The organism is Tardiphaga sp. 841_E9_N1_2, assembly GCF_051811065.1.
GTDB classification, from domain to species: Bacteria; Pseudomonadota; Alphaproteobacteria; order Rhizobiales; family Xanthobacteraceae; genus Tardiphaga; species Tardiphaga robiniae.
This window is the reverse complement of sequence record NZ_JBPWQC010000001.1, coordinates 2,204,185-2,258,849: the sequence shown is the minus strand read 5'-3', so window position 1 is coordinate 2,258,849 and position 54,665 is coordinate 2,204,185. Positions and strand designations below refer to the sequence as shown.

The following is a 54,665-nucleotide window of genomic DNA, read 5'->3' as shown; positions in this document are numbered from 1 at the left end:
GCGCATGACGAAGAAAATAATAACAAAACGAGGAAACACCCATGATCGAATTCTTCTTCGACTGTTCCAGCCCCTGGACCTATCTCGCCTTCCACAACATCCAGCCACTGGCGAAGGAATTCGGCGAGGAAATCTCGTGGCGGCCCATTCTGGTCGGCGGCATTTTCAATTCGATCAATCCTAGCGTCTATGCCTCGCGAGAAACCCCGGTGCCGGCGAAGGCGCGCTACATGAAGAAGGACCTTGGCGACTGGGCGCGCTCGGCGGGCCTGGCGATCAAGATGCCGCCGACGGTGTTTCCGGTGAACAGCGTCAAGGCGATGCGCGGCTGCATCTGGCTTGGAAGCGATGCGATGGTGCCGTTCGCGCGCGCGGTGTTCGAAGCCTATTGGGGCGACGACAAGGATATCTCGAAAGATGATGTTCTCACCGAGATCTGTACGCGCACCGGCATCGATCCCGCGAAATTCTTCGCGGGCATCGGCGATCAGGCGATCAAGGACCAGCTCAAGGTCAATACGGATGACGTGATCGCACGGGGCGGCTTCGGCTCGCCGACCATCTATCTCGACAAGACCGACATGTATTTCGGCAATGACCGCCTGCCGCTGATGCGTGAGGCGCTACAGCGCCGCCGCGTTGGCGCTGGAAGCGCCGAGAGCGCCGCCTGATGCCGAAAGCAATCGTTTGCCGTGAGCTCGGAGCGCCGGAAGGCCTGCGCCTCGAACAATTCGAGTCAAAGGCGCTAAAGCCGGGGCAGCTCCGCGTTGCCGTGCGCGCCGCCGGAATCAATTTTCCGGATATCCTGATGGCGGCCGGTGAGTATCAACTCAAGCCCGAACTGCCGTTCACGCCGGGCATGGAAGCGGCCGGCGACGTCAGCGAAGTCGCCAGCGATGTGCCCGGCATCGCGGTCGGGGATCGCGTCATCGTCAAGCTGCGTCATGGCGGCTATGCGGACGAAGTTGTGGTGACGCCGGCACAACTCACTCCATTGCCGTCGACATTCGACTATGCGGAGGGGGCGACGTTTCTTGCCGCCCACGGCACCGCGCATCACGCGCTGGTCGATCGCGGCCAGATCGGGGCGGGCGAAGTGCTGCTGGTGCATGGCGCCGGCGGCGGCGTCGGTTTGGCAGCGGTGGAGGTCGGCAAGCTGCTTGGGGCTAGGGTGATTGCGGCGGCGTCATCTGAAGAGAAGCTCGCGGTTGCGCGCGCGCGCGGCGCGGATCATGGCGTGCTGTATGGCTCGGAGCCGTTCCGCGATGCCGTGAAACGCATCACCGATGGCAAGGGCGCCGATGTGGTGTTCGACCCGGTCGGCGGCGATATCTTCGAACAGAGCCTGCGCTGCATCAATTGGGGCGCCCGCCTGCTGGTGATCGGCTTCACCGGCGGCATCGGCGTGGCGAAAACCAATCTCGTGCTCATCAAAGGCGCCAGCGTGCTCGGCGTCCGCGCCGGCGAGGCGGCGCGGCGCGATCCGAAGATCGGCGAAGCCCGCATCGCGCAGCTCCTCGCATGGGCAGAAGCAGGAAAGATCAGGCCAAATATTTCGCATCGCCTGCCGCTGGCGGATGTCGCGGCTGCCATGCGGCTGCTGACGGAGCGCAGGGCGATCGGCCGTGTGGCGCTGACCATGGGCTGAGCGCTCAGCGCCGAAACTGGCCGTCCTGCAGGAAGGCGATGGTCTGCATGATTGCTTCCCTGTTCCGGATCATCATCGCATGTGACGCGTGGATGACGAGGTGGTCGGTCATGCCTTCAAGTTTCGTGCGCGCGACGGTGACACGACCATCATTCGGGCCACGCAACATCAAGCGCGAAGCGATCGGATCGAGCGTACGATCGCCGGCGATGATGCCGACCGGATAGTCAACTGGGGGAAGCATCGCCTCAGTTAGGTCATCCCGCATCGTAACGAGTTGTTGCCCCGCCGGGCCGAAATACTGGCGATAGGGCAGCCAGTTCTTGAACAGATCGGCGATTTCGCTGCCGCCATTCGGCGTACCCAGCATCACCACGCGGCCCAGACGTGATGGACGGTGGAGCGCCAGATAGACACGCGCCAGCAGGCCCCCCATCGAATGGCAGACGAAATGCGTGCAGCCTTCGTTGGCTTCGGCAAACGGCGCGATGGCGGAATGGATGTCATCGGCCAGTGCAGACAGCGTCTTGCGTCGGCTGGGATAGCCAATGTTCCGCGTGGCGAAGCCTGCAGCTTCGACCGCCTGCTGCATCTTGATAAAAGATCGGAACGACCGGCTGATGCCGTGCAGGAAAATGACGCCCTCGAGTGGACGACCAGAGGGCGTCGGATTCATTCGTCGTCCTATTTGTAGTCGCGCTCGTCCCACCAGGGGAAATAGCTCGGCATGTCCGTGCTGACATTGTTCTTGAATGCTGCCGGGCGCTTTTCGAGAAAGGCCACGACGCCTTCCTTGACGTCTTCGGATCGGCCACGCGCATAGATGCCGCGGCTGTCGATCTTGTGCGCTTCCATCGGATCGTCGGCGCCCATCATGCGCCACATCATCTGGCGGATCAGCGCGACAGACACCGGCGCCGTCTTGTCGATGAAGGTCTTGGCCAGCGCGCGTGCGGTCGGCAGTAGCTCCTCGGGCGGCACGACCTTGCTGACAAGTCGGCCGGCCAGGGCCTCCTGCGCCGGGAACACGCGGCCGGAGTAGCACCATTCCAGCGCCTGCGAGATGCCGACGAGGCGCGGCAGGAACCAGCTCGACGCGGCTTCCGGCACGATGCCGCGCTGGGAGAACACGAAGCCGAAGCGTGCAGCTTCCGAGGCGATGCGGATGTCCATCGCGAGCTGCATGGTGGCGCCGATGCCAACGGCCGGGCCGTTCACCGCGGCGATGACCGGTTTGAGGCATTTGAAGATCCGCAGGGTCACCTGACCGCCGCCGTCGCGCACCATCGGATCGCTGTAATCGACGTCGCCGCTGGCGAGACGCTTCACCGGGCCGCGCCGCGCATCGCGATCAAAGGTGTCCGCGCCCGAAGAGAGATCCGCACCCGCGCAGAAACCACGTCCGGCACCGGTCACGATGATCGCGCGCACATTGTCGTCGGCATCGGCCTTGTCGAAGGCGTCGATCAGCTCGGCCTGCATGGTGGCGTTATAGGCATTGAGCTTTTCAGGGCGGTTCAGCGTGATGGTGAGGATCTGGTCTTCGACGCTGTAGAGGATGGTCTCATAGGCCATGATGGTTTCTTCCCTGTTTTTTGTTTGTTGGACGGTTGCTCGCCGCCGATTTTAGGATGGGTTGCGCGATAGCGAAACCCATCTTGTTATGTTGTTATGGCGCAGTCGTGATGGGTTGTCGGGCAGCAGCTTACACGGCTGCTCTCAACCCATCCTGCGGAATTATGCCGACAGCGTTGGCTGCCGTTTCTTACGCCGGCAGTCGCGTCTCGACGATACGAGCGAACATGCTGGCGCCGATGGGCAGGATCTTGTCGTCGAGATAGTAACCGGGATTGTGCACCGGCACCGAGCCTTCCTGGCCGACCCAGAAATAGGCGCCAGGCACGGCATGCAGCATGTCGGCGAAATCTTCCGAGCCCATTTTCGGCTTCGCGCGGGTGATCACATTGGCGTCGCCAACGATCGTGCGTGCGACGTCTTCGACGGCCTTGGAATGTTCTTCCTGATTGACCAGCACGCTGAAGCCGTCGCGGATATCGACCTTGATTTCGCAATCGAACGCCGTCGCCATGCCGGCAGCGAGCGCATGCATCCGCTCGCGGATCTGCATCCGGACCTTCTCGGAGAAACAGCGCACGGTGCCGCAGAGCTTCGCATCATCCGGGATGACGTTATAGGCCGAGCCGGAATGGATCTGGGTGATCGACAGCACCGCGGATTCGAACGGATTGACGTTGCGGCTCACGATCGACTGCATCGCCTGACCGAGCGACATCGCGATCACGACAGGATCCTTGGAGCGCTCCGGCATCGCGCCATGGGCGCCATAGCCCTTGATGGTGATGTCGAAGAAATCAGCGGCGGCCATTGCAGGACCGGGGAAGATGCCGACTTCGCCGTGATTCATGTCCGGTGCATTGTGCAGGCCGTAGATCTCGTCGCAAGGAAACTGCTTGAACAGACCGTCCTTGATCATCGCGCGCGCACCGCCGAGGCCTTCCTCGGCGGGCTGGAAGATGAAATGCACGGTGCCGTCGAAATTGCGGGTCTCGGCGAGATAGCGTGCGGTGCCGAGCAGCATGGTGGTGTGGCCGTCATGGCCGCAGCCGTGGAAGCGGCCCGGAATGGTCGAGCGCCAGGCGAGATTGGTGTTCTCTTCCATCGGCAGCGCGTCCATGTCGGCGCGCAGGCCGATGCGCTTGGTGCCCGAGCCTTTGCCCTTCAACACGCCGACGACGCCGGTACCCCCTAAGCCGCGATGCACTTCGACGCCCCATGAAGTCAGCTTGTCGGCAACGATGCCGGAGGTGCGGACTTCCTCGAAGCCGATTTCCGGATGCGCGTGCAGGTCGCGGCGGATGGCGGTGAGTTCGTCGGCGAAAGCGTCGATACGTTCGAGTGTGGGCATGGGTCTATCCGTTCACGGCACGAGGGCAGGTGATGAGGTCTGGGGCGTAAATGGTTCGCCGTTCGGCTTCAGCCGGATGCCCGGACGCAGATGTTTCCAGGGCAGCACCGACGTATCCGCCGGCATCGCGCCGGGCGCGGCGCAGATCAGCAGCTTGCCGGCGATGGGCTCGAAGTCGGCGCGGAAATGCACCGAGCTCTTGTTAACGAGAATGTTCTGCTCAGTCGGCTCGATACCGACATAGCGATACATCGACTGGTCGGCGAGCTGGGCCTTGTGCGACGAGATCACGACGCGGACGTCGTCGATGCGCAGACAGGCAGAGAGGCCCATATCCATGTCGCGACCGCCATAATAGGGGCCGTTAGCGACGAACTTGCCGTCCGACAGTTTCTCGACCACGAACGTGTTCTCGTAAGGCGCATCGCCGGGGATGCCGGACTTGCCGCCGATGGAGAGTTTGACCGTGGCGCCTTCGCCGGCCTGATGGGCAGCCTTCGCCGCAGCGGGATCGTAGATCACGCCATGGGCGGCCTTGATCGCCTTGTTCTTCACCAGCGCGCGCAGCATGCCGGTGGTGTCGCTGTCGCCGCCGGCGCCGGGATTGTCCTGGGTGTCGGCGATGACGACCGGTTTGGTGAGGGTCTTCGCCAATTCCATGGCATGCAACACGCCTTCATCCGGCCTGTAGATCTTGCCGTCGAAATCGTCTTCTTGGCCCATCACCAGCTTGACGATGGTGTCCGCTGCGGCGTCGGCATCAGCCTGTGTCACGCCATAGGCGAACACGCTCGGGCAGCAATGCGGGAAATCGGCGGCAGGAAAGCCCGGGCAGAACGACAGCGTCGGCACCTGGTCATGTTCCAGCGCGGCCAGCTTCAGATAGATGCTCTTGGTCGGCTCGTCATTGGTGCATTGCCAGCTGATCGGAATCAGGAACGGCAATTGCCGGAATGCCTTGGCGAAGCGGTTGCCGGCGAGCAGCAAGTCCATGTGGCGTGCACAGGCGCGGCCGGTGTCGGCCATGTCCACATGGGGATAGGTGCGATAGGCGATCAGCGCGTCGGTGTATTCGACCGTCTCCGGCGAGATGTTGCCATGCAGGTCGAGGCTGACCACGAACGGAATGTCCGGCCCGATCACCTCGCGTACGCGCCGCGCAATCTCGCCTTCGCCGTCGTCGAGATGTTCGGTGACCATGGCGCCGTGCAGATCGAGATAGACCGCATCGAGGGGCAGCGCTGCCCTGATGCCGTCAATCATCTCGCCGACAATGCGCTCGAACGCGTCCCTGGTGACATGCGCCGAAGGGCTCGCGCCGCAGGCGATGGTCGGAATCAGCTCCCAGCCGCGTGCCTCGGCTTCCTCGGTAAAGCCGGCGAGGCCGACATTGATGCCACGCATGACCTTGAGGACGTCGGCGCCATGCGTCATCGACGGCCAGCCGCCGCCATGTACAAAGGCCTCATAGGTCGCCTTGGTCGGCGCAAACGTGTTCGTCTCGTGCAGAAAGCCGCCGACAGCGATACGGGTCATTCAGAATCCAGGGTCAGTTTCGGTATGGGCTCAGGCCGCCGGCACGGTGGTGCTGCCATCGACCGCGCGGAAGTTGGCGAAATCCCATCCTCGTCCGGGCGCCGCGTCAAGCAGCTGGCGCGTATAGGGCTGTTGCGGATTTGCGAGGACTTCCGCCGCCGGGCCCTGTTCCACCACCCGACCATGCTGCATCACGGCAACGTCGTCGCAAATCTGGGCGGCGACGCGCAGATCGTGGGTGATGAACAGGATGGCGATGCCGAGCCGGGTCTGGATGTCGTCGAGCAGCCGCAGCACCTGCGCCTGCACCGAGACGTCGAGGGCCGAGACGGCTTCGTCGGCCACCAGAACTTCCGGATCGAGGGCAAGCGCGCGCGCAATGGCGATGCGCTGGCGCTGGCCGCCGGAGAACTGGTGCGGATAGCGCGACACTGCGTCAGGTGGAAGACCGACCAGTTCGAGCAATTCACGCGCCCTGGCCATTGCCACCGAATGTTTGGTGCCGAAATTGATCGGACCTTCGCAAATAGACTCGCCGATGGTGATGCGCGGATTGAGCGAACGATAGGGGTCCTGGAAGACGATCTGTATCTTCTTGCGGTGCGGCTGCAACGCGTGACGTGACAGGTCGGAGATTTCGCGTCCGGCGAGACGGATGCCGCCAGAGGTTGGATCGATCAGTCGGACGATACAGCGCGCCACGGTCGATTTGCCGGAGCCGCTTTCGCCGACGATGCCGAGCGTGCGGCCCTTGCGCAGTGTCAGCGTGACGTCCTGGGCTGCGTGGACTTCGCGTGGTTTCCCGAACATGGAACGCTCGCGATAGACCTTGCCGAGCTCATTGGCTTCGAGCACGACTGGATTGAAGCCCACTTCCTCGCGGGCCGCGCGGGGAATGAGGCTCGGCACCGACGACAGCAGGTTACGAGTATAGTCCTGCGTGGGCGCGCTCAGAATATCCTTCAATGCTCCGGTTTCCACCAACCGTCCATGACGCATCACGGCGACGCGATCGGCGATGTCGGCCACCACGCCCATGTCGTGAGTGATGAACAGTACGGCGGTGCCGTGATCCTTCTGCAGGTCGCGCATCAGCTTGAGAATCTGCGCCTGCGTGGTGACGTCGAGCGCGGTGGTCGGCTCGTCGGCGATCAGCAGTTTCGGCTCCAGCACGAGCGCCATGGCGATCATGATGCGCTGGCGCTGGCCGCCCGACAGGCGGTGCGGATAGGACGCGAAGATGCGCTTCACATCGGGAAGCCGCACTTGCTCCATCATGTCGAGAATGCGCGCACGGCGGGCGCTAGCGCCGAGACTGGTGTGGGTGCGTAATACTTCGTCGATCTGCTTGCCAACGGGGACGACTGGATTGAGCGCCGTCATCGGCTCCTGGAAGATCATCGCCATGGTGGTGGCGCGGAGCTCGCGCAGCCGCCGGTCGCTGGCCTGCAGCACATCTTCGCCGACCAACTTAATGCTGCCGCCGATGGCTTTGAGTGAATCTCTCGGCAGCAGGCCCATGGTGGAGAGCGAGGTCACCGACTTGCCGGAACCACTTTCGCCGACCACGCAGAGCGTTTCGCCCTGGCGCACCTGGAGAGAAATGCCGTCGATGATCTTCTTGCCGGTGCCGCTCTTGCCGACGCCGACGACGAGGTTTTCAATTTCCAGTGCGATGGGGCGGGTATTCACGGTGGGGTTCACTAGTTCACTCACTTGCCGGCCTCACGCTGTTTCATGCGGGGATCGAGCGCATCGCGGGCAGCGTCGCCGATCAGATTGACGGAGAGGATGGCAATCGAGAGCAGTAGTCCCGGCCAGAAGATCAGCGATGGCTTGACCTGGAAGAAGGCGCGACCCTCGGCCATGATATTCCCCCAGGTCGGGGTTTCCGGGCTGATGCCGGCGCCGAGGAACGACAGGATCGCCTCGGTGAGAATGGCGGATGCAGCGATGAAGGTGCCCTGGACGATCAGCGGCGCCACGGTGTTGGGCATCAGATGCTTCAACATGATCTTCGGCATGCTGGAGCCGAGCGAGATCGCCGCCTCCACATAGGGCTCCTCACGCGCCGACAGCACCACGGAACGCACCAGTCGCGCGACACGGGGGATTTCTGGAATAGTGATCGCAATCAGCACCGTCGTCAGGGTGGCGCCTGACAGCGACACGACGGCGATGGCCAGCAGCACGCCGGGCATCGCCATCAGGCCGTCCATGACACGCATCATCACAGCGTCGGCCAATTTGAAAAAGCCCGAGAACAGGCCGATGAACAGGCCGATGACAATACTGGTGACGGCGGCGCCGAGGCCGATCAGCAGCGAGATGCGACCGCCATAGAGGATGCGCGCCAGCACGTCGCGGCCGTAAGCGTCGGTGCCGAGCAGATATTCCGAACTGGCCGGCTTCAGCCGCAAGGCGGGTGCCAGCAATTGCGGATCGTGCGACGTCAGCCACGGTGCGAAGATCGCCGACAGGATCACCAGCGTCAGGCAAATCGTCGCCAAGGCGATAATCGGCGTCGCGGTGAGAAAGCCGAGCGACGGACCGCTGCGGGAGGGGAGGGCCGGGTTGGGAAGGGATTCGATCGCCATCAGATACAGATTCCTAGTAACGAATTCTGGGATCGAGCAGTGCGTAGGCAAGGTCGATAAGCAAATTGACCCCGACATAAACGCCCGAGGTCAAAAGGATCATGGCCTGGATCACGGGAAAATCCCGCGCCAGCACGGCGTCGACCGTCAAGCGACCGATGCCGGGCAGGTTGAACACGCTTTCGGTGACGACGACGCCGGAGATCAGCAGTGCGAAGCCGGTACCGATCACCGTGATGACCGGCACGGCGGCGTTACGCAGCGCGTGGCGGAACAGCACACCGCTCTCGTTGATGCCCTTGGCGCGCGCGGTGCGGACATAGTCTTCGCCGAGCACTCCGAGCATCGCCGCGCGGGTCATGCGCGCGATTAGCGCGACATAGACAAAGGACAGCGCGACGGTCGGCAGCGTGATGCGCTCAAAGAACGGCCCGAATCCACGCGAGATGCTGCGGAAACCCTGCACCGGAAACCAGCGCAGTTCGATTGCGAACACCTGGACCAGCACGTAACCGATCACGAACACCGGCACGGAGAAGCCGATCACTGACAGCGCCATCACGAAACGGTCGATCCATGTGCCGTGTTTCCATGCGGCGATGACGCCGAGCGGGATCGCAACAAGGATCGAAACCAGCATCACGCTTAATGCGATGCTCAAAGAGGGCTCGATGCGCTGGTTGACCATCTGCAGCACAGGCACGTTGGAGATCAGCGAGGTGCCGAAGTCACCGTGCAGCAGCCGCCAGACCCAGCTGAAAAACTGCGTGTAGAGCGGTTCATTGAGGCCGAGCTGCGTCCTGATGCGGTCGAGCTGCTCGGCCGTCGCGTTATCGCCGGCGATGATCGCGGCAGGATCGCCGGGCGTCAGCCGAAGCAGCAGGAAGACAAACAGGGCCACCACACCCATAACGGGTATGGCCGCAAGAATCCGGCGAATGAGGTATCCGAGCATGGCGCTTTCCTAGTGGTGGTGTTGATCGAACGTAACTGGACCGCGTCGGTCAACCGGAAACGTCACGGGCTCGCTGCTCTTGGTCGTCATGGTCCGCGAGAAACACAGATTTTTCGAGAAACAATGATTCACTGTCGCAACTTGCCTCAACCCGAAGTTCGCTAAACTTAAACGTAAAGGTAGCAAGTCCTGTGCCACCGCCCGATTTGCGCCATGCGATGCATGTGCAAACCGGGCGACGTTGCATCAATCGAGGGTTGCCAGCAATCCCGCCATCAGGCGGCCACGATCAACAAGGCTCTGCGCGACGATATATTCGTTGAGCGTGTGCATATCGGCGCCATGAACGCCGAGCCCGTCGAGGGTCGGGATGCCCATTGCGCCGGTAAAATTACCATCCGAACCGCCACCCTTGCTGCCATGGGTCAGTTCGGGCAGGCCGAGGCGACCATTGATGGCCTTGGCTTTCTCGAACAGCGCCATGGTCGCCGCGTTCGGTTCCCACACCGGGCGGGTGACGCCGCGGGTGACGTTGAAGGTCACGTCATTCTCGGTACCTGAGAGAGCGAGCATGCGCTGGACGCCGGCATCGAGATCTTCCTGACGCTTGGCCATGCTCAGCGCTTCGCCGGTGCATGACGAGGCAACGCAGTTGACCCATTGTCCGCCATGCACGATGCCGACGCTGAACGTGCAGTCCGGTCCGGTCATCTCGTCAATCTGCACGATCTTCTTCGCCATTTCGCGAATCGCGGAGCGGCCGTTCGACAGCGTCGCGCCCGAATGGCTGGGCCGGCCGATGGTTTCGAGATTGAAGCGGGCGATCGCATAGCGGCCAGTGGTGACACCGTTGCCCGCACTGCCGGGCTCCGGCACCAGCACGTATTTGTTCCGCGCGGCTTCAGCTTCGATGATGTCGCGGGTCGATGGCGTGCCGACTTCCTCGTCGGGCGTGAACAGCACGGTGATCGGTAGCGGCGTCGTATAGGAGATACGTGCGAGCTGGCGGATGGCTTCCAGCGACAGATAATTGCCGCCCTTCATGTCGCAGATCGCCGGGCCGTAGCAGCGCTCGCCATCGCGGCGCCACTTCAGCTTTTCGATGGTGCCAACCGGGTGAACGGTATCCATGTGGCCCGCGATCAGGATGCCGGGTTCGCCGAATTTCGGATGTGGAAAACGGGCGCGGATGCAGCCGCCGAATCCCTGACGTCCCGCGATGCGCTCGATGGTCGCACCCATGATTGCCATGTCGCGTGCAGCGAGGTCGAGCATGCCGTTGACCGCATTTGCGTCCCATGTGGGGCTCTCGCATTCGACCCAGACGCGCAGGCCCTGCAGCATATTCTCGAGATCAAACGGGAGTTCGGCGGGGTTCATCAAGTCATTCCTCTTGGATGAGAATTTCGTCACGGATGATCAAGGCGCTCCGTGCCTGCGCACATTGCGAGAGTTTGTCGGCGAGAGTTCGCGCATGACTTAGCAGCAGCGCAATCGCCTTTGCAAATTGGCTATGTGCATTGCAATGCATTCTACACGGTGTGGATGTATCGCGTGGACAACACGATTGACGCGCATCACGCTTGATGCCAAGTCCTTGAAGCCTAAATGATAAAGGCAATACGCGAAGACGCCTAAAATTCTATCGCGTTGCATAATCGATCATCGATCGATGGTCAGATTCCAGTCAGGAGAGATTGAGTGTCCTACATGTCACGTTGGCAGCATTCTGCGGCCTTCACGAAATTTGCGCTGCCCGGTCTGGCGGTCGCCGTTGTGCTCGCGCTGCCGGTGCTGTCGTCGCCCGCGCATGCTGCAGGTAAGACCATCACTGCAGTGATGCATTCCGATCTGCGTGTGATCGATCCCGGTATCACCACCGGTTATATCGTCCGCGATCACGGCTACATGGTTTACGACACGCTGCTCGGCATGAACTCGAAATACGAGATCAAGCCGCAGATGGCCGACTGGAAGGTCTCCGACGACAAGCTTGTCTATACATTTACCCTGCGCGACGGCCTGCTGTGGCATGACGGCAAGCCGGTCACCGCCGAAGACTGCGCCGCGTCGCTGCAGCGCTGGGGCCGCAATGACGGCATGGGCCAGAAGCTCATGGATTTCACCAAGAGCATCGAGGCGCCCGACGCCAAGACCATCGTGCTGACGCTAAAGGAGCCCTACGGCCTCGTTCTGGATTCGATCGCCAAGCCATCGTCGCTGGTGCCGTTCATGATGCCGAAGCGTCTGGCTGAGACGCCCGCCGGCAAGGCGATCGCCGAGCAGGTCGGTTCGGGTCCGTTCAAATTCGTGCAGTCGGAATTCCAGCCCGGCGTGAAGGCCGTCTACGAGAAGTTCAAGGAGTACAAGCCGCGCTCCGAGCCGACCGACTGGCAGGCCGGCGGCAAGGTGGTGAAGGTCGATCGCGTCGAATGGATCACCATGCCCGATGCACAGACCGCGGTGAATGCGCTGCAGTCGGGTGACATCGACTTCATGGAAAATGGTCCCTACGACCTGCTGCCGGTCCTGGCGAAGGATCCGGAGCTTAAGATCGAAGTGCTCAACCCTCTGGGCTTCCAGACCTTCGGCCGCATGAACTTCCTTAACCCGCCCTTCGACAATCCGAAGATTCGCCGTGCCGCGTTTTTGGCAATGAGCCAGAAGCCGGTGCTGGATGCGCTGGTTGGCGATCCCAAATATTACAAGGTCTGCGGCGCGGTGTTCGGTTGCGACACGCCTAATGCGACGGATGTCGGTTCGGAAAGCCTTGTGAAGGGCAATGGCGTCGAGGAAGCCAAGAAGCTGCTCGCCGAGGCCGGTTATGACGGCACGCCGGTGGTGATCATGGCGCCGACCGACGTGACCACGTTGAAGGCGCAGCCGATCGTTGCGGCGCAACTGCTCCGCAATGCCGGCTTCAAGGTCGAAGTGCAGGCCACCGATTGGCAGACGGTGCTCAGCCGTCGTCCGAGCCAGAAGCCCATCAAGGAAGGCGGCTGGAACATGTTCTTCTCGAACTGGGTCGGTGCCGACATTCTCAATCCCATCAGCAATGTCGCGACCTCCGGCCGCGGCAAGAGCAATGGCGGCTGGTTCGGCTGGAGCGAAGATGCCGAGCTGGAAATGCTGCGCGACAAATATGCGCGTGCGACCACGCCGGAAGAGCAGAAGAAGCTCGCCGCCGAGATCCAGAAGGAGATCTATGACAAGGTCATCTACATCCCGCTCGGCGAATACAAGGTGCCGAGCATCTGGCGCACCTCGCTGACCGGCGTCACCCAGGGCGCTGCCATTCCGATGTTCTGGAACATCGACAAGAAGGACTAACCGGCGCCGCTGTCGCGGTTCGTGTGAAGTAACAGAACGCCGGCCTGAGTGATCAGGCCGGCGTTCTTGTTTTTGCGAATGACCTCTCCACGAGCGATGCGTTCGATGGTCGCACCCATGATTGCCATGTCGCGCGCAGCGGGGTCGAGCATGCCGTTGACTGCGTGCGTGACTTGGCAGCAGCAGGCAATCTCCTTTGCAAATTGACGATGTGCATTGGAATGCATTCTGCAGCATGTGGATGTAGCGCGTGGAAAACGCGATTGACGCGCATCACGCTTGATGCAAGTCTTTGATGTCTAAAAGATAAAGGCAACGCGTGGTGGCGCCTAAATTTCTATCGCGTTGCACAAGCAATCATCGACCGATGGTCAGTTTCAAGTCAGGAGAGATCGAATGTCCTACATGTCACGTTGGCAGCGTTCTGCGGCCTTCACGAAATTGACGCTACCGGGCGCAGCCCTCGCAATTGCGCTGGCGCTGCCGTCACTCTCTTCGCCCGCGCATGCTGCCGGCAAGACCATCACTGCGGTGATGCACTCGGATCTGCGCGTGCTCGATCCGGGCATCACCACCGCCTACATCGTGCGCGATCACGGTTACATGGTTTACGACACGTTGCTGGCGATGGACGCAAACTTCAAAGTCCAGCCGCAAATGGCGGAGTACAAGGTCTCCGATGACAAGATGGTCTACACCTTCACGCTGCGCGATGGCCTGAAGTGGCACGACGGCAAGCCTGTCACTGCGGAAGATTGCGCCGCTTCGTTGCAGCGCTGGGGCCGCAATGACGGCATGGGCCAGAAGCTCATGGACTTCACCAAGAGCATCGAAGCCCCCGACGCCAAGACCATCGTGCTGACGCTCAAGGAGCCCTATGGCCTCGTGCTCGACTCGATTGCCAAGCCGTCCTCGCTGGTGCCGTTCATGATGCCGAAGCGTCTCGCCGAGACGCCCGCCGGCAAGGCCATTCCGGAGCAGATCGGTTCGGGTCCGTTCAAGTTCGTGCAGGCTGAATTTCAGCCGGGCGTGAAGGCGGTCTATGAGAAGAACAAGGACTACGTGCCGCGCTCCGAGCCTGCGAGCTGGGCGGCCGGTGGCAAGGTCGTCAAGGTCGACCGCGTCGAATGGGTCACGATGCCCGATGCGCAGACGGCGGTGAACGCGCTGCAGTCCGGCGACATCGATTTCATGGAGAACGGTCCCTACGACCTGCTGCCGATTCTCGTCAAGGACAAGGACCTCAAGATCGAGGTTCTGAACGAGCTCGGTTACCAGACGTTGGGGCGTATGAACTTCCTGTTGCCTCCCTTCGACAACGTCAAGGTGCGCCGCGCGGCATTCCTCGCGATGAACCAGAAGCCGGTGCTCGATGCGCTGGTCGGTAATCCCGACTACATGAAGATCTGCGGTGCCATGTTCGGCTGCGGCACGCCGAATGACACCGACGTCGGCTCGGAAACCATGGTCAAGGGCAGCGGCATGGCGGAAGCCAAGAAGGCGCTGGCCGAATCCGGTTATGATGGCACGCCCGTGGTTATCATGGCGCCCACCGATGTGTCGTCGCTGAAGGCGCAGCCGATCGTTGCAGCGCAGCTTCTGCGCGATGCCGGCTTCAAGGTCGAAGTGCAGGCCACCGACTGGCAGACCGTGGTGACGCGCCGCGCCAGCCAGAAGCCCGTCAAGGAGGGCGGTTGGAACATGTTCTTCACCAATTGGGTCGCTGCTGATATTCTTAACCCGGTTTCCAACGTCTCGACGTCGGGCCGCGGCAAGAATGGCGGCTGGTTCGGATGGTTCGAGGACGCCAAGATCGAAGAACTGCGCGACAAGTATGCGCGCGCAGCGACGCCTGCGGAACAGAAGGCTGCCGCTGCGGAAGTCCAGGCCCGTGCGCTCGAGCAGGTCGCGTATCTGCCGCTTGGCGAATACCGGATCCCCAGCATATGGCGGAAGTCGCTGACCGGCGTGCTGCCGGGCGCCGCCACTCCGGTGTTCTGGAACATCGACAAGAAGGAGTAACCGGCGTCGCTGCGGCGGGCAGGTTTGAATAAGAGAGCGCCGGCCTGAGTGATCAGGCCGGCGCTTTTGTTTTGAGGCAGGCTTTGCCCGTCCTGCGGTGTTGGTATAAACAGATTTAAAGTTGCTCTCGCCCACGCCCAATCTGTTTGACATGCCTGTGGGAACGAAGCGCAAAGCCCAGCCAGCAGCCGCTAGCAAGAAGAGATGGCCACATGACGTATGACGAGCGCGTTGAGCAGGCGATCATGGCCCATGACGTCGATGCGTTGATTGAATTTGCTTATGGTTATCCCTGCAAATGCACCACGCGCAGGGGCGAGCCGATGTGCGTCTGCAAAATGCAGGCACAGGCCTTGCGCAAGAAGGTCGCGCCGCGCGCGCTTTTCAGCGGAAGAATTGAACGCGTCTAGGAAACTCAGCGCTAGGGCGAGGCGGCGGACACGACCAGCAGCACGTCGGCCTTGGGCTTGCCGATGCTGCGCACCCAGTGCGGGGTCTCGCCGGAAAAGTACAGGCAGTCGCCTTTCTTCAGGACGATCTCTTCGTCCTCGATCTTGATCGCCATCTTGCCTGATATGACGAACAGGAATTCCTCGCCCGCATGCGATGCGCGCGGCGCGAATTTCAGCGGCGGCCGGATCAGGAACGGCTCCATCATCTTGCGTGTGCGTCCCGCAGCCAGCGCCAGCAGATCGACGCCGTCGTCCTGCATGGGTGTCTGCTGTTCGTCCTGCCGGAACAGCGTGTAGCGCGGGGCCGGCGTCGGGTTGGGGTCGAACAGATAAGTAACGTTGACATCGAGCGCCGCGGCGAGGCGCAGCAGCGCATTGACCGACGGCGTTTTCAGGCCGCGCTCGACGAGGGAGATATAGCCGCGCGTCAACTCGCTCTGGGTGGCGAGCTGATCCAGCGTCAGTCCCTTGGTGGTGCGTAGCTGGCGCAGGTTGAAACCAACCGCATTCTTGCTGACGTCGAGCAACGTCGATCTCCTGATGAGGTACCTGTTCTTTTAGAGGGCGCGCGGCGATGGTGGAAGGGCCGTCTCGCTGATCTCTTTGAAAGAGCTCCAGAGCGATGCCGGAGTGTTTCTACAGGAAAACATTGCTGCAGATATTTCCAGCACGGGCAAGGATAATTTAGGCAAAAGTGCCGGAGAATGCCGATTTTTAGCCTGCGTTATGTGCATCGGCTGCCTTTTGCCGATTTAGGCGTCAGATGCCGATTTTCGTGACGTTGATTTCTGTCAGTAAACCTGTTGGATTTTGATGACGGGAATATGTCCTCAGAAAACGACACGAAGGCAGATATATGATCAAGCGTTTGAAGCCCGGTAAGCGGCTCAGCATGGCCACGGTGCATGGTGGTCTCGTTTATCTCGCAGGGCAAGTGCCGGACGATCTGTCTGTTGGTGTCGAAGCGCAGGCCGCCGAAGTGCTCGCCAAGATCGATGCACTGCTCGGCGAAGCCGGCACGGACAAGTCATCGATCTTGAGCGCCACGGTGTGGCTGCCCAACATCGCGGATTTCGCGGCTTTCAATACGGTCTGGGATGAGTGGGTGCCGGCAGGCGCATCGCCTGCACGCGCGTGTGCCGAAGCGCGGCTCGCCAATCCCTCGATCAGAGTCGAGATCGCAGCCATTGCTGCGATTCTCTAGGGAAATCGCTGCCATTCCTTAGGCATCACCACCGCCTGCGCTGAGGCGACTGAAGCAACAGCGAAAGTTCACGAGAAGACCCGGACTGCGCCGCGAGATGTCGCGGCACGGAACGAGCCCACGCGCCTGAAACTGAACATGTCTTTTGAAGGAGTGAACATGACCGTCGCAGAAGAATTCAATACAGTCACCGCCACGGCGGAGAATCCCGACGATGCGGCCATGCGCAAGATCGTCTGGTCCAGTGTGATCGGCACCGCCGTCGAGTGGTATGACTTCCTGATCTATGGCGCGGCAACCGCGCTGGTGTTCAACAAGGTGTTCTTCGCTGCCGGCGATCCGGCACTCGCAACTATCGCAGCCTTCGGTACCTATGCGGTCGGCTTCCTCGCGCGTCCGCTCGGCGCGGCGATCTTCGGTCACTATGGCGATCGCGTCGGCCGCAAGGCGATGCTGGCGATTACAATCATGGTGATGGGCCTCGGCACATTCGCGATCGGTCTGCTGCCGACCTATGCACAAATTGGAATCGCCGCACCGATTCTGCTCATCGCTCTGCGCTTCCTGCAGGGCATCGGCCTTGGCGGCGAATGGGGTGGCGCGGTTCTGATGGTGGTCGAGAATTGTCCCACGCATAAACGCGGCTTCCTGGGCAGCATGGTGCAGGTCGGCAATCCCGTCGGCAATCTCGCGGCCATCGGCATGTTCGCGCTGGTCTCGCAACTGCCCGAAGAAGACTTCATGAGCTATGGCTGGCGCATTCCGTTCCTGATCTCGATCCTGCTGGTCGGCGTCGGCCTCTGGATCCGCATGAGCATGGAAGAGACTCCGGCCTTCCGCGCGCTCAAGGCGAAGAATGAAGTCGCCAAGATGCCGATCGTGGACATCTTCAAGTATCACCGCCGTCCGTTCTTCACCGCCGTCGGTCTGAAGATCTCGGAGATCGCCTATGCCAGCATCGCCGGCGTGTTCATCATGTCCTATGCGACGTCGAAACTCGGCCTGTCGCGCGGGCTGGTGCTGAACGGCGCCTTCATCGCATCCTTCGTTGCTCTGTTCTCGATCCCGTTCTTCGGCTGGCTGTCGGACAAGGTCGGGCGCAAGGCGATGTTCTATGCGAGCTGCCTCTTTTGCGCAGCTTTCGCATTCCCGATGTTCTGGCTGCTCGATACGCGTGATCCGACCATCGTGATCCTCACCATCGTCGTCGCGATCTCCTTCGGCCAGATGGTGATGTTCGGCATCGGCGCGCCCTGGTATTCGGAACTGTTCACCGCGAAGCTGCGCTATAGCGGCGCCTCGCTCGGCTTCCAGGTCGGAGCGGCTATCTCTGGCGGTCTCAGCCCGCTCATCGCGGCGTCGCTGATGACCTGGGCCGGTGCGACCTGGCCGGTGTCGGTGTTCCTGATCTTCTGCGCCTGCATCACCGCGATTGCGACGTCCTTTGCGCCGGAAATGGCGAACAAGGAACTGACCTGAACGCAGTCTTTGTCATGCCCGGCGCATGCCGGGCATCCACGTCTTTGACCGCATGAGGACGTGGATGGCCGGGACATTCAGCGAAGCCGTGCTTCGCGCTTTGCCCGGTCATGACGGAGTGATGTGTCGCCCAAGCCTCTACAAGGACGAAAGCAATGCTCGATACCGTTACTTCCGCATCCACTGCTGTGGTCCCGTCATGGACCGGCGTGGTGCGCTATCTCCACATCACGCCGCGCGCGTTCCTGCCGATGCGCGAAATGCCCGAGCTCACGCTGGTCGCCGGCAAGGGCATCGAGGGCGATCGCTACATGATCGACCGCGAGGAGGGGTTCTATTCGCACAAGCCCGAAGAGGGGCGTCAGGTGACGTTGTTCGAATACGAGACGCTGGTAGCCCTGAAGCGCGATCACAATATCGATCTCGGTCCCGAGGAGCATCGCCGCAATGTCACCGTATCCGGCGTACCGCTAACGCATCTGGTCGGTCGCCAGTTCTGGCTCGGCGAGACGCTGCTGGAATCAACACGGCTCTCGATCCCATGCCGACACATCGAGGAGATCACCGGCAAGGCGATCTTCGATCCGCTGATCAATCGCTCGGGCCTTAACTGCAGGATCCTGCAGGGTGGTACCGTGCGCGTCGGCGATGCCGTGCGGAACATGCAATGAGCGCGGTGCCGATTACTAAAGTCAGGACCATCGTCGACACGGTCGAGGACGGCGGCCGGGGCATCAAACTGTTCTCGCTGGTCGATCCCGATCACTGGGAGCTGCCGCCGTTCCGGCCGGGCGCACATATCGATCTGCGTCTGCCCGGTGGATTGGTGCGGACTTATTCGCTCTGCAACGATCCGGCCGACGACAAGCGCTATGTCGTGGCAGTGAAGCGCGAGGCCGAAGGGCGGGGCGGTTCGATCGTACTGCATGACGCGGTCAAGGTCGGCGACACCATCGGCGTGACTCTGCCGCGCGGCGGGCTCGATCTGTCTGCGGATGTGACGCGTTTCACCTTTGTCGGTGGCGGCATCGGCGTGACGCCGTTCCTGTCGGCGGCGGCCTGGCTCAAGCGCATGGGCCGTTCGAAATTCACGCTCCACATGATTGCGCGGGGCGAGCCGCCATTGGCCGATCTGCTCGCGCCGCTGCGCAAGTCCGGTCATGTGGTGATTCACGACACGTCGAGCGGGCAACGCCCGGATATCGCGGCACTGGTTGGCCGGCCGTTGTCGGATGTCGCGCTTGCCTGCTGCGGCCCCGACGGCATGATTGACGACTTCGAACAGGCGTCGCGCGACTGGCCGGCCGATCGCGTTCATATCGAGCGCTTCGTGCCGCCGCCGCTGCCGGTCGACCCCGACGCGAAGCCCTATGTGCTCGCGCTGGCGAAGTCGAAGCGGGAAATCACCGTGGCCGCAGGGCAGACCATGCTGTCAGCGCTGACAGATATCGGCATCGACGTGCCGGCATCCTGCTGCGGCGGCATCTGCGGCTCCTGCAAGGTGGACTGGCTCGAAGGACAGCCGGTGCATCGCGACCGCGTGCTGTCGCCGGCGGAGCGCGAACGCAGCCTGCTGGTCTGCGTGGCAGGTTCCGCTGGGGATCGTCTGGTTCTCGATCTCTGACGTCCGATCTGACGGCCAAACAGGCGGCAACGGCTCCCCCGTTGCCGCCTGTTTGCGTTCGCTTCCGTGCGCCATGAGGCGCGACGTTCCGGTCAGCGAACCGCTCGCTTTGGATGGCTTACAAAAATACCTTGACCGCTTAACTAATTTTTAGAAATTGCGCAATTTGCGCAAAAAGTGTTTGATGTCTGCGTAATTTGCGCATATCGGGCGGTGTGCGCAGGGGCTCCTGAGGGAAATTGCGCAGAATAATCAGTGATGCGCACGGCGCGGGAAGGAAATAGACCATGCAGATTCCAATTAAGCGGGCGATTGAGAAGGTGCCGGGCGGCATGATGACGGTGCCGCTGCTGATCGGCGCGCTGTTCGCGACCTTTGCCCCCAACACCCCGAAATTCTTCGGCTCCTTCACCGGCGCGCTGTTCTCCGGCGGCGCTCTCAGCATTCTCGCCGTGTTCTATGTGTGCATGGGCGCGAGCATCGACTTCAAGGCGACGCCTTACATCGTGAAGAAGGGCGGCGCCCTGATGATCGTGAAGGTCGGTACCGCAATTATCTTGGGCCTGATCTTCGGCCGCTTCCTCGGTGAAGCGCCGGTCACCGCCGGCATCTTCGCGGGCGTCTCGACGCTGGCGATCGTCGCCGCCATGAACGACACCAATGGCGGTCTCTACATGGCGTTGATGGGCCAGTATGGCCGTCCGCGCGACGTCGGTGCTTACAGCATCATGACGCTGGAAAGCGGTCCGTTCCTCACCATGGTGACGCTTGGCGTTGCCGGTCTGTCGTCGTTCCAGTGGCCCGCGCTCGTCGGCGCGATCCTGCCGCTGGTGGCCGGCATGATCCTTGGTAATCTCGATCGCGAGCTGCGTGACTTCCTCAGCAAGGCCGTGCCTGTGATGATCCCGTTCTTCGCCTTCGCGCTCGGCACCGGCCTGAACCTGACGCAGGTCTGGCAGGCGGGTTTGCTCGGCGTCGGCATGGGCGTGGCCGTCGTGATCGTGACCGGCATCCCGCTGTTCTTCGTTGACCGTCTCACCGGCGGCAACGGCGTTGCGGGTGTTGCTGCGGCGTCGACCGCCGGCAATGCGGCGGCCGTGCCTGCGATCGTCGCTGCGGCCAATCCGGCCTATGCGGCTGCTGCCGGTCCGGCGACCATCCTCATCGCGGCCTGCGTGGTCGTGACGGCGATCCTGACGCCGATCCTCACCTCGTGGGTAGCCGGCATCGTCGGCCGTGATGTCGAGCCGGAAGCGGAGGCGACGACGCCTGCCGCGCCAAGCGTCGCATCAGCCGCACCAGTGGCTGGGCACTAAGATGGCGGGACGCTGGCTGATCCTCGCCGATGATCTCACCGGTGCAGCGGACTGCGCCATCGCCTTCGGTCGCCGGGGCCTTGCGGCTGCCGTGACCTGGGGCGACGTCGCAAGTGCCGGGGATCGCCAGCATCCGGTTATCTCCTATGATGCAGCGAGCCGCGGCCTGACGGCCGAGGCCGCTGCGCGTCGGCACGCCGACGTGTTGCAACAGTTGATGGAGCCGGATCGGCTCCTGTTCAAGAAGATCGACTCCACGCTGCGCGGCCAGCCGGCCTCCGAGACGGCGGCTGCGCTCGCGCATCTCAAGGCGCAGTCCGGTTCGGCCTTCGGCATCTTCGCGCCAGCCTTTCCGGCGACCAACCGCACCACCATCGATGGCCGCGTCGTCGTCAATGGTCGTCCGCTTGAGGAAGCCGAGGTCTGGAAGCGCGATCACACCTACGACAATGCCGACATCGCTGATGTATTGGCATCGGCTGGTATTCGCAGCGAGAAGGTGTTGCTCGAAATCATCCGCGGTGGGCATCTCGAGACTCACCTTGCGCGTATCGCGTCCGGCGACAGCGTCGTTGCGATCTGCGATGCGGAGACCGAGCACGACCTGCATCTGATCGCCGAAGCCAGTCTGAAGATTTCACCGGCGACAGTGTTCATCGGCAGCGCGGGCCTTGCACATGCGCTGGCTGCGCTTGATGACACCAGTGCTGCCGAGAAGCTGGAAATTCCGCCCAGCATCTACGGCACGCTGATTGTCGTCGGCTCGCTCGCCGGCGCGTCGCGCTCCGCAGCGCGCAAGCTGGTCGCCAGCGGCACCGTCACTCATCTGCCTGTCACGCCCGAAGTCCTGCTCGGCGACAAGGCAGGGCAGGCGGCGCTGGCCAAGCGCGTGACCGAGGGACTGACCGCAGGCGGCGATGTCCTGGTCGAGATCGTGATGGATGATAATCCGAAAATGTCGCTCGGCCCGCAGCTCGCGCAGAATCTCGCCGATGCGCTGATGCCCGTGGCGTCCAGCATCGGCGCCTTTGCAGCAACCGGCGGCGAGACCGCGGCGGCACTCTTGTCGCGCTTCGGTGTCAACGGAATCCGTTTGGCCGACGAGATCGAGCCCGGCGTGTCGCTCGGCCTCACGCTCGGCGCATTGTCTGTGCCGATCGCCACCAAGGCCGGCGCCTTCGGCGACGAGAACAGCCTGATCAAAATTCGCGAACGTCTTCACACCGTCCGAACCCAAGGAAGCTTCACATGACCCGTCCGACCATTGCGATCACCATGGGCGATCCCGCAGGCATCGGCCCCGAAGTGATCATGAAAGCCTTCGCCCATCCGGAAATGCTCGCGATGTGCAATCCGCTGGTGATTGGCGATGCCAATCGCCTGCGCAAGGCCGGTGAGATCGTCGGCGCCAAGATCGGCGTCGACTCGCTCAGCGATGCAAAGGCTGCGAATTTTGCGTCGAAGAACGTCCAGTGCGTGGATCTGAAGATCGTTCCGGATGATTTGCCGTTCGGGCAGAACTCCCCCGTGGCCGGCGAGGCGGCCTACCGCTTCATCGAGAAGGCCGTCGAGATCGTTCAGGCCGGCATCGCCCAGGGCATCTGCACGGCGCCGCTGTCCAAGGAAGCACTGCATGCGGCCGGTCACAAATATCCTGGGCATACCGAACTGCTCGCGCATCTGACCGGCACGCCTGAAGTGTCGATGATGCTTGTGTCGCCGAAGCTGCGCGTGATTCACGTGACGACGCATATCGGCCTGATCGACGCCATCAAGAAGATCGAGCCCGGCCTGGTCGAACGCGTCATCACGCGTGGCCATGAAGTGCTGGTCAAGGCCGGCATCAAGAATCCGAAGATCGGCGTTTGCGCCATCAATCCGCATGCCGGCGAGAACGGGTTGTTCGGCTACGGCGAGGAGGCCGAGAAGATCACGCCGGCCGTCGAAGTCTGCCAGAAGAAGGGCTGGGACGTGCGCGGCCCTCTGCCGGCCGATACGCTGTTCTTCCTCGCAGGGCGCGGCGACTACGACATGGTGGTCGCGATGTATCACGATCAGGGTCATGGCCCGATCAAGGTGCTGGGTCTGGAATCCGGCGTGAACATCACGGTCGGACTTCCCGTCATCCGCACCTCGGTCGATCACGGCACCGCCTTCGACATCGCCGGCAAGGGCATCGCCGATGAGCGGAGCCTTCTGGAGGCATTGCGGCAGGCGGTGGATCTCGCACCGGGCGCCAAGGCGGCCTGACAATCTCCGTCATGCCCGGCCTTGTGCCGGGCATCCACGTCTTGTTACTTCGAAGACGTGGATGGTCGGGACGTCAAGCGAAGCTCGCTTCGCGCTGCCCGGCCATGACGAAACGCTGGTAAATACCAGCTTGATTGGCTGAGGTTCGATGTCGATGCGCAACAAGGAACGTCGCTCACGCCTGTTGGACGCGCTGAATGCCGGCGAGATCGATGTCGACGATCTCGCGCGGCGCTTCGGTGTGTCCGGGTCCACCGTGCGGCGCGACCTGCAGCATCTCTCGAAGAACAACGCGGTGCGCCGCACTTACGGTGGCGCGATTCTCACTGGCCATGTCGCCGAGACCACGCTCGACCAGCGCTTCGCGGTCCAGGGCAAGGAAAAGCAGGCCATCGCGCGGGCCGCGATCGACCTGATCGAGGACGGCGATACACTCATCCTTGATGCCGGATCGACGGTCGCGGCATTCGGCAAGCTGCTGCTGCAGCGCCGCTTGCGTATCATCACCAACAATATCGCGCTGCTGCCGTTTCTCGCCAAGGCACCAAGCATCGAACTCGTGGTGCTCGGCGGCGCGCTGCGCTCAACCAGCATGAGCACCATGGGACCTCTGGCCAGCGAGGGACTGCGCCGGCTCACGGCCGACCGCGCCATCATGAGCGCCGACGGTGTCGTGAGCGGCCGCGGGTTGTGCGAGGCCGACCTCGATCAGGTCGCCTTGAAGTCCCTGATGATGCAGCAGGCCAAGGAGGTCATCGTGCTCGCCGACGCCGGCAAGCTCGGCCGCGCCGAACAGGACGCCTGGGCGCCGTTCCCGCCGCGCTGGACGCTGGTGACGGGCGCTGGCGCATCGGCGGAGCAGCGCAAGCTGATGGAGCATGCAGGGGCGCATATCGTCGTGGCGGGGGCGTAGCGGGGCTTTATGCGTGTTCTGGCGCCAGGCGGATATGGGATCGACTTGCGGCGAAAACCGGCTAAGTAGGTGCCAGCGCGGACGTGGCGGAACTGGTAGACGCAAGGGACTTAAAATCCCTCGATGGCAACGTCGTGCGGGTTCGATTCCCGCCGTCCGCACCAGCCTTCAGGGGAACTTTAGCCTCAATCCGGCCACCGGCGGCTGCTTTACGCAACTTCAATCCTGCCCGGCTAGAAAGTCCCGATGATCGTTTGTCCTTCCCGTTCCCGCCTGCCGACGCGTGCTGTTGCGATAGTGTCGCTGTTTGTCCTAGCCGGCTATCTCGGCGGCTGCGCCAGCATGGGCGATGGCATGGTGTCGGGCGCCTTTGTCGATCCTGCGAAATATGACCTCTATGACTGTCCGCAGCTTGAGACCGAGCGCAAGACGCTTGCGACGCGGACGGCCGAATTGCAGGGGCTGATCGACAAGGCGCAGACCGGCACGGGCGGCGCGGTGGTCAGCGAACTCGCCTATCGCAACGACTACATCTCCACGCGGGCGCAGGCCAAGCTGGCGGAAGAGAACTGGCAGAAGAGCAAGTGTGTGGCGAGTGCGCCGAAAGCGCCGGCAGCGTCAGAACCCATTACGCCGCGCAAGCGCGCTGGCGCCCGCTCCTGAGCCTATCAGGATCAGAGTTTCCAGTCGTAGATCCAGTCCTGCCGCGCCTGTAGACGCTCTGCACCCAGCGCGCGCATCGTTAGATCGCGTGCCAGCGCCATGGGGCCACGCAGATGATAAATCTGGCCGGATTGCCGGGCGGCGCGCTGTATCAGGCCGACGCGCGGCTGGCGTAGCTGAGCGTAGCGCGCCAATGCGGGTGCAATCCCTGCCGCATCGTGGCCAGCCGTGCCAAGGCACTCCGCCAGCACCGCCGCATCCTCGATGGCCATGCCTGCGCCCTGCGCGGCGAAAGGCAGCATCGCATGGGCGGCATCACCCAGTAGCGCCACGGATCCCTCGTGCCACACGCCGCCATCCGGCATCGTGAACAGCGGCCAGCGCCGCCAGTTATCGACGCTCTCGATCATGGCGCGTGCATTGGCGGGCCAGCGCGACGCTGCAAAATGTTGGCGGATCTCGCTGGCGTCGCCAGCATCGCTGCCGCCCGGCTGCATCACGGCGCCGGGCATGATGGCGACCATGTTGATCCGCTCGCCCGATGACACCGGATAGACAACGAGATGGGCCTTCGGCCCCATCCAGAGCTGGACGCCATGGGGGACCAAGTCGCTTTTCAGCCGGCTCGTTTCCAGCGTCCCACGCCAGGCGATCAGGCCGGAGAAGTGCGGCTGCGTTTCGGGAAACAGTTGCCGTCGCACGAAAGACCACGCGCCATCGGCGCCGATCAAGGCCAGCGCCGACTCGCCGTTGACCGTGATGCCGGCGGGCGTGGCGCGGAGGTTGTCCACGGGACAACCGAGGCGCAGTTCGATGTCGGGATGCGCGGTGACCGCGCCAAGCAAGGCCGATTGCAGATCGGCCCGGTGCACCAGCCAGTAGGGCGCGTCATCGCTTGCGCTGCCGAGCGGCAGGCGGATCACTTCGCCGCCGCTGCGCGCGGTCATGATGCTCACACGGGCGGGCGTCGCGACATGGGGCGCAAGGCGCGATTGCAGGCCGAGGCCGATCAGTATGCGGGTCGCATTGGGCGAGAGCTGCAGCCCGGCGCCGGCTTCTTCGAGCCGCCCGGTCTTCTCAAGGATGAGGACACGAAACCCTTTAGTGGCCAGCGCCAGCGCGGCCGTCAGTCCGCCGATGCCCGCACCAGCAATGACGATGGTGCGCGGCGCCGTCACGGCCGGAAGTCAGGCAACCTTATCTTTCACCACGCATTCCGGCGGACGTGACTGGCCGGCGCCGAGATCGGCGGCAAAGCGATAGAGGGTCGAGCAATACGGGCAGATGATCTCGTTGTCGTTGCCGAGATCGAGGAAGACATGCGGATGATCGAACGGCGGATTGGCACCCACGCACATGAATTCCTGCGAGCCGATCTCGATGATCGGAACGCCGGCGTCATTGTGAAAGTGCGGAACCACGTGGTCGGACATCTTCTCTACCTTTGCTCGCAACAGCCGCGGGCGTATGAGCCGGCGCGCCATTCAGTGCGGCGCACCATACTGGTCCGGAACCATGATTCCTAGACCACGCAGGGGTCATTCATCCGTACAAATTCGACACAATTCGGGTGTCTCCGAATAGCCCTTCTTTCGTCGGGGCAGTTGTGTCCACGATGTGACGCACCATTTCTAAAGAGGTGCAAGGATAGGGTTTCCCGCCATGTGGTTCCGGCTCGACACAGCTTTGACGGGGGTAGCGGTCTGCGCGACCGCCGGCCTGCTGTTGCTGCCGCATGCCCGCGACGCCGGTGCCGTGCTCGCCGCGCAGGACGACCCCGTCGCTCTGGCCGATGCGCAACTCAGCTCTGCATTGCGGAATGATCCCGCGGTGCTCGCCCGCAATATCGAAGACGCGCTCGCGGCCAGGGATGCGGACCTCGCCAAGAGTTTTGCCGATGTTGCGGCTGCCAGAAATGTTCAACTGCCGGACGACCTCGCCAGGCGTGTGACGGATGCGGTTGCGGACGAGAATTCGGCGTCTCATTTCGCCAGCCGCTTTGCGACTGGCTTTGTCACCGGCACTGCCGATGATGTCGGCAGCCTGTCGGGTACCGTCGCCGGCGATCTGTTCGTATTCGGCGATATCCGCGACGTCGTGCGCGAAGGCAAGCACATGGCGATGGGTGAGGACACCGATCACCTCATTCTCGGCCTTGCTGCTGCAGGTCTCGCTGTGACCGCCGCGACCTATGTCAGCGTCGGCGGCGTCGCGCCGGTGCGCGCGGGCCTCACACTGGTGAAGGATGCACGCAAGGTCGGGCGGATCGGCGAGGGACTCACCACCTGGGCGGCGCGCTCGGCGCGCGGCGTGGTGGACGGGCCCATGCTGCGCGCCGCGGTGGCCGATGCGTCGATCCTGCGGCCGGGGCAGACCATCACCGCAGTGAAGGCGGCGTTCCGCACCGAGAAGGCCGGCGGCATCGTGCGTCTTGCCGGGGATGTCGGTCGTGTCGGCGAGAAGGCCGGCACGCGCGGCGCGCTCGATACGCTGCGTATCGCCCAGAGCCCGAAAGACGTCACGCGCGCAGCGCGGCTGGCGACGGCCAAGGGCGGCCAGACACGCGCGATCATGAAGATGTTCGGCCGCGGCGCGCTGCTGGCGGCTGGCGCGTTCAATCTTTCGATGTGGGTGTTCTGGGCATTGTTCGCGCTGCTTGGATTTGTCGTGTCGATCAAGGCAACCACCGAGCGCATCACCTGGTCGTGGCTGCAGCGCTCCAAGGCGAGGCGCGCGCGCCGCGACCTGGCGGTACGACAGGACGCTCTGTTGCAGGACATCTCACGCAAGGACGCATTACTCAGGGACATGGCTCTCCGCCATCCCGCGCCGGCTCACTCACTGGCGCCGGTGCTCGTCCACGGGTAAACTGCGCGCTTCCCATCACCATTCATTCTCTCAATCACCCCATCTCTCAATCGTAACGGAATTCTGGATGCCGAGCTTTCACAACGGCGCTGTCGAAATTGCTTATCTCGATGAAGGCGAGGGCGATCCGATCGTTCTCGTGCATGGCTTTGCATCGAGCAAGAACGTCAACTGGGTCTATCCGACCTGGGTGTCGGAATTGAAGAAGCACAATCGCCGCGTCATTGCGCTCGACAATCGCGGCCATGGCGATTCCAGCAAGCTCTACGATTCCGAACAATACAGCATCGGCGCGATGGCCGCCGACGTGCGCGCGCTGCTCGCGCATCTCGGCATCGTGCGCACCGATATGATGGGTTATTCGATGGGCGCGCGCATCACCGCCTATATCGCCTATAGCCATCCCGAATTGATCCGCAGCGCGATCTTCGGCGGTCTCGGCATCGGCCTCATCAAGGGCGGCGGTCCAGGCGAGAATGTCGCCCTTGCGCTGGAGGCGGACTCGCTCGACGACGTCACCGACCCCGTCGGCCGCACGTTCCGCGCTTTCGCCGATCAGACCCGTTCGGATCGCCGCGCGCTCGCAGCCTGTCTACGCGGTTCGCGCCGGCTGATGACGAATGAGGAAGCCGCCGCCATCAAGGTGCCGCTGCTGATCGCGGTGGGAACGACGGACGAGATCAGCGGCTCCGCGCAGGAGTTGCAGAAGGTCATCGCCGGCTCTGAAGTGCTGGATATCCCCAACCGCGATCACATGCGGGCGGTTGGCGATCGCGTCTACAAGGAAGGCGTGCTGGATTTCCTGTCCCGCCGCCCGTGACGACAATTGGCGAGGGCGCACCTTGTTTTGATCACACGAGCGCCCACTTCTGATGCACGCCCGGTTTGTGGGCGGGGTGGGTTCGTCCCGAGAATCTCTGCGCTTTCAACGTGTTAGCGGGATATTTCCGGGTAAGCCACCGTTCACGATGGCAGGAGCCGTGTCACGACAGCGACGCGTCTTGTGCTATAACCGATGCACTATTCAGGAAATTGCGAGTCCGCCATGGCCGTGCAGAGCATCAATCCGCAGAACTCAAAACTCGCAACGCTGGATCCGATCTGGGATCGCATCCGTTCCGAGGCGGAAGACATCGTCCATCGCGAGCCTGAACTCGCATCCTTCATCTATTCGACCGTGCTGCATCACAACCGTCTGGAAGATTCGGTGGTGCACCGCGTTGCCGAACGTCTCGATCATGCGGCGCTGTCCGGCGACCTGATCCGCCAGACCTTCGACGAAGCGCTGCGCGACGAGCCGGATCTTGGCAATGCGTTCCGCGCCGACCTCGTCGCCGTGTTCGACCGCGATCCTGCCACCACGCGCTTCATCGATCCGCTGCTATACTTCAAGGGCTTTCATGCCATCCAGGCGCATCGTCTTGCGCATTGGCTCCACAAAAAGGGCCGCAAGGACTTTGCGTGGTATCTGCAGAGCCGCTCGTCGGCCGCCTTCCAGACCGACATCAATCCTGCCGCCAAGATCGGCCGCGGAATCTTTCTCGATCACGCGACCGGCTTTGTCGTTGGCGAGACCGCTGTGATCGAAGACGACGTGTCGATCCTGCACGGCGTGACGCTCGGCGGCACCGGCAAGGAAAACGAGGACCGCCATCCGAAGATTCGCCACGGCGTGCTGATCGGCGCCGGCGCCAAGATTCTCGGCAATATCGAGGTCGGCCATTGCGCGCGCATTGCCGCGGGTTCCGTTGTCGTCAAGCCTGTGCCGCACAACGTCACCGTGGCCGGCGTGCCGGCGAAGATCGTCGGCGAAGCCGGCTGTTCGGAGCCGTCGCGCACCATGAACCAGATGCTGAACGCGATCGGGCTCTGATTTTCAGGGGCTGAGACTTCTGGGCTTGCGATTTGCAAGCGCTGATATTGCACGCGTTTTCGTTCACTTGTGGGATGGCGTGATTTTTCGAGAAACGGCCTAGCCGTGGCCGTGATCTCGCATTAAAGCTTCTCTCCATCAGCTCAACAGACATCAACTGCATTGGAGACACCTGTGGACGTTCAGGAAGTCAGAAAGCTCGACGCCTATCTCAAGCGCGTGTTCGGCAACCAGAAGCTCCGCGTGGTGCCGCGCCCGAAGAAGGACGACTCCGCCGAAGTCTATATCGGCGAAGAATTCATCGGCGTGCTGTTCGTCGATGACGAAGACGATGATCGCTCGTTCCAGTTCCAGATGGCGATCCTGGAAGAAGACCTCGTCGATAACGGCTGAGCAGGCACCTTGCCCCGCTTGGCGGCGGCGAGATCAGCGCAAGCGCGGGCCTTCGCGCTTGGGCACCACACGCTAGGCCGCGTTGTCCGGCGCGACCAGGCCGGCGGCGGTGGCAAGCCAGACCAGGTGCGCGTCGGTGCGCGCGCCGATCTTCGATTTGATCTGGTAGTGATAATTCTGCACGGTCTTGGTGCTCAGATTGAGCGACGTCGCGATCTGCTCCGTGGTCCAGCCTGACGCCACCAGCCGCAGGATTTCCGTTTCGCGCGGCCCGAGATCTTCCACCAGCGACCGTTCGTTGCCGAGCCGCTCGCTGGCGATTTCGCGCGCGATGTCTTCGCTCAATGCGCGTCCGCCGCGGGCGACGGTGGCGATGGCGCGCACCAGTTCGTGCGGCGGGCTGCTCTTTGTGATGTAACCGCAGGCGCCAGCCTCGAACGCTTTCAGCGCGAATGCGGCGCTCGCATGCATGGTGAACACCAGCAGGCGCGCGGTGCGATCCCATTGCCGGATATGCCGGATCGCTTCCAGCCCGCCGGGGCCGGGCAGCGACAGATCCATGACCACCACGTCCGGGCGCTCTGCCTGATAGGCGCGATAGGCCGCAGCGGCATCCTCGGCCTCGGCGCTGACGCGAAAACCGGCCTGCCGCTCCAGTAGCCGGCGATAGCCTTCGCGCACCACCGGATGGTCGTCGACCAGCAGGATGCTGACGGCGGTCATGCCGCGGCTTGTCGTGGCTGCAGCGGAATCACCGCGGCCACGCGGATACCGTGTGCCGCCGGGGCGATCGACAGGCTGCCGCCAAGCGCTGCGATGCGTTCGCGGATGCCGAGAATGCCGTGACCGGAGGCGGTGTGGGCCTGCGTGGCGTCGCCGCCGCCGTCATCCTCGACACTGACGGCGATGGCGTCGCGGGCCTCTTCCCCATGGCTGACGCGGAGATGAACGTGCTGCGGCCGGCCGTGGCGTGCGGCGTTGGTGAGGCACTCCTGCGCGATGCGGTAGATGTTGACGGCGGCTTCTGCGGGGACGGCGGTGAGATCGCCGGTTACGTCGAGGTGAAACACGGCGCGCCGCGTTGTGCTCGCATTCCACTGCGCCACCAGTTGCACAAGGCTGGCCTGCAATCCCAGTTCCTCGAGATCCTGCGAGCGCAGCCGCGCCAGCGCGCTGCGCAGCGTCGTCATCATCTGGCCGGTGATGCGGGCGACGGCGCGGGCATCGTCGGCCAGATCGGGACGGGACGGCGTGGCGCCGGCCTCAATGGCTGCGGCGAGCGCCGCGGTGGCGGTGAGGCACTGGCCGAACTCGTCGTGCAGATCGCGCGCCAGTGCGCGGCGTTCTTCTTCCTGTACCTGAAACAGTCGCTTGGTCAGTGCGACGCGTTCGGCAGTGGTGGCCGCGAGACGGCCGGCGAGATCGTTGACGGCGCGGGCGATATGGCTGAATTCGGTGGCGCCGAAAGCGGGCAGGCGATGGCCATGGTCACCATGTTCGAGGCGGCGCAGGCCGCGTACGATGCTCCGGGCCGGCATCAGCGCATGACCGATCAGGAGGATCGCGAGCAGACTGATGCCCAGCGCCATCGCCGCGGCGATGCTGACCATCACGGTCACCTGCCGCCATGCCTGACGCACGGCGGTGGCGGGGTCGACACGGGCTTGCACGGTGCCGGCATCGCGCTGCCGTACGGTAAGCGGCCGCGTCTCCGTGGCATGTGGCCCGAACAGCGCGCCGTAGAGACTGACGAACCATGATGGCGCCGGGCTGCCGATGTCTTCGGTCTGGCTGCACAGGTCGAACGGCGGCGCGCTGCCGAGCCGGAAGTCAATGCACACGCCTGGCGCGATCACCTTCATGGTGGCAATGGATTTCCAGTCCGGCAGCGGCAGCAGTGCATCGCGGTAAGTGCCGTCGCGCCACAGCAATTCGCGCCAGTACAGGTTCTGCAGGGTTGTCGCGACGCGGTCGGCGGAGGCGGCGGTGTCGGCCTCGATGGTGCGGTGCGCATCGACCAGAATCCATCCGATCGTACAGGCCAGACAGAGCAGCACCACGGCGACGAGACGAAGAACGAGATGTATCAGCAGGCGCATGATCGCATTCCCCGCGGTGAGACATTGATATTAAAGCGGCACGCGCCGTGGTCTGGCAAGCGGTTCTGCATCGTTTGGGCAATTTGCCCAGTATGTCGCGGGTGCGATGCCCTTGGAGGCTCAGTCGTACAGGCGGCAGATTGAAGCCAATCGCCGATCGTGATCGGTGAAACAACCAGCAGGAGGGACATGTGGTGAGCCGGCATCATCTCGATCCGGCAGATCGCGCGCCGCTGCTGCACTGGTTGATGTTTACCGGGCTCTGTCTGTTCGCCGCGGTTCTGCTCTGGCACTATGGCCTGGTGCGGCAGATGCTTGCCGTCGATCGCACCTATATCTCGTCAGTGATCGTACTGCTCTATTTCGGTGCGTCGCTGCATTGCCTGTGGCGCCTGATCGCAGTGTCGCGCGAAGCCGATGCAGCGCGGGGTGCAGCGGAGCTATTCGCGGAGGGCGGCCAACGCATCGTCGTGGCCGGCGACGGTGTCGCGATCGACGGCGTCGGTGCGTTACCAAAAGGCTTGATGGCGTCGCATATCCGCGACCTCGCCGTGAAGTCCGCACTGCAAAGCGGTCGGCAGCTCGACCAGACGCTGCTGCTGCGTCGTCTCGCCGGAAATTTGCGCGGCTCGAACGGCTTCGGCGGCTTTGCCGGTGACACGCTGATGAAACTCGGCCTGATCGGCACGATAGTTGGCTTCATCATGATGCTGGCGCCGATCGCTGGCCTCGACACCGGCAATCAGGGCGCCATCAAGGCCTCCATGAACCTGATGAGCGAGGGCATGGCGGTGGCGATGTATACCACGCTGGCGGGGCTGATCGGTTCGATCCTGATCCGCATCCAGTATTACATGCTGGAGGATGCGACCGCCAAACTGTTCGCCTTTGCCGTCGGCGTCATCGACGTTCACGCCGTGTCGCTGCTCGAACGTGAAGCGGAGCATGCGAGGTGATCGACGAGTTTGAATTCTCTGGCAAGGAAGCACCGTTCGATCCGCTCGGCGTCATGCTGTTCAAAGCGCTGCAGGTGATCGCCTTCCTGTTCTTCATAGCGCTGCTGGCGATCAAGACGAAGGACGACGAAGGCAAGGTCGATCCCAAGCTGGAATTCATGATCACGGTGAGCTGGCCCGACAAACACCCGGACGACATCGACATGTTCGTGCAGGATCCGCTCGGCAACATTGTATGGTACCGGCGGCGCGAGACCGGCTTCATGGTGCTCGACCGCGATGACCGCGGCGGGCTCAACGATTTCATCATGGTCAACGGCCAGAAGGTGCGGTCGCCGATCCGCCAGGAGATCGTCAGCCTGCGCGGCATCGTGGCCGGCGAATACATCGTCAACATCTACCATTTCGCGGCGCTGACCGGACAGCCAGTGCCAGTGACGGTCAAGGTCGAGAAGTTGAATCCGAAAGTACAGGTGGTGCACTACGACACCGTCAATGTCGATCATGGCGGCGCCGAGACAACCGCGGTGCGCTTCATCATGGACAAGGCCGGCAACGTGACGGAGGTCAATCACGACCAGACATCGCTCGTGCGGATGCTGAACAAGCGGTACAGGGAGCGCAAGGCCGGATGAAGCGATGAGCCTGCAAGCCAGCATTCTCGGTCTGTCATTCGGCTACGCGCTGCTCGGCCTGTTGCTGTTGCTGGCGGTGGTGCGGACGCGGCTGCCGTGGCCGGTGAAGGCCGGCGCGGTGGCGGTGACTTCGGCGTTTTACGTGCTGGTGTTCTTCCGCACCCAGGGCCTGCTCGGCTGGTCGGCGGACGATCCGCTGCCGCCGAACTTCCAGTTGTTGTGGGTGCGCAGCGTCGAGCCCAACATCGCCCAGGGCGAGCCCGGTGCCATCCACATGTGGGTCGAGGCCCTCGACGATGACAATCTCCCGAGCGGGGCGCCGCGGGCCTATCGGCGGCCTTACTCCACTGCGCTCGCGCGCAAGGCCGAGCGGGCACGCACTGAGATCGCCGCGGGTCATCCGCAAGGCGGGCGTGCCGCGCAATTCGGATCCGGCGAGGGCGAGTTGCCACCAGGGGGACCGCCAGGTGCGTTGTTCGCTAGCGGCGAGCCCGGCGGCGATCCGTCCGGCGGTGGCCTGCTGGACCCCGCTTTCATGCGCGGCGACTCCCAGTCCATCACATTCGCCCCAATGCCCGTGCCCGTCCTGCCAGCCAAAGATGTGCCGTAGCGGCGATGGCCGGCGCGAGCATTAACTCCGCGCAGCTCCGCTTGGGGTGGCGGGGAATCTCAGAGTGTTTTGCTCTAACGTCATTCCGGGGCTTTGTCCTTGCTCGTCATTCCGGGGCGCGGCCGGCACTTGCCGGACGCGAACCCGGAATCTCGTTGTGTTTTGCGCTGAACATGTCGGGATTCCGGGTTCACGTGCGCGAAGGCGCGCCCGCGCCCCGGAATGACGGAGCTGGGGCGGGGCAGCGCCCAACATTTTTTCCTGCACAATATACCTATAAGGATTATTGTCCGAATTGTCCGGTTCGCGAGGGGCGCTTCATGAGGTGTCTTGAGGTGGAACAGGGATGCGGCGCCTGCGGGTGTGGGGTGACGTACCCCGCGCACTCGGGAGGCCTTGGGTCACCGTCCGGCCCCACTACTCCGGCCCCACTACGGGGGTCTGCCACTCATGCTGGCTGGACGTGGCATTGGTGAACGGCGGGAAACCGTCGGGATCAGCGGAGTGCGGAGCTCTGCGCCTTTGCCCGGAAGAACGGTCCCGGGGACAGAAATCGCCGCGGTGGCGCGCCGTGAGGCGTTGCGCGGTTGCAGCTTGCCGGCGTTCCGGTGGAGCGGATCGCGACAGAAACCACCCTTGCGCCTCACGGCGCGTCGCCACCCCTCATCCTTTGAGGGGACTGCTCACACCTCGGACGCCATGGGCGCCGCGAGACTGCGAGCGCATGGCTGTTTGACAATTGCATCCGATGATCGACGCAAATGACGCCGCGAGCGATCAGCGCAGCCCGCTGAGCTGCATCGTCAGTCGATCCATCGCATTGCCCACGTCGCGCCATTGCGCAAGCCAGCTACGCGGAAAGCGGAAAATGAGATCGGCGCCGCCGATGCGGCGGTCGCTCATGCACATGCCTTCCGTGGCACCGTCGCGCGTGCAGCGCGCCACCAGCGCCGGCGTTGTGCCGAGAAACAGATCTTCATTGCTGTAGGGCGAGTTGTCGCGGAATGGTTGCGTGCTCAAGCCGTCTTCGCTTGATGTCGCACGGTCGATATAGCGCGGATAGATCGTGCGCAAGCGGGTGTCCGGCGAGGTTGCATCGTGATGCGCCGAGATCGAGACGAAGATGCGATCGATCGGCTGTGCGTTCTCATCGAAATTCTCGACGCTGACATGCCTCGGCAGGTTGCTCGCTTCCAGCGATGGATAGACATAGCTCAGATCGACGCGTTCCTGCGGCCCTGAATGTTTCTGCACCTTGCGGCGAAACGCATGGGTCGGGACATTGAACAACGTGGCGCCCACGCTCACCGGAATGCGGTCGGGATCGCCGGGCTTCTGGCTCTGCCAGGTTGGCCACAACAGATACGCCACCACTGCGATAGCGGGGGCTGCAAGCGCTGCACCGATCAGCATCGGTACGACGTGGTTGCGGCGGTGGCGGCGCCGCGGCCGCGTCGTCGGGTGGGTCGGAAACAGCAGAGACATGCGCACGCTAAATTGGAACTGGGACGGTGTACCGGGTGGGCGAATCAACCGCGAATATGCCAGCCGATGGTTAACGGCCTCGCGCACCTCGCCGCAGGCGGTATCCGGGAGCCATGCACCGCGCGCGGTTCCCGACCGTGCCGTTAACCCTTTATTAACGTTATGCTGGCGGGGAGCTTCGCATTTTGCGATGCAGGGCGGTGTTTGTATGTGCCGTGAAAGAGCTTCGATGTCCCCCGATGCGTTGAATTCATTCTTCCAGCTCTGCATTGGCTTCGCGCTCGCAGGCGCCATTGCAAGCGCCTATCAGGCCTTTGCCAAACGTCCCCCGAGCTTCAGCCTGCTGCAGCAGGGGCCGTCCCCTGAAGCCTTCGCAGCCGTGCCGCTGCTGGTCTTCACGGCGCCTTTCATCATCATGCGCAACACGCTCCGAAACGGTGCAGCCGAGCAGCATCGCATTCAGTTCGTGATGATCGCGACGGTGCTGTCGGGCATCTGGAGCCTGATGTCGGGCACCTTGATCGTGATGACCCTGGAAGCGCTGGGCATACTGGCCTAAGCGCAAGAATCCGTGGCAGTGTCTCCCGCAAAGGGAGACCACTAAATCATGGCAATCTACGAACTCGACGGGCAGGGACCGGATCTTCCGGCTAGCGGAAATTACTTTATCGCCGACACGGCCGATGTCATCGGCAAGATTCGTTTGCTGGAGCAGGCGAGTGTCTGGTTCGGCGCGGTGCTGCGCGGCGACAACGAATGGATCGAAATCGGTGAAGGCTCCAACGTGCAGGACAACTGCACGTGCCATACCGACAAGGGCTTTCCCCTGACCATCGGCAAGAACTGCACCGTCGGCCATAATGTCATCCTGCACGGCTGCACCATCGAGGATGGCGCGCTGATCGGCATGGGCTCGATCGTGATGAACGGTGCAAAGATTGGCAAGAACAGCATCGTGGGCGCCGGCTCGGTGATCACCGAGGGCAAGGAGTTTCCGGAGAATTCGCTGATCATCGGATCGCCGGCGCGCGTCATTCGCACGCTGTCGCCGGAGCAGGTGACGGCGATGGGCAGCGCGGCGCGGTTCTATGCGGCGAACGGCCCGCGCTTCCAGAAAGGTCTCAAGAAGATCGGCTAGAGCGTTTTCGAGCGAAGCGGGTACCGGGTCGCATCAGGAAAACGCGTCTCAACAAAAAGCCAGAGCCCTGCAGCGCGATCACGTCCCTTCGGACTCATTGGCTTCTGTTTCGCCGGCCACGCGCTCGTGGCCGGCGCTCCATAGCGAATGCTCCTCGGTGCCGTCCTGATAGGGATTGGCCTCGGCAGGAATGCCCTCACTGGCGGCACGCTCGCCTTCCTCAAATGGATCTTTTTGCGGATCGTTTGGCATGGGCCTTCTTCCTTGCTGGACGTGACGAGGCAGGGCGCATCGCAGTGTTGGGGCTTGATGCGGATGATGGACCGGTGGCTTTCACGCTCTTGCAGAGCGCATCCTTGAGATCGATCGGAACGCCGTGCTTTTTCAGGAGGTCGGCGAAAGCTTCATCGGCAAGTTCTTGCGTCGTCGCCATACGGTCGCGGCCGAGCTGGATGAGCTTGTCGAGGGTCTCGTCGTCGAAGTCGATCAGCTTGCGCATGACATCTGCTAACTGAGGCCCGGCTTGCGCCAGCGCGATCGCTTGCGCGTCGGGTCGAATACTTTCTCCTGATGGCGATGCAGCGCCTGTGCAACGCCGAGCCGCGCGAAACTGACAGGGCCGCCGTAGTCAGCCGCCTCGATCAGGCAATGCATCGCGGTTTGCCACTCCTTCGCATCGTGTTCAGATGGTGACAGCTGTGTGATGTAAGCGCCGGCGTCGCGCAACGACACCAGCGTGTTGCCGTCGGGCAATTCGATCGGTTCGCGAAACGGCTTGTCCCAGGACACGCAGGCTTCTCCTCGGCAATGTCAGGGATTCAAGCCGCCGGCGCCAAATTCGTTCCCGCAACGGAACCCGTTTCCGCTGGTCTCGTTGAACGCCAAAGGAGATTTCCAATGGCGCATTCCTCGAAACTCATCGCGGCTGCAACGGCTACCGTCCTGTTGTCCTCAGTTGCGGCGTTCGCCCAATCTGGCAGTGCAGGTGGCGGCGCGACGGGCGGCGCTGCGGGTACCAACAGTGCAGGCACGGCGAATGCGAGCGGTGGACGCGCCGCGACCGGGATCACGGCAGGCGCGAGCGGGACCGGACAGGCGTCGCCCGATGGCAAGCCGGCGACGGGCGATGCAGCGGTCGATGCGCAGGATCGCGCCGTCGATCGCAAGGTGAAGAGCATCTGCAAGGGGTGCTAGCGCAACGTTGCGCGATAGGCGTTCAGCAACACACCGTAACCGACAGTCGCGAACAAGTGACGGCTATTGATCGTCACACCGTGGCGGTCCGCGAACGAAAGAGCTACCTATCTGACAGGGCGGCGCTGTAAGTGACCCGTGACGGAGTGTAGTTGATGTTACGCAAATTGGTGTTTGGTCTGTTGACCCTTGCCGCAGTCGCGCTGGTAGCGCCGACAGCCGCATCGGCGCGCGGTGGCGGCGGGCATGGTGGCGGCGGATTCCACGGCGGTGGATTCCATGGTGGTGGTGGTGGCTGGCATGGCGGCGGCTTCGGCCGTGGATTTCGCGGTGCTGGAATAGGATTGGGATTTGGCCTCGCCGGCGCCGGTCTTTATGGCGGCTACTACGGCTACGGCCCCTATGCGTATTACGGTGGGTACCCCTACGCTTATGGCGGTTATGATGACGAAGGCGGATGTTACATAACGCGTAAGCGCGTACGGACACCGGCTGGATATCGGGTGGGTCGTGTCGAGGTTTGTGACTGATCGGCCTTGAGCGACGCCACCTGATTACCTCGTCGGCTCCAGCATAGCTGTGCTGGAGCTACATCATGGCTGGTCAGATTGTCTGGTACGCGTTTTGCAAAATCGAAACGATGACCATGACCCTCGACATTGCCAGTCTCACGCTACTGTTCGTCACCACCGTCTTTGCGCTGGTGATGGCTTTCGTCTGGATGTTCTGTGAGTTCGAGCGCCGGTTCGGAAAGCGGTTGACAGCGATTGCACTCGTCCGCTTCGGCTATCGGCCCGACGGCACCATCGACCGAAACGCAAATCGCCGCGACTAGCGCGGCGATTTTTTGTCGGTTCGGGTTTCTCAGACGGCCGTCTGAGATCAGCCCAGTATTTTGTACTTTGTCAGCCAAGCCTGCATCTGCTTCCACGCGTCGTCGGCCGCTTCCTGCCGCAAGCTGCGCGAGCATCACCCCCAAAAAGTTGCGGCCAGCTCTTGGGGGAGAGCTGGCCGCGCGCGATCCGGTCTGGGACGGGGAGGGGTGGGGATGTGACCGGGTCGCGTGTCTCCAATTCGTATTGTTGTTTAGCGATCCCGCGCGCTGGCCGTAGCCACTGCAGGACGGTTGTCGCCGAGCGAGACCCACACATTCGGATCGCTCTGTGACTGACGCTTGACGAAGCGGTAGCCGGTCTCGGTCCAGGCGAGGACGTTCTCATTCTGGTTGTCCAGAACGTATTCGCCCTTGTCCGTCTTCACCGTGAGCACGGCGTGGCCTTCGCCCTTCTTGTCACGCACCACGGTGATCAGCAGCGCCTCACGTGGCCAGCCTGCTTCGATCAGCATCTTGCGCTTCAGGAGCACGTAGTCTTCGCAGTCACCGTAACCGTCTGATGGCAGCGACCACTTTTCGATCACGCCCCAATGATCCATGTCGGTCATCGGCTTGATGGTCTCGTTGACCCAGCGATTGACCCGCACCAGATCCTTCCACGCAGTCTGCGTGATGACGATGTCACGTGCTTGCGTTGCGCCGCCACGGCAGTCCGCGGGATTATCTGAACAGAACTCGACCCAGCCGATCGGTGCGCGCGTGCTGTCGCCCAGGCTTGCGTAGAGTTTTTCGTTGCCGGCACGTGCCGACGAAGTCACTCCAAGAAGGACTGCTAAAACGGCCAGTCCGAAGTATCGCCCCTTGTTACCAAACATTGTGGCCCCCGTTTTCTTGTTGGGACCATGTTTCGCACAAAGGATTTTCGTCGCCGCTAAATCGCTCAAGTACAATTGAAGCGATTACAAGTAAAAGGAGCAGCGAATTCGAACTATACTTGAATCGAATGCGATTCAAATTTTAGCTAATTGTATTTGATTCAAATTTTACGCGTTAATGGCTTGAATGCTGCAATTCAGGAACTTGCGTATGCAAAGCGGCGTGAAATTAACCCCTCGCGACCGCGTGCAGATGACGCGCAACGGTATCCGCTGACGCGTATAGCGCCTTCAGGGCATTGAAAAACGAGGATCGGGGACGTTCGGCCGTTTACCGGGCGTTGACGCTGTCTTCGAGCGTCTCCGCCAACTGCTCGTGGAAGAACTCCAGCGCGAAGCCTTCTTCGAGATGGCGGACCACGCGGGACTGGATTCGGCCGAGCATGACAATCGAATTCAGCAGCGGGCGCTTCTCCGCCGCGATGGCGGCGCCGGACAGCGACAGGTCGATAATCCGCCCGTTCATCTGGACGCCATCCTCGAGCGTGAGGAGCACCATCGGGTTGCGCGGCACGATACGGTCGTGGCGGCGGTCTTCCGGCAGATTGAGAATGTCGCGGTTGGCCAGCCAGGTCAGCTGGGCTGCCAGCTTGTCGCGTTTGCGCGGTGTCGCACCCACGGTCATGGCGAAGCCGTTGTCGATGATCCGGGTGATTTTACCTTCGACGCGGCCGATATGGTCGAGATAGGCGATGACGCGGTCGCCCACATTGCCGATGCCGGGACCGAGCAGCGCGAGGCCGCCGGGCGACATATTGATGACCTGGCACGGAAATTCGCGGCGATCCGGCAGCATATAGCGGCCAAGCAGGTGCACTTTCACCCGCTGAAAGCGACGGCGTTCTTCTGCAGACGGAAGAATCGATTTTGTTTGCGCGAACGCCATCAGTGTCGTGCCGGTCATGCTGGTCGAGTTTCGACCGACCCTACGGCCCGTAGGGTTAACGCCGCGTTAGCAAATACCGAACTGGCGCAACCAGTTGGCGTGATTGTTGTGCGCGACACTTATAATGAGCGGCGTCCGTAGAAGGCTGCTCAGCGCAGCCCTTCATAGACCATAAGGCCGCGGGCAACCTGCAATTTGCGCAGGGCGCGCGGCGCAAAGCGCTGCGGCTGGTGGGCGAGATAGCGAAACGACGTCAGCTGGAATGCGCCGAGCCGGCCGCGGACTTCATACATGGGCGCCAGCAGGCCGGTCAGGCTGATAGGGGAATGCGCGCGCGTCGCGAATGGCAGCAACAGCAGTTCCAGATGCGCCTTCTGACCGAATTCGGTCATTGCGGTCACGCCAGCAACGGCGACGAGTTGCTCCTCGGATACGACGGTGATCATGTCCCGGATCTCGTCGCGACACTCGGGGGCGAACAGCAACGGAAACGGCTGGTTCTTCAGGTCGCGGCCGAGCAGGGCACAAACTCTTGTGCCGGCCACGCGGAACGGGAATTCGACGGGCTGGTCATAGGACAGCACGAAGATGTCGCCGAGCAGCTCCCGGACGGGGCCGGGTTCCAGCTCACTCCGATCGGGGGCGCGCGCAAAACCGCGTTTGTCGTCCCAATAGGCGAAGAACGCGCGGCTGGATGGATGTTTCATTCGCCTGATCCTGACCCGGCTTGCAGTGGATCGGGGACATTTCTGTCCCGAATCCATCCATCGCTCGCCGCTACATGTTGTGCAGATCAGTCATTGCAGCGTCCATGCCGAAGGCGTGTTTTCCACCGCGTTCGGGCGGGTATCCGCCGTTAAGGTTAAGTTTACTATGATTGTTAGGATCTCATTAACCGTCCGGTTTCGGAGCGGGTGGACCAGTTCGCCGTTAACTCTAAGTTAAGCATGCGCTTGGCAACGCGGGGATTGCCGGTAGTCTCCTGCTCACTCCAGAGCGGAGCGGACTGTCTCCAGCAGTTCGTGACGCGCTTCGATAAACAGGTGGCTGAAAACAGAATTGGTCGTCACGCGGGGAGGGGTGGGGATGTCGGCTCGTCCGGCACACCGGGACATCCATCCGCGGGAAAAGATCAAGACGGACCCGGGAGAGCCTTTCTCAGAGGCTCTCCCTTTTTCTTTTCAAGCGGGTTTGCTGTCCTGCGGCGATCCCGAGCTTGCGCGGTACCGGCAAAGCCGACTATCTGGGGCATCGCTCGCCAGAGCCGCTGACAGGCCGTTATCCCCTTGGACACCTTGGATTCCCCCCCGCGCGAACCGATCCTGACCCTGCCGGGGGCGCTGACGGCCTATGTCGGGTTGCTTGCCGTGATCCACATTATCCGCATGTTGCTGCCGGTGGATCTGGAATACTGGACCATTGAGGTCTTCGGTTTCATTCCGAAGCGCTACGACCAGACGCTGCTGTCGATGCCTTTCCCCGGCGGCAATGGCGCCAAAGTATGGAGTTTCGTCACTTACTCCCTGTTGCACGCCAATCTCAGCCATATCGGCTTCAACGTGTTGTGGCTGCTGCCGTTCGGCAGCGCGCTGGCGCGGCGCTTCGGCGCGGTCCGCTTCTTCATCTTCATGGCGGTGACGGCTGTGGCTGGCGCCGCCGCGCATCTGGTTACCCATGAACACGCACTCGCCCCGATGATCGGCGCCTCGGCTTCGGTCTCCGGCGCGATGGCGGCGGCCATCCGGTTTGCCTTCGTGCGCGGCAGCTTTCTGTCGTTCAACCGCGGCGATGCCGATGAAGCGGCACGTGTGCCGGCGCTTCCGCTGCTGCGTTCATTGCGCGATCCACGCGTGATCGGATTTCTGGCGGTCTGGTTCGGCGTCAACATCATCTTTGGCGTTGGCTCGATTGCGATCGGCGCGGAAGGGGCGAGCGTTGCGTGGCAGGCGCATATCGGCGGCTTCTTCGCTGGGCTGCTGCTGTTCTCGCTGTTCGATCCTATTCCGAGGTTGCAGCGCACGGGTTCGCAAACGTCGTCTCCGGACATCTCCGACCTGCATTAAGCGCGTACCGGCTTCTTGCGAGGCCGACGCATTTGATCCATCTTATGTATTCGACAGGTGACTCACGTTGGCAGGTTCGGCCCTTGAGGTCGATCCCGTTCCCGGCGCGAACGGTGTTTCAGTGCGATCACCACATCTGAACGACTGTTGAACTGCGCTGTTACACTGCATCTGTCTGACGACCCTAGAATGAAAGACCGCGCCCGACAAAGGGCATGGTCGACTTAGGAGGCGACAATGACGGTACGTGCAATTCTCGATTCCAAAGGCCACCAGATCATCAGCGTCTCGCCGAACGATAAGGTCTCGTCGGTGGTGCAGATGCTGTCACAGCGAAGAATAGGTGCCGTGCTGGTGATGAGCCATCACCACATCGATGGTATCCTGTCTGAGCGTGATATCGTGCGGGTGATCGGAGAACGCGGCGCCTCGGCGCTGGATGAAGACGTGAGCGCCGTGATGACGCGCAAGGTCATTGGCTGCAAACCGGCCGATACGGTCGGTGCAATCATGGAAAAGATGACGACCGGAAAATTCAGGCATCTGCCCGTTATCGAGGACGAGAAGGTCGTTGGTCTGATCTCGATCGGTGACGTCGTCAAATTTCGCTTGCGCGAATTCGAACGCGAACAGGAAGCGTTGCGCGAATATATTGCGACGGCCTGAGCCCGCCGCGCTCAACTTTGCGAAGTGGTCGGCTTCTGCGCAACGACGGGCGCAGGCGAGTTTGCCACTTCGGGGGCGAGGATTTCGATCGCCTCTTGAATGGACTCGACGGCGCGTTCTGCAGCACGCGCGCCGAGCGTGATCATTTCTTCGGCGCGGTGGAAATCGAACCAGCCGATGCGGCCAACGCGCGGTGCGATCAGGAGATCCGGCGGATCGCCGGCAAGGCGCGCGCGGGTGATGCGATCCTGCATGATGTTGAAGGCATCGACCATTACGGTAGAGATGCCCGGCCGTCCGCCGCCACCGAAGAATTCGCGTTTCATGGTGCGCTCGGCCGAGAAGAACTTGCTGAAACCGCGCTTGGGCTCTTCGACTTCGATGATGGGCTCGGCCATTTCAGGTCCCGTGCCATGGTCGAAAATCGTGGTCGAATGGCCAAACACGTCGTTGCTGAGATTGGCTGCGATAACGATCTCAGCGCCCAGCGCGCGCGCCGCCGACACCGGCACCGGATTGACCAGCGCGCCGTCGACCAGCCAGCGATCGCCGACCAGAACCGGAGAGAAGATGCCCGGCAGCGCATAGGACGCGCGCATTGCATCGACCAGGCGACCATGAGTCAGCCAGATTTCATGGCCGGTGCGCACCTCGGTGGCGACGCTGGCGAATTTCAGCGGGAGATCTTCGATCAGCGTATGGCCCAGCGACGCTTCGAGCTGTGCGGCCAGCTTGTTGCCGCCGATCAGGCCTGAGCCGTTCAGGCGAATGTCGAGATAGCTGAGAATATTGCGAGGCTGCAGACTGCGCGCCCATTCCTCGAGCGTATCGAGGTGGCCGGCGGCGTAGGATCCGCCAACTACGGCACCGATCGAGGTGCCCACCACGACGTTCGGGACGATGCCATGGGCGAGCAAAGTGCGGAGGATCCCGATATGGGCGAAACCGCGCGCCGCACCCCCGCCCAGCGCCAGACCGATGATCGGACGTCGAACGCTTCCCAAACCAGGTTTGTCGCGACCGTTCGCGCCATTCTGGCCGCGCCCCATCAAAATCTCCAGCACACTAAGCTCCTCGACGCCGCCGATATTAAATGCAGCTGCGCCATCATTCCAGACGGTAGCTAATTCATGATTTATGTCGCGTTTGCGAGGTTTAGGCACCAAATGTGACTGCAGAGCGACCCGTTACCGCCCGGTGCGCCGGTTCATGGGGAACCTCACGCGATTGTGGGTCTGGCGGCGGGACAGCCGCGTCAAGGCTTGAATTTGTCGCGTTTTGGGTGAAAAGCATGATCATGACTGCACGGGGCCATGATTTGCGAACATCCGGCCGGAGCGGACGGCTGGCTATGGTGCTGGCCCTCGCTCTGCTGCAGGCTGTTGCCTTGCCCCAAACCGCATCCGCGCAGTTCTTTTCGGACCGTCCGGCACCGGTTCCACCGGGCTCGATCCCGGATGTCCCGTCGGGTCCGGCCATCAGCCTCGCTCCGCCGTCCGGTCCTGCTTCCACCCCCCTGTTGCCGGCACCGCTGACGCAACCGCCGGTGGCCAATGTCGCACCGCCTGTGCCATCGCCGGTCCAGGCTGCTCCAACGGGGCCCGCACAGGGCGTACTGGCGCTGACGGCGCGCTATGGCAAGGATATGCCGGTCATCAATAGCGGGCTGGTCTGGCGGGTCTATTCGGATCGGCCGGACGAGACAGGTGCCTTCAAGCTGATCCGCGAGGATCGCGGTGCCACGCCGAATATCGTGCTGCCGCCGGGCAGCTATGTGGTGCATGTGGCGCTGGGCCTCGTGAGCGCCGTTCGTCCGGTGACCATCAAATCCGAGACCGATCGTGAAGCGTTTGTGCTCCCTGCGGGCGGATTGCGGATCGAGGGCCGCGTCGGCACGACGAAGATTCCGCAGAACCAGATCTCGTTCTCGATCTACAAGGGCAGCCAGTTCGAAGGCGGCGAGCGCACGCCGCTGCTGCCGAGCGTTCCCGCCGGCGATGTCGTGCTGCTGCAGGAAGGCACCTACTACATCATCTCGAATTACGGCGACGCCAATTCGGTGGTGCGCTCCGACATCCGCGTGCAAGCGAGCAAGCTCACCGACGTGACCATCACGCATCGTGCGGCTGTCATCACCATGAAGCTGGTGAGCGACAAGGGCGGCGAGGCCCTGGCCAACACCGCATGGTCGGTGATCACGCCGGCCGGCGACGTCATCAAGGAATCGATCGGCGCCTTCCCGCGCGTCACACTGGCGGAAGGCGAGTACCGCGCCATCGCTAAGAACGAAGGCAAGGTGTTCGAGCGCCCCTTCAACGTCGTGAACGGTGTCGACGGCGAGATCGAAGTCGTCGCGCGCTAACTGCTGCTCGCAAGCTACTCAACAATCTTCCAGAACAAAGATCTCGTTGCAGACAACACACTTCAAACGCGAATGAATTGTCATGCGCGTGTCATGGTCCTGAATCGCCAACTAACCATCGTGCCAGTTTGTCGCGTTATAACAGGTCGTTGCCGTCCGCGGCCGCGGAACGTTTACATGACGTTAATCCCCATAGTCCGAATAGCAAGTATCGCTACAAGTGTTCCGAAGGGGATGTCGTGATCGCGGCCAGACAGTTATCCGGAAGCCCGGACGTCAAGTTGTTCGACGACATTCCAGCCTTGCAACGCAAATGGCGGGCGGCCGTTCGTCCCGGCCAGATTTTGCCCGGCTATGAAGAAGTGATGCTCGGCAGTCTTGGGCGGATGGCCGATCACATCGTCCTGCTGAAGGTCGAAGGTGAGACGCTCGAAGTGTCACGCAGCGGCCGCTATGTGCAACAGTGGTTGGGTGACGATCGCTGGGACATTCCGCTCGACGTGCTGGCACCTGATTGCGTGCGTGCGCTAACGGAAGCCGCAAACTGCGCGTTGCAGGCCAACAGGCCGCATCTGATGGTGGCGCATTGCGTGCGTGACGGTCTCGTCCACACCTATGACATTCTGGCGCTGCCGACAGCGTCACGCTGGGGTGGCCGGTTGGTCGGCGTCTATGTCAACGAGCAGGGCACCCGTTACAATCTGGTCGATGCGATCTTCTCGTCGACGGACGAAGGCATCGTGTCGCTTGCGGCAATCCGGGATTCCGCAAGCCAGGCATTCGACTTCCAGATCGTGCATCATAATCAGGGCGCTTCGCGCCTGCTGAAAGTATCACCCACCGACCTTCAGTGGCGCAAGCTGAGTGCAGGCGGCCACGCATTGTCGCTGCCGAGCGTGACGAAATGGCTGCTGTCCATGATCGCCAATGGCCAGAGCGGTCAGCTCGAAATCGACAGCGATGATCGCAACCTTCGGCTCAGCGCCACCGCTTTTGGCGACTTGGTGTCGCTGACTGTGTCTGACGTCACCGACATTAAGCGCCGCGAGGCCTCGTTCCGGCTGCTGTTCGACAGCAATCCGATGCCAATGTGGGTGTTCGATGCCGAGACGATGAACTTTCTCAGCGTCAATGACGCGGCTGTCGCGCATTACGGATACGATCGCGCCACTTTCCTCCGCATGCAGCTCAAGGAAATCTGGCCGCGCGATGAATGGGAGCTTCATACGCGCGCGCTGATGCAGCTTGGAGATATCTATCAGTCGGACCGGAACTGGCGCCATCTGAAGGCCGATGGAAGCGAAATCGAGGTGCTGACCTATGGCCGCCGCGTGATGTTCGAAGGCCGCGACGGCTTCCTCGTGGCTGTCGTCGACATCACCGAGCGTCGTAAGGCCGAGGCGCGTGTGGCGCATATGGCGCATCACGATGCGCTGACGGATTTGCCGAATCGTATTTTTTATCAGGAGCGTTTGGCCCAGGCGCTCGATCACGACAATCCGACCAAACATGTCGCGGTTCTCTGCATCGATCTCGATCTGTTCAAGAACGTGAATGACTCATTCGGTCATCCGATGGGGGATCGGCTGCTGAAGATGGTCGCCGCGCGGATGCGCGCCGAGGTCCGCGGCAACAATCTCGCAGCCCGGCTCGGCGGCGACGAATTTGCCGTGGTGTTGGCAGCCGATATCACACCCAACGAAGCCAACGATTTTGCCGCGCGGCTGATCGAGATCATCAGCGCGCCCTATGACATGAACGGCGTCGAGGTCGTGATCGGCGCCAGCATCGGTATCGCCATGTCACCGGGCGATGGCGATACCAGCGAAGAGCTGATGCGCAATGCCGACATGGCATTGTACCGCGCGAAGTCCGAAGGTGGCGGCGTGCATCGCTTCTTCGAGCGCGAGATGGATCGTCAGGCGCAGAAGCGCCGCGACATGGAGCTCGATCTGCGTAGCGCTTTCGCTGATGGTGACTTTGAATTGCACTACCAGCCGCTGGTCGATCTGGCCGCCGATCGCATCACCGGCTTCGAGGCGCTGCTGCGCTGGAAACATCCCGACAAGGGCATGATCTCGCCGGCGGATTTCATCCCGGTCGCCGAGGATATCGGCCTCATCGTTACGCTCGGCGAGTGGGTGCTGCGCAAGGCCTGCGCCGAAGCTGCCAAGTGGCCGGACGATATCAAGGTCGCGGTCAATCTCTCGCCGGTGCAGTTCCGCAGCCGCAACCTGGTGCAGGTCGTGGTCGCTGCGCTGGCCTATTCCGGCCTGTCGCCGCATCGTCTTGAGCTGGAAATCACCGAGTCGGTTTTTCTCGCGGAAACCGAGGCCAATCTCGCGATCCTGCATCAGTTGCGTGCGCTGGGCGTCCGCATCTCGATGGACGATTTCGGCACCGGCTATTCCAGCCTGAGCTATCTCCGCAGCTTCCCGTTCGACAAGATCAAGATTGATCGGTCTTTCGTGAAAGATCTGATCGAGCGGCCGGATTGCGTTGCCATCGTACGCGCGATCTCAGGCCTCGGTCGCAGCATGAACATCACCACGACGGCCGAGGGAGTCGAAACGATTGATCAGCTCGACTGGCTGCGCGCGGAAGGCTGCAACGAGGTGCAGGGTTTTCTGTTCAGCCCTGCGAAGCCAGCATCGGAAATCGAGAACCTGCTGCGCCGGTTTGGCAGCCAGGCGTCCCAGGCCGCCTAGCTAAAGCCTAGAACCGCGTCACGACGTCCTTGAGTTCTGGCCGCGGCCGGTCCTCAATCACCTTGTCAGGCTTGCCGCCAATATGGATGAAGCCCGCCAGTTTTTCATTGGCGGCGAGGCCGAGACCTTCGAGCACGTCACGGTCATAGACCATCCAGCCGGTCAGCCAGTTGGCGCCATAACCCATGGCTGTGGCGGCCGACACAATATTCAGGCAGCTCGCACCTGCGGACAGTTCCTGCTCCCATGGCGGAATCTTCGGATGTGGCTTGATGATGCTCACCACGCCGATCACCAGCGGCGCTTCCGTCAGTTTGTGTTTCTGCGCCTCGATCTCCTCGACCGGTGCATCGGGATTCTTCCGTGCGAACACGGTGGCGATGACGTTGCCCGCGCGTTTGCGGGCGTCACCTTCGAAAATGATGAAGCGCCATGGCGCCAGCTTGCCGTGGTCTGGTACCCGTGCCCCAATGGTCAGGATGGTTTCTAGTTCGGCGGATGAGGGGCCGGAGCCGGTCATTTCGCGCGGCTTGACGGAGCGGCGGGTCTTCAGGAAGTCGATGATGTCGGGCACGGGCAGTTCTCACAGATGAGGATGCGCAGAATTCGCAGGAATCGAATGACCGCTTACCACGCGAAAAGGCCTGCCACGAGGCGGGCCTTGCTGATTTAGACGGATTGTGACCGCGCGCATCCGCTCACCTGACCGTTTTGTGCTCCGGCATCTTGGAGGCACGGTCCAGCAGATCACGGCCCAGATCCTCCAGCACGGCCCGCGAGGCCAGATAGAGGCTATGGCCACGCTCCGTCTCGAATGCCAGCGCGACCACGTCCGGCCGGTTGGGATCGGCGATCAGCTGATAGGACCGAAGCGGATAGGCTTCGATCTCGATCTCTTCATTGTCGCTCATCGGCTCAGCCCTCTGCCAGTGCGCGCTTCACGTCGGGCGGTGTCGCCTCATCAACCAGTGCGGCAAGGGCTTCCTCGAGCGAACTGACCTTCTGGCCATCGCTGCCGAGACGGCGTACCGAGACCTGGCCGGTTTCGGCTTCCTTCTTGCCGACGACGAGCAGAGCAGGGATCTTGGCCAGCGAGTGTTCGCGGACCTTGTAGTTGATTTTTTCGTTGCGCAGATCGATCTCGACGCGGAGGCCAGCCTTGCGCGCGGCCGCGGCGACGACCTTGGCGTATTCATCGCCTTCCGAGGTGATCGTGGTGACCACCACCTGCACCGGCGACAGCCAGAGCGGGAAGTTGCCGGCGAAGTGCTCGATCAGGATACCGATGAAGCGCTCCATCGAACCGCAGATCGCGCGATGCACCATCACCGGCGCCTTCTTCGATCCGTCGGCGTCGATATAGAACGCGCCGAAGCGTTCCGGCAGGTTGAAGTCGACCTGCGTGGTGCCACACTGCCAGTCACGGCCGATGGCGTCGCGCAGCACATATTCGAACTTCGGTCCGTAGAACGCGCCTTCGCCGGGGCTGATCTCGGTCTTGATGCGACCGCCGGACTGGCTCTCGATCACCGACAGCACGGTGGCCATCACGCGCTCGGCGTGATCCCACATCTCGTCGGTGCCGACGCGCTTCTCCGGCCGCGTCGACAGCTTGACCACGATGTCGCCGAAGCCGAAGTCGGAATAGGTCGACAGGATCAGGTCGTTGATCTTGAGACATTCGTCGGCGAGTTGGGCCTCGGTGCAGAACACATGGGCGTCGTCCTGGGTAAAGCCGCGCACGCGCATCAAGCCGTGCATGGCGCCCGATGGCTCATAGCGATGCACCACGCCAAACTCGGCAAGGCGCAGCGGCAGGTCGCGATAGCTCTTGAGGCCATGCTTGAAGATCTGCACGTGGCCGGGGCAGTTCATCGGCTTGAGCGCAAACCAGCGCTTGTCCTCGGCTTCGTCGCCGGCCGACTGCGCCGCGAACATGTTCTCGCGGTACCATTCCCAGTGACCGGAGGTCTCCCACAGCACCTTGTCGAGGATCTGCGGCGCATTGACTTCGCTGTAGTCGCCATTGAGGCGACGCCGCATATAGGCGATCAGCGCCTGGAAGATGGTCCAGCCCTTTGGGTGCCAGAACACGACGCCCGGGCCTTCTTCCTGGAAATGGAAGAGGTCGAGTTCACGGCCCAGTTTGCGGTGGTCGCGCTTCTCGGCTTCCTCGATCTGTTTCAGATACGCGTCGAGGTCTTCCTGCTTGGCGAAGGCAGTGCCGTAGATGCGCGTCAGCATCGGATTGTTGCTGTCGCCACGCCAATAGGCGCCGGCCACCTTCATCAGTTTGAAGGCATTGCCGACCTTGCCGACCGACGTCATATGCGGGCCGCGGCAGAGGTCGAACCAGTCGCCCTGGTAGTAGATCTTGATCGGCTCGTTGCCGGGAATGGCGTCGACCAGCTCGACCTTGAAGGCTTCGCCCTTGTCGCGGAATACCTGCTTGGTCTTTTCGCGATCCCAGACGTCCTTGGTGAACGGTTTGTCGCGCGCGATGATCTCGCGCATTTTCTTCTCGATCGCGCCGAAGTCCTCGGGCGTGAATGGCTCGTTGCGGAAGAAGTCGTAATAGAAACCGTTCTCGATCACCGGACCGATGGTCACCTGGGTGCCCGGCCACAGCGTCTGCACGGCTTCGGCGAGCACGTGCGCCGCGTCATGCCGGATCAGCTCCAGCGCGCGGGGGTCGTCGCGGTTGATGAAATCGATCTTGGCGTCGTCGTCGATCGGATCGGAGAGATCCGAGACGGTACCGTCCAGCGCCATCGCGACGGTACGCTTGGCCAGCGACGGCGAGATGCCCTTGGCAATCTCGAAACCGGTGGTGCCCTTCGCAAATTCGCGCTTGGCGCCATCAGGGAATGTAACGGTGATATTGTTGGTTTCGGCGGGGGTGAGGTTGGCGAGGCCGAACTTGAATCCCGAGCCTTCATTCTCTGTCATGTCTTCTCTCCTGTGGCTCACTCCTGCACACGGGCGCAGGTAAGCGGACGAGCGGTATAGCAGCCGATTCGGGCGTTGCAACACCAGTCTGGCTGACCTGATTTGCACGCTTGGCTTGCAGGTTTGACTTGCATGCAGTTGCATCCATAAGATGCGGTATCTTGACAGTCTCCCGCCCCTACGCCCCCACCGCACTCATGATCGGCAATTTCGTCACCGGCATCGGCCTGCTGGGGCCGACGGCGATGCTGGGTGAATTGTCGGCCGGCCTCGGCGTCACCATCCGCGAGGCAGGACTGCTCATCACCTTCGGCGCAGTGATGCTGTGTATCTGCTCGCCGCTGATGTCGTGGCTGACCAGCCGGATCGAGCGACGGCACATGTTGATCGGCGTCATCGCGGTCGTGGCCGTGTGCAATCTCGCTTCGGCCCTTGCGCCCAACTATGCGGTGCTGCTCGCGATCCGCCTGGTGATGTGCATCGCTGCGGCACCGTATACTCCGCAGGCGGCAGGCGTGGTCGGCATGCTGGTGCCGCCGGAGAAGCGGGGTAGCAGCGTTGCTTATGTCTTTCTCGGCTGGACCCTCGCCGCTGCGGTCGGTCTGCCGCTGGTGACGTTCATCGCCAGCCGCTTCGGTTGGCGCGAGGTCTATGGCTGCGTCGGCGTAATGAGTTGCATCAGTTTCGTGTTGCTGGTGTGGTGGATTCCGCGCGGGCTGTTCGGCGCCACTGTCGATCTCAGCACATGGTCGGCGCTGGCGCGCAACCGGCTCGTGCTGTTGTTGCTGTCGATCACTATGCTGCAGATCGCCGGGCAGTTCTCGATCTTCACCTTCATGGCGCCGCTGCTCGAACGTCTCGCGGGCGCAGGGCACGATGCAGCGGCATCCGTCTTCGCGATCTACGGCGTCTGCGGTTTTCTCGGCATCATGACGGCGACGCGGATCGTCGATAGCTGGGGGCCGCTGAGAACCTCCATTCTATCAACATCGCTGGTGTTGGCCGGCATGACGGTCTGGACGCTCGGCGCAGGCCATCTGCCCGTGATGGCGCTCGGCGTCGCGATCTGGGGGCTCGGCTTCGGCGCCATCACGTCGATGCAGCAGGTCCGCTTGATCATGGCGGCACCGTCGGCCGGTGCGGCGTCGGTCTCGCTCAATACATCGATGCTCTATGTCGGCCAGGCGATTGGATCGGGCATCGGTGGCGCGCTGTTCGCCGGCGGATACTTCCACGCGTCGGGGTTTGTCGCCATGGGTTTCCTGACGACGGCACTGGTGGCCATCGCGTTCAGCCGTAAAATGTCGGGACGTGTCGCTTAGTCGCAGATGCGGGTCAGTTGCGCCTTGAACGGCACGCCGGGCAATTGCAGCGCACTGCCTTCGAAATCGAGCAGGTCGCCATTGACGCGACCGGTCAATGCCAGTGTGACACCTTCAAAGCCGAACACCGACTTGAAGCTTTGATCCGGGTTGTAGCGTTTCGATGACACCTTGACAGAGATGGTCTCGCCTCTGTTTTGATAGTTGCCCATGAAGGCGAAAGCGGAGTTGCCGCCGCGCAGCTTTCCGCCGATTGCATAGACAACGCCGGTCCCGGTGCCATGAATAGTATGAAAATGTACTTCGTATAGGCCGTCTTCCACCTGAGTGCCCCGGGCAATGATGTTAAGTGAAGATGAATTTGGCGAGATGAAGTGGCGGCACCCTATGGTATCAAATGTTATTCAACAATCCCACCAGTAGGCATTTTGTAAAAATAGCTTTGATAATTTGAGGTTCGGCGTGCCGCGACATATCCGCCAACTGTTCTCCGCATGCCTTGCTACATTAACAGTCAGTGTGCTGATGAGCGGCTGTGCATGGCTGCCGCCGCAAGCGTGTCTGCCGCCCTCGCGCGTCATGGTGTCTGCGGAGATGATCTTCGGCCGTAACATTGGCGATCGGCCTGGTATCAGCGAATCTGCATTTGCAAATTTCGTCGCAAGGGAAATCACGCCTCGCTTTCCCGATGGTCTCACCGTCATCGATGGAGACGGGCAGTGGCGCGACGGCGTGCGTAATGTTGATGTCCGCGAAAGGGCAAAGGTCGTTCTGATCACTTTCGCTGACGACGCTCAGAAACGTGCCGATCTCGTTGCCATCGCGGACAGCTATAAGCGGCAGTTCAGTCAGCAGTCGGTGCTCACGAAGGTCGGCAATGCCTGCGTAAGCTTCTAGTTCGCGCCGTCATTGACACCGCGCCAGCGCGCGTAGCGCCACGGTGTGTACCAACGGGCATCGGGCGACAGCTTGACCGGCACGTTGTCGATACCCGAAGTGCCCCATGGCTGGCAGCGGAGCAGTCGGGCCAGTGTCATCCAGCCGCCGGCCCACAATCCGTAGCACTCGATCGCTTCGTCGCCATAGACCGAGCAGGTCGGGAAGTGACGGCAATTGTATCCGACCAGCGGCGACAGCGTGTGGCGGTATATCCAGATCATGCCGCGACCGGCATTGCGCGGCAGCCGTTGAATAGTACCGACGCAGTTCGGGCACATGGATGAATGTTTCATGGTCGGATTGCTATCAGATCAGCCGGGTTTTGCCCGGTTCCTTTGCATGGAACCCATCTACTTATGCATTGGAGACACACCTGCCAATTTATCGCATGCAGTGCAGCAAAAGTAACTGGACGCTGCGGCGAAGCCCGTTAGGTTTTCACGTAACGCCCGTGTGACAGAATCATGAGCGTTGTTTGGGGCCGTTGCCATTGCTCATGAGAGTGCGGGGAAGGAACCGACTTGGGACGTATGAGGTCGCTTCGATCAGGTAGTTCGGCGCTGTTTCGCGCCGCGGCCTTTTGTATCGTTCTTCCTGGACTCGCGGCGGGTCTGCTGGCTTCGGCCGCGTCCTCTGCCCAAGCTGCAGCCGTTCTCGAAGAACGCAAACTCCCGATGCGCTTCACCTGGGTTGCTTGTGAGCCGAATTGCCGTGGTTGGATCGGTGCGGTGGGGATTGTCACCGGCGACACCGTCAGGGATTTCGACGAATTTTCCAAAGGCCGCGATCTGACTGACGCGACAGTGGTGCTGGATTCCAGCGGCGGCTCGGTCA

60 protein-coding genes and 1 tRNA gene (1 of these 61 running past the window's edge) are annotated in these 54,665 nt (G+C 62.2%); 34 read left to right on the top strand and 27 right to left on the bottom strand.

Features of this window, described 5'->3' with window-relative positions; all coding sequences use genetic code 11:
• Positions 1-41: 41 nt before the first annotated feature.
• Together AB8A50_RS11000 and AB8A50_RS10995 are read left to right on the top strand one after the other, a co-directional pair.
• Entirely contained in the window at positions 42-671 is a 630-nt protein-coding gene (locus AB8A50_RS11000; RefSeq protein WP_439077661.1) for a 2-hydroxychromene-2-carboxylate isomerase, read from the top strand.
• Complete coding sequence (locus AB8A50_RS10995; RefSeq protein ID WP_439077660.1) at positions 671-1,648, top strand: NADPH:quinone oxidoreductase family protein; 978 nt, start codon at positions 671-673, stop codon at positions 1,646-1,648. Before AB8A50_RS11000 ends, AB8A50_RS10995 begins: the two co-directional genes overlap by 1 nt.
• Positions 1,649-1,652: 4 nt before the next feature.
• Here AB8A50_RS10995 and AB8A50_RS10990 read toward each other — a convergent pair whose 3' ends face one another.
• From AB8A50_RS10990 to AB8A50_RS10955, 8 genes are all read right to left on the bottom strand, one after another.
• A complete protein-coding gene (locus AB8A50_RS10990; protein WP_439077659.1) occupies positions 1,653-2,324 on the bottom strand; it encodes an esterase/lipase family protein in 672 nt (223 codons plus the stop codon).
• 8 nt (positions 2,325-2,332) lie between these two features.
• Positions 2,333-3,223: a crotonase/enoyl-CoA hydratase family protein gene (locus tag AB8A50_RS10985; RefSeq protein WP_439077658.1), complete on the bottom strand. Its 891-nt coding sequence runs from the start codon at positions 3,221-3,223 to the stop codon at positions 2,333-2,335.
• Positions 3,224-3,413: 190 nt separating this feature from the next.
• Positions 3,414-4,574, bottom strand: a complete 1,161-nt coding sequence (locus AB8A50_RS10980) for a M20 aminoacylase family protein (RefSeq protein WP_439077657.1) — start codon at positions 4,572-4,574, stop codon at positions 3,414-3,416.
• A 12-nt stretch (positions 4,575-4,586) separates the two neighbouring features.
• A complete protein-coding gene (locus tag AB8A50_RS10975) occupies positions 4,587-6,110 on the bottom strand; it encodes a M81 family metallopeptidase (RefSeq protein WP_439077656.1) in 1,524 nt (507 codons plus the stop codon).
• Positions 6,111-6,140: 30 nt separating this feature from the next.
• Positions 6,141-7,826, bottom strand: a complete 1,686-nt coding sequence (locus AB8A50_RS10970) for an ABC transporter ATP-binding protein (protein WP_374725734.1) — start codon at positions 7,824-7,826, stop codon at positions 6,141-6,143.
• The gene (locus AB8A50_RS10965) at positions 7,823-8,707 is read right to left on the bottom strand and encodes an ABC transporter permease (protein WP_089264943.1); all 885 of its coding nucleotides are present in this window, start codon (positions 8,705-8,707) and stop codon (positions 7,823-7,825) included. Before AB8A50_RS10965 ends, AB8A50_RS10970 begins: the two co-directional genes overlap by 4 nt.
• A gap of 13 nt (positions 8,708-8,720) precedes the next feature.
• Complete coding sequence (locus AB8A50_RS10960) at positions 8,721-9,662, bottom strand: ABC transporter permease (protein WP_089264942.1); 942 nt, start codon at positions 9,660-9,662, stop codon at positions 8,721-8,723.
• A 246-nt stretch (positions 9,663-9,908) separates the two neighbouring features.
• On the bottom strand, positions 9,909-11,042 hold the full coding sequence (locus AB8A50_RS10955; RefSeq protein WP_309948705.1) for a M20/M25/M40 family metallo-hydrolase: 1,134 nt from the start codon (positions 11,040-11,042) through the stop codon (positions 9,909-9,911).
• 330 nt (positions 11,043-11,372) lie between these two features.
• Between AB8A50_RS10955 and AB8A50_RS10950 the strand changes: the two genes are divergently transcribed.
• Positions 11,373-12,992, top strand: coding sequence for an ABC transporter substrate-binding protein (locus tag AB8A50_RS10950; RefSeq protein ID WP_439079958.1), 1,620 nt, complete (start codon positions 11,373-11,375; stop codon positions 12,990-12,992).
• On the opposite strand, the gene AB8A50_RS10945 is transcribed toward AB8A50_RS10950, so the two are convergent.
• Positions 12,989-13,219, bottom strand: a complete 231-nt coding sequence (locus tag AB8A50_RS10945) for a hypothetical protein (RefSeq protein ID WP_089264939.1) — start codon at positions 13,217-13,219, stop codon at positions 12,989-12,991. The genes AB8A50_RS10950 and AB8A50_RS10945 overlap by 4 nt on opposite strands.
• A gap of 169 nt (positions 13,220-13,388) precedes the next feature.
• Between AB8A50_RS10945 and AB8A50_RS10940 the strand changes: the two genes are divergently transcribed.
• Complete coding sequence (locus AB8A50_RS10940; RefSeq protein WP_439077655.1) at positions 13,389-15,014, top strand: ABC transporter substrate-binding protein; 1,626 nt, start codon at positions 13,389-13,391, stop codon at positions 15,012-15,014.
• Between the two features lie 245 nt (positions 15,015-15,259).
• Positions 15,260-15,424: a hypothetical protein gene (locus AB8A50_RS10935; RefSeq protein ID WP_439077654.1), complete on the top strand. Its 165-nt coding sequence runs from the start codon at positions 15,260-15,262 to the stop codon at positions 15,422-15,424.
• An 11-nt stretch (positions 15,425-15,435) separates the two neighbouring features.
• Here AB8A50_RS10935 and AB8A50_RS10930 read toward each other — a convergent pair whose 3' ends face one another.
• Positions 15,436-15,993: a cupin domain-containing protein gene (locus tag AB8A50_RS10930; RefSeq protein WP_120292626.1), complete on the bottom strand. Its 558-nt coding sequence runs from the start codon at positions 15,991-15,993 to the stop codon at positions 15,436-15,438.
• Between the two features lie 329 nt (positions 15,994-16,322).
• Here AB8A50_RS10930 and AB8A50_RS10925 point away from each other — a divergent pair, with 329 nt between their 5' ends.
• From AB8A50_RS10925 to AB8A50_RS10880, 10 genes are all read left to right on the top strand, one after another.
• Complete coding sequence (locus AB8A50_RS10925; RefSeq protein ID WP_439077653.1) at positions 16,323-16,670, top strand: RidA family protein; 348 nt, start codon at positions 16,323-16,325, stop codon at positions 16,668-16,670.
• Between the two features lie 222 nt (positions 16,671-16,892).
• A complete protein-coding gene (locus tag AB8A50_RS10920; RefSeq protein WP_374725737.1) occupies positions 16,893-18,149 on the top strand; it encodes an MFS transporter in 1,257 nt (418 codons plus the stop codon).
• Between the two features lie 155 nt (positions 18,150-18,304).
• The gene (locus AB8A50_RS10915) at positions 18,305-18,820 is read left to right on the top strand and encodes an MOSC domain-containing protein (protein ID WP_439077652.1); all 516 of its coding nucleotides are present in this window, start codon (positions 18,305-18,307) and stop codon (positions 18,818-18,820) included.
• Positions 18,817-19,773 carry a PDR/VanB family oxidoreductase gene (locus tag AB8A50_RS10910; protein ID WP_439077651.1) on the top strand — a complete coding sequence of 319 codons (957 nt, stop codon included), beginning with the start codon at positions 18,817-18,819 and terminating at the stop codon, positions 19,771-19,773. The genes AB8A50_RS10915 and AB8A50_RS10910 overlap by 4 nt, the downstream gene beginning before the upstream one ends.
• Before the next feature lie 287 nt (positions 19,774-20,060).
• Positions 20,061-21,089 (top strand): 2-keto-3-deoxygluconate permease, encoded by a 1,029-nt coding sequence (locus tag AB8A50_RS10905; RefSeq protein WP_309948694.1) that lies wholly within the window; start codon positions 20,061-20,063, stop codon positions 21,087-21,089.
• Between the two features lies 1 nt (position 21,090).
• Positions 21,091-22,341, top strand: a complete 1,251-nt coding sequence (locus tag AB8A50_RS10900; protein WP_439077650.1) for a four-carbon acid sugar kinase family protein — start codon at positions 21,091-21,093, stop codon at positions 22,339-22,341.
• Complete coding sequence (pdxA, locus tag AB8A50_RS10895) at positions 22,338-23,339, top strand: 4-hydroxythreonine-4-phosphate dehydrogenase PdxA (protein WP_439077649.1); 1,002 nt, start codon at positions 22,338-22,340, stop codon at positions 23,337-23,339. The genes AB8A50_RS10900 and pdxA overlap by 4 nt, the downstream gene beginning before the upstream one ends.
• 148 nt (positions 23,340-23,487) lie before the next feature.
• Entirely contained in the window at positions 23,488-24,252 is a 765-nt protein-coding gene (locus AB8A50_RS10890) for a DeoR/GlpR family DNA-binding transcription regulator (RefSeq protein WP_089264928.1), read from the top strand.
• Positions 24,253-24,329: 77 nt separating this feature from the next.
• Positions 24,330-24,416: transfer RNA gene (locus AB8A50_RS10885), tRNA-Leu, on the top strand.
• Positions 24,417-24,498: 82 nt separating this feature from the next.
• On the top strand, positions 24,499-24,915 hold the full coding sequence (locus tag AB8A50_RS10880; RefSeq protein ID WP_439077648.1) for a twin-arginine translocation pathway signal: 417 nt from the start codon (positions 24,499-24,501) through the stop codon (positions 24,913-24,915).
• An 11-nt stretch (positions 24,916-24,926) separates the two neighbouring features.
• Here the strand turns inward: AB8A50_RS10880 and AB8A50_RS10875 are convergent, their stop codons facing one another.
• Together AB8A50_RS10875 and AB8A50_RS10870 are read right to left on the bottom strand one after the other, a co-directional pair.
• Complete coding sequence (locus tag AB8A50_RS10875; RefSeq protein WP_439077647.1) at positions 24,927-26,093, bottom strand: FAD-dependent monooxygenase; 1,167 nt, start codon at positions 26,091-26,093, stop codon at positions 24,927-24,929.
• Between the two features lie 9 nt (positions 26,094-26,102).
• Complete coding sequence (locus AB8A50_RS10870) at positions 26,103-26,348, bottom strand: zinc-finger domain-containing protein (RefSeq protein WP_089265655.1); 246 nt, start codon at positions 26,346-26,348, stop codon at positions 26,103-26,105.
• Positions 26,349-26,577: 229 nt separating this feature from the next.
• Between AB8A50_RS10870 and AB8A50_RS10865 the strand changes: the two genes are divergently transcribed.
• The 4 genes from AB8A50_RS10865 to AB8A50_RS10850 all read left to right on the top strand — a co-directional run bounded on the left by AB8A50_RS10865 (position 26,578) and on the right by AB8A50_RS10850 (position 30,049).
• A complete protein-coding gene (locus AB8A50_RS10865; RefSeq protein ID WP_439077646.1) occupies positions 26,578-27,783 on the top strand; it encodes a hypothetical protein in 1,206 nt (401 codons plus the stop codon).
• Between the two features lie 67 nt (positions 27,784-27,850).
• Entirely contained in the window at positions 27,851-28,603 is a 753-nt protein-coding gene (locus tag AB8A50_RS10860; protein WP_089264925.1) for an alpha/beta fold hydrolase, read from the top strand.
• 225 nt (positions 28,604-28,828) lie between these two features.
• Positions 28,829-29,656 (top strand): serine O-acetyltransferase, encoded by an 828-nt coding sequence (gene cysE, locus AB8A50_RS10855; protein ID WP_068736178.1) that lies wholly within the window; start codon positions 28,829-28,831, stop codon positions 29,654-29,656.
• Positions 29,657-29,830: 174 nt separating this feature from the next.
• On the top strand, positions 29,831-30,049 hold the full coding sequence (locus tag AB8A50_RS10850) for a DUF3126 family protein (RefSeq protein ID WP_068736180.1): 219 nt from the start codon (positions 29,831-29,833) through the stop codon (positions 30,047-30,049).
• A 72-nt stretch (positions 30,050-30,121) separates the two neighbouring features.
• Here AB8A50_RS10850 and AB8A50_RS10845 read toward each other — a convergent pair whose 3' ends face one another.
• Both AB8A50_RS10845 and AB8A50_RS10840 read right to left on the bottom strand, forming a co-directional pair.
• A complete protein-coding gene (locus tag AB8A50_RS10845) occupies positions 30,122-30,772 on the bottom strand; it encodes a response regulator (RefSeq protein ID WP_439077645.1) in 651 nt (216 codons plus the stop codon).
• On the bottom strand, positions 30,769-32,148 hold the full coding sequence (locus AB8A50_RS10840; RefSeq protein WP_439077644.1) for a histidine kinase: 1,380 nt from the start codon (positions 32,146-32,148) through the stop codon (positions 30,769-30,771). Before AB8A50_RS10840 ends, AB8A50_RS10845 begins: the two co-directional genes overlap by 4 nt.
• Before the next feature lie 248 nt (positions 32,149-32,396).
• Between AB8A50_RS10840 and AB8A50_RS10835 the strand changes: the two genes are divergently transcribed.
• From AB8A50_RS10835 to AB8A50_RS10825, 3 genes are read left to right on the top strand one after another with little or no spacing between them, the layout of a single operon-like run.
• Positions 32,397-33,104 carry a MotA/TolQ/ExbB proton channel family protein gene (locus AB8A50_RS10835; protein ID WP_439079957.1) on the top strand — a complete coding sequence of 236 codons (708 nt, stop codon included), beginning with the start codon at positions 32,397-32,399 and terminating at the stop codon, positions 33,102-33,104.
• Positions 33,101-33,739: a hypothetical protein gene (locus tag AB8A50_RS10830; protein ID WP_439077643.1), complete on the top strand. Its 639-nt coding sequence runs from the start codon at positions 33,101-33,103 to the stop codon at positions 33,737-33,739. Before AB8A50_RS10835 ends, AB8A50_RS10830 begins: the two co-directional genes overlap by 4 nt.
• 4 nt (positions 33,740-33,743) lie before the next feature.
• Positions 33,744-34,349 carry a hypothetical protein gene (locus AB8A50_RS10825; RefSeq protein ID WP_439077642.1) on the top strand — a complete coding sequence of 202 codons (606 nt, stop codon included), beginning with the start codon at positions 33,744-33,746 and terminating at the stop codon, positions 34,347-34,349.
• A gap of 777 nt (positions 34,350-35,126) precedes the next feature.
• Here the strand turns inward: AB8A50_RS10825 and AB8A50_RS10820 are convergent.
• Positions 35,127-35,834: a hypothetical protein gene (locus AB8A50_RS10820; protein WP_439077641.1), complete on the bottom strand. Its 708-nt coding sequence runs from the start codon at positions 35,832-35,834 to the stop codon at positions 35,127-35,129.
• Between the two features lie 229 nt (positions 35,835-36,063).
• On the opposite strand from AB8A50_RS10820, the gene AB8A50_RS10815 reads away from it, so the two are divergent.
• Together AB8A50_RS10815 and AB8A50_RS10810 are read left to right on the top strand one after the other, a co-directional pair.
• Positions 36,064-36,393 (top strand): DUF6949 family protein, encoded by a 330-nt coding sequence (locus AB8A50_RS10815; protein WP_093762015.1) that lies wholly within the window; start codon positions 36,064-36,066, stop codon positions 36,391-36,393.
• Between the two features lie 48 nt (positions 36,394-36,441).
• Entirely contained in the window at positions 36,442-36,972 is a 531-nt protein-coding gene (locus tag AB8A50_RS10810; protein ID WP_089264916.1) for a gamma carbonic anhydrase family protein, read from the top strand.
• Positions 36,973-37,050: 78 nt separating this feature from the next.
• Here the strand turns inward: AB8A50_RS10810 and AB8A50_RS10805 are convergent, their stop codons facing one another.
• Genes AB8A50_RS10805 through AB8A50_RS10795 form a run of 3 tightly spaced genes read right to left on the bottom strand, consistent with a single transcriptional unit; the run spans position 37,051 to position 37,761 of the window.
• Positions 37,051-37,224, bottom strand: coding sequence for a hypothetical protein (locus tag AB8A50_RS10805; RefSeq protein WP_170849843.1), 174 nt, complete (start codon positions 37,222-37,224; stop codon positions 37,051-37,053).
• Positions 37,193-37,471: a hypothetical protein gene (locus AB8A50_RS10800; RefSeq protein ID WP_439077640.1), complete on the bottom strand. Its 279-nt coding sequence runs from the start codon at positions 37,469-37,471 to the stop codon at positions 37,193-37,195. Before AB8A50_RS10800 ends, AB8A50_RS10805 begins: the two co-directional genes overlap by 32 nt.
• Before the next feature lie 8 nt (positions 37,472-37,479).
• On the bottom strand, positions 37,480-37,761 hold the full coding sequence (locus AB8A50_RS10795) for a hypothetical protein (protein WP_068731903.1): 282 nt from the start codon (positions 37,759-37,761) through the stop codon (positions 37,480-37,482).
• A gap of 108 nt (positions 37,762-37,869) precedes the next feature.
• Between AB8A50_RS10795 and AB8A50_RS10790 the strand changes: the two genes are divergently transcribed.
• From AB8A50_RS10790 to AB8A50_RS10780, 3 genes are all read left to right on the top strand, one after another.
• Positions 37,870-38,166, top strand: a complete 297-nt coding sequence (locus AB8A50_RS10790; RefSeq protein WP_175365517.1) for a hypothetical protein — start codon at positions 37,870-37,872, stop codon at positions 38,164-38,166.
• A gap of 155 nt (positions 38,167-38,321) precedes the next feature.
• On the top strand, positions 38,322-38,696 hold the full coding sequence (locus tag AB8A50_RS10785) for a hypothetical protein (protein WP_439077639.1): 375 nt from the start codon (positions 38,322-38,324) through the stop codon (positions 38,694-38,696).
• Between the two features lie 65 nt (positions 38,697-38,761).
• On the top strand, positions 38,762-39,001 hold the full coding sequence (locus tag AB8A50_RS10780; protein ID WP_439064307.1) for a hypothetical protein: 240 nt from the start codon (positions 38,762-38,764) through the stop codon (positions 38,999-39,001).
• Between the two features lie 251 nt (positions 39,002-39,252).
• Here the strand turns inward: AB8A50_RS10780 and AB8A50_RS10775 are convergent, their stop codons facing one another.
• The 3 genes from AB8A50_RS10775 to AB8A50_RS10765 all read right to left on the bottom strand — a co-directional run bounded on the left by AB8A50_RS10775 (position 39,253) and on the right by AB8A50_RS10765 (position 41,529).
• Entirely contained in the window at positions 39,253-39,876 is a 624-nt protein-coding gene (locus AB8A50_RS10775; protein WP_089264910.1) for a transglutaminase-like cysteine peptidase, read from the bottom strand.
• Positions 39,877-40,207: 331 nt separating this feature from the next.
• Positions 40,208-40,822, bottom strand: a complete 615-nt coding sequence (locus AB8A50_RS10770) for a PilZ domain-containing protein (protein WP_089264909.1) — start codon at positions 40,820-40,822, stop codon at positions 40,208-40,210.
• A 149-nt stretch (positions 40,823-40,971) separates the two neighbouring features.
• On the bottom strand, positions 40,972-41,529 hold the full coding sequence (locus AB8A50_RS10765; RefSeq protein WP_089264908.1) for a PAS domain-containing protein: 558 nt from the start codon (positions 41,527-41,529) through the stop codon (positions 40,972-40,974).
• A 579-nt stretch (positions 41,530-42,108) separates the two neighbouring features.
• On the opposite strand from AB8A50_RS10765, the gene AB8A50_RS10760 reads away from it, so the two are divergent.
• The gene (locus AB8A50_RS10760) at positions 42,109-42,885 is read left to right on the top strand and encodes a rhomboid family intramembrane serine protease (protein WP_439077638.1); all 777 of its coding nucleotides are present in this window, start codon (positions 42,109-42,111) and stop codon (positions 42,883-42,885) included.
• Positions 42,886-43,122: 237 nt separating this feature from the next.
• Positions 43,123-43,551, top strand: coding sequence for a CBS domain-containing protein (locus tag AB8A50_RS10755; RefSeq protein WP_093762031.1), 429 nt, complete (start codon positions 43,123-43,125; stop codon positions 43,549-43,551).
• Between the two features lie 11 nt (positions 43,552-43,562).
• On the opposite strand, the gene AB8A50_RS10750 is transcribed toward AB8A50_RS10755, so the two are convergent.
• Positions 43,563-44,615 carry a patatin-like phospholipase family protein gene (locus AB8A50_RS10750; protein ID WP_170849844.1) on the bottom strand — a complete coding sequence of 351 codons (1,053 nt, stop codon included), beginning with the start codon at positions 44,613-44,615 and terminating at the stop codon, positions 43,563-43,565.
• Positions 44,616-44,842: 227 nt separating this feature from the next.
• On the opposite strand from AB8A50_RS10750, the gene AB8A50_RS10745 reads away from it, so the two are divergent.
• Together AB8A50_RS10745 and AB8A50_RS10740 are read left to right on the top strand one after the other, a co-directional pair.
• A complete protein-coding gene (locus tag AB8A50_RS10745; RefSeq protein ID WP_439077637.1) occupies positions 44,843-45,913 on the top strand; it encodes a hypothetical protein in 1,071 nt (356 codons plus the stop codon).
• Positions 45,914-46,152: 239 nt separating this feature from the next.
• Complete coding sequence (locus AB8A50_RS10740) at positions 46,153-48,621, top strand: putative bifunctional diguanylate cyclase/phosphodiesterase (protein WP_439077636.1); 2,469 nt, start codon at positions 46,153-46,155, stop codon at positions 48,619-48,621.
• A gap of 7 nt (positions 48,622-48,628) precedes the next feature.
• Here AB8A50_RS10740 and AB8A50_RS10735 read toward each other — a convergent pair whose 3' ends face one another.
• The 3 genes from AB8A50_RS10735 to thrS form a co-directional block, all read right to left on the bottom strand.
• On the bottom strand, positions 48,629-49,195 hold the full coding sequence (locus AB8A50_RS10735) for a nitroreductase family protein (RefSeq protein WP_439072264.1): 567 nt from the start codon (positions 49,193-49,195) through the stop codon (positions 48,629-48,631).
• A gap of 124 nt (positions 49,196-49,319) precedes the next feature.
• The gene (locus AB8A50_RS10730) at positions 49,320-49,532 is read right to left on the bottom strand and encodes a hypothetical protein (RefSeq protein ID WP_439077635.1); all 213 of its coding nucleotides are present in this window, start codon (positions 49,530-49,532) and stop codon (positions 49,320-49,322) included.
• A gap of 4 nt (positions 49,533-49,536) precedes the next feature.
• Complete coding sequence (gene thrS, locus AB8A50_RS10725) at positions 49,537-51,570, bottom strand: threonine--tRNA ligase (RefSeq protein ID WP_439077634.1); 2,034 nt, start codon at positions 51,568-51,570, stop codon at positions 49,537-49,539.
• A 197-nt stretch (positions 51,571-51,767) separates the two neighbouring features.
• Between thrS and AB8A50_RS10720 the strand changes: the two genes are divergently transcribed.
• A complete protein-coding gene (locus AB8A50_RS10720) occupies positions 51,768-52,892 on the top strand; it encodes an MFS transporter (protein WP_439079956.1) in 1,125 nt (374 codons plus the stop codon).
• Here the strand turns inward: AB8A50_RS10720 and AB8A50_RS10715 are convergent.
• Positions 52,889-53,215 (bottom strand): GrlR family regulatory protein, encoded by a 327-nt coding sequence (locus AB8A50_RS10715; RefSeq protein WP_093762042.1) that lies wholly within the window; start codon positions 53,213-53,215, stop codon positions 52,889-52,891. The two genes, AB8A50_RS10720 and AB8A50_RS10715, sit on opposite strands and share 4 nt — an antisense overlap.
• Before the next feature lie 139 nt (positions 53,216-53,354).
• Between AB8A50_RS10715 and AB8A50_RS10710 the strand changes: the two genes are divergently transcribed.
• The gene (locus AB8A50_RS10710; RefSeq protein ID WP_439077633.1) at positions 53,355-53,789 is read left to right on the top strand and encodes a DUF3574 domain-containing protein; all 435 of its coding nucleotides are present in this window, start codon (positions 53,355-53,357) and stop codon (positions 53,787-53,789) included.
• Here the strand turns inward: AB8A50_RS10710 and yidD are convergent.
• The gene (gene yidD / locus AB8A50_RS10705) at positions 53,786-54,124 is read right to left on the bottom strand and encodes a membrane protein insertion efficiency factor YidD (RefSeq protein WP_439077632.1); all 339 of its coding nucleotides are present in this window, start codon (positions 54,122-54,124) and stop codon (positions 53,786-53,788) included. The genes AB8A50_RS10710 and yidD overlap by 4 nt on opposite strands.
• A 237-nt stretch (positions 54,125-54,361) precedes the next feature.
• Here yidD and AB8A50_RS10700 point away from each other — a divergent pair, with 237 nt between their 5' ends.
• Positions 54,362-54,665, top strand: partial view of a hypothetical protein gene (locus AB8A50_RS10700; RefSeq protein ID WP_439079955.1) — the 5' portion only. 635 nt of this gene lie beyond the right edge of the window; 304 of the gene's 939 nt are visible here — the first part of the coding sequence; its start codon is at positions 54,362-54,364; the stop codon falls past the right edge of the window.

Bases quoted from the DNA above. Each gene is read 5' to 3' on its own strand.
- AB8A50_RS10780 (WP_439064307.1), top strand. From the start codon at position 38,762: ATGGCTGGTCAGATTGTCTGGTACGCGTTTTGCAAAATCGAAACGATG.
- AB8A50_RS10950 (WP_439079958.1), top strand. From the start codon at position 11,373: ATGTCACGTTGGCAGCATTCTGCGGCCTTCACGAAATTTGCGCTGCCC.
- AB8A50_RS10915 (WP_439077652.1), top strand. From the start codon at position 18,305: ATGCTCGATACCGTTACTTCCGCATCCACTGCTGTGGTCCCGTCATGG.
- AB8A50_RS10720 (WP_439079956.1), top strand. From the start codon at position 51,768: ATGATCGGCAATTTCGTCACCGGCATCGGCCTGCTGGGGCCGACGGCG.
- AB8A50_RS10730 (WP_439077635.1), bottom strand. From the start codon at position 49,532: ATGAGCGACAATGAAGAGATCGAGATCGAAGCCTATCCGCTTCGGTCC.
- AB8A50_RS10975 (WP_439077656.1), bottom strand. From the start codon at position 6,110: ATGACCCGTATCGCTGTCGGCGGCTTTCTGCACGAGACGAACACGTTT.
- AB8A50_RS10980 (WP_439077657.1), bottom strand. From the start codon at position 4,574: ATGCCCACACTCGAACGTATCGACGCTTTCGCCGACGAACTCACCGCC.
- AB8A50_RS10955 (WP_309948705.1), bottom strand. From the start codon at position 11,042: ATGAACCCCGCCGAACTCCCGTTTGATCTCGAGAATATGCTGCAGGGC.
- AB8A50_RS11000 (WP_439077661.1), top strand. From the start codon at position 42: ATGATCGAATTCTTCTTCGACTGTTCCAGCCCCTGGACCTATCTCGCC.
- pdxA (WP_439077649.1), top strand. From the start codon at position 22,338: ATGACCCGTCCGACCATTGCGATCACCATGGGCGATCCCGCAGGCATC.
- AB8A50_RS10810 (WP_089264916.1), top strand. From the start codon at position 36,442: ATGGCAATCTACGAACTCGACGGGCAGGGACCGGATCTTCCGGCTAGC.
- AB8A50_RS10945 (WP_089264939.1), bottom strand. From the start codon at position 13,219: ATGCATTCCAATGCACATCGTCAATTTGCAAAGGAGATTGCCTGCTGC.
- AB8A50_RS10870 (WP_089265655.1), bottom strand. From the start codon at position 26,348: ATGTCCGACCACGTGGTTCCGCACTTTCACAATGACGCCGGCGTTCCG.
- AB8A50_RS10910 (WP_439077651.1), top strand. From the start codon at position 18,817: ATGAGCGCGGTGCCGATTACTAAAGTCAGGACCATCGTCGACACGGTC.
- AB8A50_RS10840 (WP_439077644.1), bottom strand. From the start codon at position 32,148: ATGCGCCTGCTGATACATCTCGTTCTTCGTCTCGTCGCCGTGGTGCTG.
- AB8A50_RS10820 (WP_439077641.1), bottom strand. From the start codon at position 35,834: ATGTCTCTGCTGTTTCCGACCCACCCGACGACGCGGCCGCGGCGCCGC.
- AB8A50_RS10825 (WP_439077642.1), top strand. From the start codon at position 33,744: ATGAGCCTGCAAGCCAGCATTCTCGGTCTGTCATTCGGCTACGCGCTG.
- AB8A50_RS10765 (WP_089264908.1), bottom strand. From the start codon at position 41,529: ATGAAACATCCATCCAGCCGCGCGTTCTTCGCCTATTGGGACGACAAA.
- AB8A50_RS10920 (WP_374725737.1), top strand. From the start codon at position 16,893: ATGCGCAAGATCGTCTGGTCCAGTGTGATCGGCACCGCCGTCGAGTGG.
- AB8A50_RS10785 (WP_439077639.1), top strand. From the start codon at position 38,322: ATGTTACGCAAATTGGTGTTTGGTCTGTTGACCCTTGCCGCAGTCGCG.
- AB8A50_RS10960 (WP_089264942.1), bottom strand. From the start codon at position 9,662: ATGCTCGGATACCTCATTCGCCGGATTCTTGCGGCCATACCCGTTATG.
- AB8A50_RS10935 (WP_439077654.1), top strand. From the start codon at position 15,260: ATGGCCCATGACGTCGATGCGTTGATTGAATTTGCTTATGGTTATCCC.
- cysE (WP_068736178.1), top strand. From the start codon at position 28,829: ATGGCCGTGCAGAGCATCAATCCGCAGAACTCAAAACTCGCAACGCTG.
- AB8A50_RS10745 (WP_439077637.1), top strand. From the start codon at position 44,843: ATGATCATGACTGCACGGGGCCATGATTTGCGAACATCCGGCCGGAGC.
- AB8A50_RS10925 (WP_439077653.1), top strand. From the start codon at position 16,323: ATGATCAAGCGTTTGAAGCCCGGTAAGCGGCTCAGCATGGCCACGGTG.
- AB8A50_RS10805 (WP_170849843.1), bottom strand. From the start codon at position 37,224: ATGCCAAACGATCCGCAAAAAGATCCATTTGAGGAAGGCGAGCGTGCC.
- AB8A50_RS10755 (WP_093762031.1), top strand. From the start codon at position 43,123: ATGACGGTACGTGCAATTCTCGATTCCAAAGGCCACCAGATCATCAGC.
- AB8A50_RS10985 (WP_439077658.1), bottom strand. From the start codon at position 3,223: ATGGCCTATGAGACCATCCTCTACAGCGTCGAAGACCAGATCCTCACC.
- yidD (WP_439077632.1), bottom strand. From the start codon at position 54,124: ATGAAACATTCATCCATGTGCCCGAACTGCGTCGGTACTATTCAACGG.
- AB8A50_RS10770 (WP_089264909.1), bottom strand. From the start codon at position 40,822: ATGGCGTTCGCGCAAACAAAATCGATTCTTCCGTCTGCAGAAGAACGC.
- AB8A50_RS10845 (WP_439077645.1), bottom strand. From the start codon at position 30,772: ATGACCGCCGTCAGCATCCTGCTGGTCGACGACCATCCGGTGGTGCGC.
- AB8A50_RS10995 (WP_439077660.1), top strand. From the start codon at position 671: ATGCCGAAAGCAATCGTTTGCCGTGAGCTCGGAGCGCCGGAAGGCCTG.
- AB8A50_RS10900 (WP_439077650.1), top strand. From the start codon at position 21,091: ATGGCGGGACGCTGGCTGATCCTCGCCGATGATCTCACCGGTGCAGCG.
- AB8A50_RS10965 (WP_089264943.1), bottom strand. From the start codon at position 8,707: ATGGCGATCGAATCCCTTCCCAACCCGGCCCTCCCCTCCCGCAGCGGT.
- AB8A50_RS10905 (WP_309948694.1), top strand. From the start codon at position 20,061: ATGCAGATTCCAATTAAGCGGGCGATTGAGAAGGTGCCGGGCGGCATG.
- AB8A50_RS10880 (WP_439077648.1), top strand. From the start codon at position 24,499: ATGATCGTTTGTCCTTCCCGTTCCCGCCTGCCGACGCGTGCTGTTGCG.
- AB8A50_RS10990 (WP_439077659.1), bottom strand. From the start codon at position 2,324: ATGAATCCGACGCCCTCTGGTCGTCCACTCGAGGGCGTCATTTTCCTG.
- AB8A50_RS10835 (WP_439079957.1), top strand. From the start codon at position 32,397: ATGTTTACCGGGCTCTGTCTGTTCGCCGCGGTTCTGCTCTGGCACTAT.
- AB8A50_RS10815 (WP_093762015.1), top strand. From the start codon at position 36,064: ATGTCCCCCGATGCGTTGAATTCATTCTTCCAGCTCTGCATTGGCTTC.
- AB8A50_RS10890 (WP_089264928.1), top strand. From the start codon at position 23,488: ATGTCGATGCGCAACAAGGAACGTCGCTCACGCCTGTTGGACGCGCTG.
- AB8A50_RS10800 (WP_439077640.1), bottom strand. From the start codon at position 37,471: ATGCGCAAGCTGATCGACTTCGACGACGAGACCCTCGACAAGCTCATC.
- AB8A50_RS10865 (WP_439077646.1), top strand. From the start codon at position 26,578: ATGTGGTTCCGGCTCGACACAGCTTTGACGGGGGTAGCGGTCTGCGCG.
- AB8A50_RS10940 (WP_439077655.1), top strand. From the start codon at position 13,389: ATGTCCTACATGTCACGTTGGCAGCGTTCTGCGGCCTTCACGAAATTG.
- AB8A50_RS10775 (WP_089264910.1), bottom strand. From the start codon at position 39,876: ATGTTTGGTAACAAGGGGCGATACTTCGGACTGGCCGTTTTAGCAGTC.
- thrS (WP_439077634.1), bottom strand. From the start codon at position 51,570: ATGACAGAGAATGAAGGCTCGGGATTCAAGTTCGGCCTCGCCAACCTC.
- AB8A50_RS10860 (WP_089264925.1), top strand. From the start codon at position 27,851: ATGCCGAGCTTTCACAACGGCGCTGTCGAAATTGCTTATCTCGATGAA.
- AB8A50_RS10790 (WP_175365517.1), top strand. From the start codon at position 37,870: ATGGCGCATTCCTCGAAACTCATCGCGGCTGCAACGGCTACCGTCCTG.